This window comes from Streptomyces sp. NPDC127106 (genome assembly GCF_042677605.1).
Classification (GTDB): domain Bacteria; phylum Actinomycetota; class Actinomycetes; order Streptomycetales; family Streptomycetaceae; genus Streptomyces.
In genome coordinates this window covers 132,752-190,422 of sequence record NZ_JBHXTC010000003.1, presented here as the reverse complement: position 1 = coordinate 190,422, position 57,671 = coordinate 132,752, and the positions used below count along the sequence as shown (strand labels likewise).

At 75.0% G+C, this 57,671-nt stretch carries 43 protein-coding genes and 1 pseudogene (1 of these 44 cut by a window edge); 39 read left to right on the top strand and 5 right to left on the bottom strand.

All coding sequences use genetic code 11. From position 1 onward, the window contains the following. The 3 genes in view from ACFVGY_RS05340 to ACFVGY_RS05330 are tightly spaced (each overlapping or abutting the next) and all read left to right on the top strand, a layout consistent with a single transcriptional unit that may run on beyond the window. On the top strand, positions 1-382 hold the 3' end of the coding sequence (locus ACFVGY_RS05340) for a TIGR02678 family protein (RefSeq protein ID WP_385671302.1). The gene continues 857 nt to the left of window position 1, outside the view; 382 of the gene's 1,239 nt are visible here — the last part of the coding sequence; the start codon falls outside the window, past its left edge; the stop codon is at positions 380-382. Beyond that, positions 379-4,515 carry a TIGR02680 family protein gene (locus ACFVGY_RS05335; protein WP_385671299.1) on the top strand — a complete coding sequence of 1,379 codons (4,137 nt, stop codon included), beginning with the start codon at positions 379-381 and terminating at the stop codon, positions 4,513-4,515. The genes ACFVGY_RS05340 and ACFVGY_RS05335 overlap by 4 nt, the downstream gene beginning before the upstream one ends. Continuing rightward, the gene (locus ACFVGY_RS05330; protein ID WP_385671296.1) at positions 4,506-5,753 is read left to right on the top strand and encodes a TIGR02679 family protein; all 1,248 of its coding nucleotides are present in this window, start codon (positions 4,506-4,508) and stop codon (positions 5,751-5,753) included. The genes ACFVGY_RS05335 and ACFVGY_RS05330 overlap by 10 nt, the downstream gene beginning before the upstream one ends. A 92-nt stretch (positions 5,754-5,845) precedes the next feature. On the opposite strand, the gene ACFVGY_RS05325 is transcribed toward ACFVGY_RS05330, so the two are convergent. Together ACFVGY_RS05325 and ACFVGY_RS05320 are read right to left on the bottom strand one after the other, a co-directional pair. Continuing rightward, on the bottom strand, positions 5,846-6,181 hold the full coding sequence (locus ACFVGY_RS05325; protein ID WP_385671293.1) for a hypothetical protein: 336 nt from the start codon (positions 6,179-6,181) through the stop codon (positions 5,846-5,848). Beyond that, positions 6,178-6,405 carry a hypothetical protein gene (locus ACFVGY_RS05320; protein WP_385671290.1) on the bottom strand — a complete coding sequence of 76 codons (228 nt, stop codon included), beginning with the start codon at positions 6,403-6,405 and terminating at the stop codon, positions 6,178-6,180. The genes ACFVGY_RS05325 and ACFVGY_RS05320 overlap by 4 nt, the downstream gene beginning before the upstream one ends. A gap of 112 nt (positions 6,406-6,517) precedes the next feature. Here ACFVGY_RS05320 and ACFVGY_RS05315 point away from each other — a divergent pair, with 112 nt between their 5' ends. From ACFVGY_RS05315 to trpD, 11 genes and pseudogenes are all read left to right on the top strand, one after another. Continuing rightward, complete coding sequence (locus ACFVGY_RS05315) at positions 6,518-7,345, top strand: Scr1 family TA system antitoxin-like transcriptional regulator (RefSeq protein ID WP_385671287.1); 828 nt, start codon at positions 6,518-6,520, stop codon at positions 7,343-7,345. After that, positions 7,342-7,548 (top strand): DUF397 domain-containing protein, encoded by a 207-nt coding sequence (locus ACFVGY_RS05310; protein ID WP_385671284.1) that lies wholly within the window; start codon positions 7,342-7,344, stop codon positions 7,546-7,548. The genes ACFVGY_RS05315 and ACFVGY_RS05310 overlap by 4 nt, the downstream gene beginning before the upstream one ends. A gap of 255 nt (positions 7,549-7,803) precedes the next feature. Then, complete coding sequence (locus tag ACFVGY_RS05305; protein WP_385671281.1) at positions 7,804-8,127, top strand: hypothetical protein; 324 nt, start codon at positions 7,804-7,806, stop codon at positions 8,125-8,127. 244 nt (positions 8,128-8,371) lie between these two features. Beyond that, the gene (locus ACFVGY_RS05300) at positions 8,372-10,132 is read left to right on the top strand and encodes an ABC transporter ATP-binding protein (RefSeq protein ID WP_385671279.1); all 1,761 of its coding nucleotides are present in this window, start codon (positions 8,372-8,374) and stop codon (positions 10,130-10,132) included. A gap of 259 nt (positions 10,133-10,391) precedes the next feature. Beyond that, complete coding sequence (locus ACFVGY_RS05295) at positions 10,392-13,400, top strand: BTAD domain-containing putative transcriptional regulator (protein WP_385671276.1); 3,009 nt, start codon at positions 10,392-10,394, stop codon at positions 13,398-13,400. A gap of 134 nt (positions 13,401-13,534) precedes the next feature. Further along, entirely contained in the window at positions 13,535-14,569 is a 1,035-nt protein-coding gene (gene sbnB, locus ACFVGY_RS05290) for a 2,3-diaminopropionate biosynthesis protein SbnB (protein ID WP_385671273.1), read from the top strand. 152 nt (positions 14,570-14,721) lie between these two features. Continuing rightward, positions 14,722-16,266, top strand: coding sequence for an anthranilate synthase component I family protein (locus tag ACFVGY_RS05285; RefSeq protein WP_385671270.1), 1,545 nt, complete (start codon positions 14,722-14,724; stop codon positions 16,264-16,266). Then, positions 16,263-16,859 (top strand): anthranilate synthase component II, encoded by a 597-nt coding sequence (locus ACFVGY_RS05280; RefSeq protein WP_385671268.1) that lies wholly within the window; start codon positions 16,263-16,265, stop codon positions 16,857-16,859. Before ACFVGY_RS05285 ends, ACFVGY_RS05280 begins: the two co-directional genes overlap by 4 nt. Before the next feature lie 23 nt (positions 16,860-16,882). Beyond that, a complete protein-coding gene (locus ACFVGY_RS05275; RefSeq protein ID WP_385671265.1) occupies positions 16,883-18,241 on the top strand; it encodes a class II 3-deoxy-7-phosphoheptulonate synthase in 1,359 nt (452 codons plus the stop codon). Positions 18,242-18,493: 252 nt separating this feature from the next. Further along, positions 18,494-18,706, top strand: coding sequence for a hypothetical protein (locus ACFVGY_RS05270; RefSeq protein WP_385671262.1), 213 nt, complete (start codon positions 18,494-18,496; stop codon positions 18,704-18,706). Positions 18,707-18,744: 38 nt separating this feature from the next. Then, positions 18,745-19,806: pseudogene (gene trpD, locus ACFVGY_RS05265) on the top strand (anthranilate phosphoribosyltransferase); the annotation flags it as partial. Positions 19,807-19,993: 187 nt separating this feature from the next. Here trpD and ACFVGY_RS05260 read toward each other — a convergent pair. From ACFVGY_RS05260 to ACFVGY_RS05250, 3 genes are all read right to left on the bottom strand, one after another. Then, positions 19,994-21,301 (bottom strand): cation:proton antiporter, encoded by a 1,308-nt coding sequence (locus tag ACFVGY_RS05260; protein WP_385671259.1) that lies wholly within the window; start codon positions 21,299-21,301, stop codon positions 19,994-19,996. Then, complete coding sequence (locus tag ACFVGY_RS05255; protein WP_385671256.1) at positions 21,288-21,938, bottom strand: flavin reductase family protein; 651 nt, start codon at positions 21,936-21,938, stop codon at positions 21,288-21,290. Before ACFVGY_RS05255 ends, ACFVGY_RS05260 begins: the two co-directional genes overlap by 14 nt. A 119-nt stretch (positions 21,939-22,057) precedes the next feature. Further along, positions 22,058-23,662, bottom strand: a complete 1,605-nt coding sequence (locus ACFVGY_RS05250; protein WP_385671254.1) for a tryptophan halogenase family protein — start codon at positions 23,660-23,662, stop codon at positions 22,058-22,060. 181 nt (positions 23,663-23,843) lie between these two features. Here ACFVGY_RS05250 and sbnA point away from each other — a divergent pair, with 181 nt between their 5' ends. The 25 genes from sbnA to ACFVGY_RS05125 all read left to right on the top strand — a co-directional run bounded on the left by sbnA (position 23,844) and on the right by ACFVGY_RS05125 (position 57,597). Further along, positions 23,844-24,881 carry a 2,3-diaminopropionate biosynthesis protein SbnA gene (gene sbnA, locus ACFVGY_RS05245; protein WP_385671251.1) on the top strand — a complete coding sequence of 346 codons (1,038 nt, stop codon included), beginning with the start codon at positions 23,844-23,846 and terminating at the stop codon, positions 24,879-24,881. Positions 24,882-24,984: 103 nt separating this feature from the next. Continuing rightward, positions 24,985-25,248 (top strand): acyl carrier protein, encoded by a 264-nt coding sequence (locus ACFVGY_RS05240; RefSeq protein WP_360638480.1) that lies wholly within the window; start codon positions 24,985-24,987, stop codon positions 25,246-25,248. Continuing rightward, entirely contained in the window at positions 25,245-26,513 is a 1,269-nt protein-coding gene (locus tag ACFVGY_RS05235) for a beta-ketoacyl-[acyl-carrier-protein] synthase family protein (RefSeq protein WP_385671248.1), read from the top strand. Before ACFVGY_RS05240 ends, ACFVGY_RS05235 begins: the two co-directional genes overlap by 4 nt. Continuing rightward, on the top strand, positions 26,510-27,604 hold the full coding sequence (locus ACFVGY_RS05230; protein ID WP_385671245.1) for a beta-ketoacyl synthase N-terminal-like domain-containing protein: 1,095 nt from the start codon (positions 26,510-26,512) through the stop codon (positions 27,602-27,604). The genes ACFVGY_RS05235 and ACFVGY_RS05230 overlap by 4 nt, the downstream gene beginning before the upstream one ends. A gap of 130 nt (positions 27,605-27,734) precedes the next feature. Further along, complete coding sequence (gene fabG, locus ACFVGY_RS05225) at positions 27,735-28,478, top strand: 3-oxoacyl-ACP reductase FabG (RefSeq protein ID WP_385671243.1); 744 nt, start codon at positions 27,735-27,737, stop codon at positions 28,476-28,478. A gap of 57 nt (positions 28,479-28,535) precedes the next feature. Continuing rightward, positions 28,536-29,300 carry a 2-hydroxychromene-2-carboxylate isomerase gene (locus ACFVGY_RS05220; protein WP_385671240.1) on the top strand — a complete coding sequence of 255 codons (765 nt, stop codon included), beginning with the start codon at positions 28,536-28,538 and terminating at the stop codon, positions 29,298-29,300. Further along, the gene (locus ACFVGY_RS05215) at positions 29,297-30,790 is read left to right on the top strand and encodes a condensation domain-containing protein (RefSeq protein ID WP_385671237.1); all 1,494 of its coding nucleotides are present in this window, start codon (positions 29,297-29,299) and stop codon (positions 30,788-30,790) included. The genes ACFVGY_RS05220 and ACFVGY_RS05215 overlap by 4 nt, the downstream gene beginning before the upstream one ends. Continuing rightward, the gene (locus ACFVGY_RS05210) at positions 30,787-32,031 is read left to right on the top strand and encodes an FAD-dependent monooxygenase (RefSeq protein ID WP_385671234.1); all 1,245 of its coding nucleotides are present in this window, start codon (positions 30,787-30,789) and stop codon (positions 32,029-32,031) included. Before ACFVGY_RS05215 ends, ACFVGY_RS05210 begins: the two co-directional genes overlap by 4 nt. Positions 32,032-32,255: 224 nt before the next feature. Continuing rightward, complete coding sequence (locus ACFVGY_RS05205) at positions 32,256-32,507, top strand: MbtH family protein (protein WP_385671231.1); 252 nt, start codon at positions 32,256-32,258, stop codon at positions 32,505-32,507. An 82-nt stretch (positions 32,508-32,589) separates the two neighbouring features. Continuing rightward, positions 32,590-37,863: an amino acid adenylation domain-containing protein gene (locus tag ACFVGY_RS05200; RefSeq protein ID WP_385671228.1), complete on the top strand. Its 5,274-nt coding sequence runs from the start codon at positions 32,590-32,592 to the stop codon at positions 37,861-37,863. Further along, a complete protein-coding gene (locus ACFVGY_RS05195) occupies positions 37,860-44,414 on the top strand; it encodes an amino acid adenylation domain-containing protein (protein WP_385671225.1) in 6,555 nt (2,184 codons plus the stop codon). Before ACFVGY_RS05200 ends, ACFVGY_RS05195 begins: the two co-directional genes overlap by 4 nt. Before the next feature lie 129 nt (positions 44,415-44,543). Then, positions 44,544-45,461 (top strand): ornithine carbamoyltransferase, encoded by a 918-nt coding sequence (locus ACFVGY_RS05190; protein ID WP_385671568.1) that lies wholly within the window; start codon positions 44,544-44,546, stop codon positions 45,459-45,461. After that, complete coding sequence (locus tag ACFVGY_RS05185) at positions 45,458-46,984, top strand: MFS transporter (RefSeq protein ID WP_385671222.1); 1,527 nt, start codon at positions 45,458-45,460, stop codon at positions 46,982-46,984. Before ACFVGY_RS05190 ends, ACFVGY_RS05185 begins: the two co-directional genes overlap by 4 nt. A gap of 103 nt (positions 46,985-47,087) precedes the next feature. Beyond that, the gene (locus tag ACFVGY_RS05180) at positions 47,088-47,873 is read left to right on the top strand and encodes a Tat pathway signal sequence domain protein (RefSeq protein WP_385671219.1); all 786 of its coding nucleotides are present in this window, start codon (positions 47,088-47,090) and stop codon (positions 47,871-47,873) included. 70 nt (positions 47,874-47,943) lie between these two features. Beyond that, positions 47,944-49,161, top strand: coding sequence for an inositol-3-phosphate synthase (locus ACFVGY_RS05175; RefSeq protein WP_385671216.1), 1,218 nt, complete (start codon positions 47,944-47,946; stop codon positions 49,159-49,161). A 119-nt stretch (positions 49,162-49,280) separates the two neighbouring features. After that, on the top strand, positions 49,281-50,285 hold the full coding sequence (locus tag ACFVGY_RS05170) for an SCO3242 family prenyltransferase (RefSeq protein WP_385671565.1): 1,005 nt from the start codon (positions 49,281-49,283) through the stop codon (positions 50,283-50,285). Further along, the gene (locus ACFVGY_RS05165; RefSeq protein ID WP_385671213.1) at positions 50,282-50,458 is read left to right on the top strand and encodes a hypothetical protein; all 177 of its coding nucleotides are present in this window, start codon (positions 50,282-50,284) and stop codon (positions 50,456-50,458) included. The genes ACFVGY_RS05170 and ACFVGY_RS05165 overlap by 4 nt, the downstream gene beginning before the upstream one ends. After that, positions 50,455-51,351: a sugar phosphate isomerase/epimerase family protein gene (locus ACFVGY_RS05160; RefSeq protein ID WP_385671211.1), complete on the top strand. Its 897-nt coding sequence runs from the start codon at positions 50,455-50,457 to the stop codon at positions 51,349-51,351. The genes ACFVGY_RS05165 and ACFVGY_RS05160 overlap by 4 nt, the downstream gene beginning before the upstream one ends. Further along, positions 51,348-52,079: an EboA domain-containing protein gene (locus ACFVGY_RS05155; protein ID WP_385671208.1), complete on the top strand. Its 732-nt coding sequence runs from the start codon at positions 51,348-51,350 to the stop codon at positions 52,077-52,079. The genes ACFVGY_RS05160 and ACFVGY_RS05155 overlap by 4 nt, the downstream gene beginning before the upstream one ends. A 31-nt stretch (positions 52,080-52,110) precedes the next feature. Further along, positions 52,111-52,989 carry a TatD family hydrolase gene (locus tag ACFVGY_RS05150; protein ID WP_385671205.1) on the top strand — a complete coding sequence of 293 codons (879 nt, stop codon included), beginning with the start codon at positions 52,111-52,113 and terminating at the stop codon, positions 52,987-52,989. Positions 52,990-53,009: 20 nt separating this feature from the next. After that, on the top strand, positions 53,010-54,236 hold the full coding sequence (gene eboE, locus ACFVGY_RS05145; RefSeq protein ID WP_385671202.1) for a metabolite traffic protein EboE: 1,227 nt from the start codon (positions 53,010-53,012) through the stop codon (positions 54,234-54,236). Beyond that, positions 54,233-54,484: a hypothetical protein gene (locus ACFVGY_RS05140; protein ID WP_385671199.1), complete on the top strand. Its 252-nt coding sequence runs from the start codon at positions 54,233-54,235 to the stop codon at positions 54,482-54,484. The genes eboE and ACFVGY_RS05140 overlap by 4 nt, the downstream gene beginning before the upstream one ends. Continuing rightward, the gene (locus tag ACFVGY_RS05135; RefSeq protein ID WP_385671196.1) at positions 54,481-55,878 is read left to right on the top strand and encodes an alkaline phosphatase family protein; all 1,398 of its coding nucleotides are present in this window, start codon (positions 54,481-54,483) and stop codon (positions 55,876-55,878) included. Before ACFVGY_RS05140 ends, ACFVGY_RS05135 begins: the two co-directional genes overlap by 4 nt. 34 nt (positions 55,879-55,912) lie before the next feature. Further along, positions 55,913-56,698, top strand: coding sequence for a 4'-phosphopantetheinyl transferase superfamily protein (locus ACFVGY_RS05130; protein WP_385671193.1), 786 nt, complete (start codon positions 55,913-55,915; stop codon positions 56,696-56,698). 143 nt (positions 56,699-56,841) lie between these two features. Continuing rightward, a complete protein-coding gene (locus tag ACFVGY_RS05125; RefSeq protein WP_385671190.1) occupies positions 56,842-57,597 on the top strand; it encodes a hypothetical protein in 756 nt (251 codons plus the stop codon). The last annotated feature ends 74 nt before the right edge of the window (positions 57,598-57,671 follow it).

Sequence of the window (57,671 nt, the reverse complement as noted above, 5' to 3'; positions counted from 1 at the left end):
CATCGCGATGGTCGACCCGGACGACGACCTCACGGACCTCCGGATGCCCGAGCAGGGCACGTACGGTCATGTGACGCTGCTGCTCGCCGAGTACCTCGCCGCTGCAGACGGCCCGGTCGGCGTGGGTGAGCTGGCGGCCCGGGTCCGGGAACTGGCTGCCGAGCACGGCGGATTCTGGGCCAAGTCCGCCCGGGAGCCGGGTATGGAGGCAGAGCTCGCCGAGCAGGCCGTCGCCCGGCTGACCGCTCTCGGACTGGTCTCCCGGACGGACGGCGGGGTGGCGCCGCGCCCCGCTCTCGCCCGGTACGCGGTCGGCCCGACCGTCGTCATCGAACCCACGCCCGCCCGCATGCCGGCACAGCGAAAGGCCAGCCTTCCGTGACCCGCCTCCCCGTTCCCGAGCGATCCCGCTGGCAGCCCCTGCGCATCGGCCTGGTCGACCTGTTCCACTACGACGTCGAGGAGTTCCACTTCCGGGACGGTCGGCTGCTGCTGCGCGGGAACAACGGCACCGGCAAGTCCAAAGTGCTGGCCCTGACCCTGCCGTTCCTGCTCGACGGAGACCTCAGCTCCCGTCGTGTGGAACCCGACGGGGACCCCGGCAAGCGAATGGAGTGGAACCTCCTCCTCGGCGGCGAGCATCCTCACTCCGAGCGTCTCGGTTACACCTGGATCGAGTTCGGCAGGCTCGACGAAGCCGGCGGAGCACCGCACTTCCGCACCCTGCTGTGCGGTCTCAAGGCCGTGAGCGGGCGCGGCATCGCACGCCACTGGTACGCACTCACCGGCCAGCGCATCGACCACGGCCAGCGCATCGACCACGGCCGGGGAGCCCCCGCCGCGGCATCGCTCAGCCTGCTCGACGCCACCGGCACAGCGCTGTCCCGCGACCGGTTGGCCGAGGCCGTCGCCGGCCACGGCATGGTGTACGACCAGGCCAAGGCCTACCGCCGGGCGGTCGACGAGGCACTGTTCGGGCTGGGGGAGCAGCGCTACGGCGCCCTGGTCGACCTGCTCATCCAGCTGCGCCAGCCGCAGCTGTCCAAACGCCCCAACGAGGCGGCCCTTTCCCGGGCGCTGACCGAGGCCCTGCCGCCCGTGGACCAGGCGGTCATCGCCGATGTGGCCGAGGCCTTCCGCTCCCTGGACGAGGAGAAGGAGGAGCTGGCAGCCGCCTCCGCCGCCGAGCGGGCGGCCTCCGGCTTCCTGGACCACTACCGCCGGTACGCGCGCATCGCCACGCGGCGCCGCGCCCGCCTCCCGCGCGCCGAGCACTCCCGCTACGAACACCTCCAGCGGGACCTCGCCGCCGCCCAGGAGCAGCGGGGCCGGGCCGAAGGGGAACGAGCGGCCGCCGAGGAACGCATCGCCGTGCTGGAGGAGACCCAGGCCCGGCTACAGGCCCAGGACGCCGCCCTGCGCGAGGGCCCGGAGATGCGCGACGCCAGGGAACTGGAGCAGGCGGCGCACGCGGCGGACCGGACGGCCCGGGCCCGGGACCGGGCCCGCGACGACCAGGAGCAGGCCGACCGCCACCGCACCAGGGCGCTGGACCGGCTCGGTGCCGCCGAGAACCGGCTGCGTACGGCCGGGCTGCTCGCCGAGGACACCTTCCGGACGGTGCGGGAGGCGACGGACGCCGCCCGGATCGAACTGCCCGGTGACGGCCCGCTTCCCGAAACGGAGCTGCGGCGGGCGGCCGAGCAGGCGATGGACCGGGGCCGCCGTGCCCTCGCCCACGCGGAGGACCTCGCCGAGGCTGCCGAGCGCGCGGCCGAACGACGGCGCCAGGCAGCCGTCCGCCTGGACGAGGCGGACACCGACCACGACCGGTCCACCGAGGCGCTCGGCCGGGCGGAGGAAGCCGCCGCTGCCGCCGGGCAGGCCCTGCTGGACGACGTACGGGAGAGCGCTCGCGCCTGGACCGAACTGCCCTGCCCCGACCTCGCGGGCCTGCTCGACGAACTCCAGGAGTGGACCCGGCACTGCGACGGTCCCCACCCGGCCCGCGGCCACGCCGCCCGGGCGCACGGCGAGGCTTCGGCGCGGCTGGCCGGGCTCGCGGCCGAAGCGGCCCGGCGGCTGGCTGACCTGATCGCGCGTACCGGTGAGATCCGGGGGGAGCTCAGCACGCTGGAGGCGGGCGGCCGCCGTGCCCCCGCGCCTGCGCACACCCGCACGACGGGCCATCGGGAGCACCTTCCCGGCGCGCCGCTGTGGCGGCTGGTGGACTTCCGCGACGGGCTGCCGGCGGAGGACCGGGCCGGACTGGAGGCCGCCTTGGAGGCTTCGGGGCTGCTGGACGCGTGGGTCCTGCCGGACGGCACCGCACTCGCCGCGGACGGATACGACGTGCTCCTGTCGCCGGGCACCGCGCCGGCGCCCGGACGCGGGCTCGGCGAGCTGCTGCGCCCCGCCGTGGACGGGGGCGACGCCCAGGCCGCGGCGGTGGGCGAGGACACCGCGGCCCGCCTGCTCGCAGCCGTTGGGCTGGGGGAGGGGAGCGGCTCCGGAACCTGGGTGGCGGTCGACGGACGGTTCCGCGTGGGCGTGCTGACGGGGCGCTGGACCAAGCCGGCCGCCGAGTACGTCGGCGAGGGCGCGCGGGAAGCCGCCCGGCGGGCCCGCATGGCCGCCCTGAGGGCCGAACTCGGCCTGCTCCAGCAGCAGTCCGAGGAAGCCGGGATCCAGGCGGAGACGGTGGCCGCGCGCCGCCGGACCCTCGACGCCGAGCTGGCCGGCCTGCCCGACGAGGGCCCGCTGGTCCGGGCCCACGCCCGGGTCACCGCCGCCGCCGAGGCGGTACGCGCGGCCCGGCTCCGACGCGAGGAAAGGGCCGCCGGCCTGGCCGAGGCGGCCGAGCAGGCCGAGCTGGCCACGGCGGAACTCACCGGAACCGCCGCCGATCTGGGCCTGCCCGCCGACCGGACCGGCCTGGCCGCCGTACGCGCTGCGCACGGTGCTCTCGCCGTGGCCCTGGCCGCCCTGTGGCCCGCGCTGCGGGAACGGGCCGAGGCCGCCCGCCAGGTGGAGGACGAACAGAGCGAGGCAACGCGTGCGGGGGAGCGCGCCACCGAACTCGCCCGGCGTGCCGAGGACGCCTGGCGTGAGGCGGCCGCCGCAGACGAGCGGCACCGTACGCTCCGCTCGACCGTCGGCGCGGCCGTCGCCGAACTCCAGCGCCGGCTCACCGAGACCGCCGAAGCCCTGCGACAGTGCCTGGCCGACCAGAAGGCCACGCGGCAGCGCCATGCAGCGGCCGACCGGGAGGCCGGGAAGGCCGAGGGCCGCATCGAGCAGCTGGAGAAGGGGCTGACCGACGCTGCCGCGGCCCGGGCAGGAGCCATCGCGGGACTCCAGCGGTTCACCGCCACCGGCCTCATCACGGTCGCCCTGCCCGACCTGACGGTGCCGGTCGCGGACGACGGCCCGTGGGCCGCGACCCCCGCCATCGCCCTCGCCCGGGCCATCGAGGCCGGCTTGACGGCCGTCGACGATTCGGAAGGTGCCTGGGAGCGGGCACAGCGACGGCTGGGCGAGGAGCTGAAGATCCTCCAGGACGCCCTGTCCCGGCACGGACACACCGCCACCGCACGCATGGTGGAGGACGGCATGGTCGTCGACATCGTGTACCAGGGGAGGGAGCGGGCCGTACCCGAACTGGCCGGGGCACTCACCGCCGAGGTCGGTGAGCTCGTCCGCATCCTGTCCGCCCACGAACGCGAGATCCTGGAGACCCACCTGGTCACCGAGGTGGCGGGTACCCTCCAGGAACTCATCGGTGCGGCCGAACGGCAGGTCCGGGACATGAACGCCGAGCTGGAAGACCGCCCCACCTCCACCGGCATGAAACTGCGGCTGGTCTGGCGGGCCTCCCGCAAGGCCCCCGCCGGACTGGCGCAGGCCCGCGAGCGGCTGCGCCAGTCCGCCGACGCCTGGAGTCCCGAGGACCGTTCGGCGGTGGGCGAGTTCCTCCAGGCGCAGATCGCCCGCCAGCAGATCGACGACACCTCGGGCAGCTGGATGGAGCACCTCACCGCCGCACTCGACTACCGCAGCTGGCACGAGTTCGGCGTCGAACGCCACCAGCAGGGCCGCTGGGTGCCCGCCACCGGCCCCGCCTCCGGCGGTGAGCGCGTCCTCGCGGTGTCCGTGCCGCTGTTCGCGGCCGCCTCCGCGCACTACGCGAGCGCGGGCAGCCCGTACGCACCGCGCCTGGTCACCCTGGACGAGGCGTTCGCCGGTGTGGACGACGACTCGCGCGCCAAGTGCCTGGGCCTGCTGCACGCCTTCGACCTGGACGTGGTGATGACCAGCGAACGGGAATGGGCCTGCTACCCCCAGGTGCCCGGCATCGCCATCGCCCAGCTGTCCCGGATCGACGACGTGGCGGCCGTACTGGTCACGCGGTGGGAGTGGGACGGCATGCGCCGGGTGCGCCGCGAGGAGCCGGTCCGGGATGCTTCAGGGGCCGGTCCGACCGTGCCCGGCAGCCGGGAGCCGCTGTGGAGCTGACCGCCGGCACCGGACCGGCGCCGGTCGACGCGGTACGGCTACACCGCCTGCTCGGGGTCCCCGAGCTCGCCTGGCTCGTGGAGCGGACACGCCGGCGCCTGGCGGCCGAACAGCCGCTCACCGGCGCCGTCACCCTGGCCCGGCCCACTCCGGACCAGCGGCGCGCGGCCGAACGGCTGCTCGGCCGCGCCCCCGGGGACGGCCGTTCCCTGACGGTGCGCCTGGAAGTGGTGGACTCCGTGCTGCGCCGGTCGGGCATCAGCCCCGACGGTCTCGCCGCGGCGATCACCGCGCTCACCGGACCGATCACCCTCCTCGGACCCGCCCGCCTGGCCGAGGAAGCCGCCTGGCAGGAAGCGTACGCCCCGATCGACGAGCTGGCCGAGGAACGTCCGCCCCTCAAGGCGTGGGCCGTCCGCCTACGCGGGGACGGCCTGGTACGGCGCCTGGCAGGGACCCCGGCCGCCGCCCGGATCCTGCTCGACCGGGCCGCGACCGTCCTGCGGGCCCTGCCCGCCGAACCACCGGTTTCGTTGCCCGCCTTCGCAGCCCGCGTCCTGGACGGCTCCCACGCGCTGGACGACGGCACCGCGCTCGCCACCGTCGCGCTGTCCGGCATCCGCGCGCTGACCGGATTCCCCGACGGGACCGGGGCAGCGTGGCGACGGGACGCCTGGGCGTCGGCGGGTCTGCTGCGCGACGAACTGTCCTCCACCGTCCTCGCCCTGAACCTCCGGGGCACCCCTGCCCTGGACTGGCTGGCCGACGCGGGCGAACCCGCCGTCCTGACCTTGCGGCAGCTCGTCCGAAGCCCTCCTGCCCCCCACGCCGAAGCCGTGCACGTGTGTGAGAATCCGGCGGTGCTCGCGGCGGCGGCCGACGCCCACGGGCAGGACTGTGCGCCCTTGGTCTGTCTGCAGGGCCAGCCGTCGGCCGCCGCCCTCGCCCTCCTGCGCCACCTTCACGAGGGCGGCGCAACGGTCCACTACCACGGTGACTTCGACTGGGGCGGGCTGCGCATCGCCTCCGTTCTGCTGCGCAGCGTCCCCTGGCGGCCGTGGCGCTTCACGGCTGCCGACTACCGGGCTGCATGCCTTACGGGTCCGGCGGGCCCGCCCCTCACCGGCCGCCCGGCCGAGGCCCCCTGGGACTTGGAACTGTCCGACGCCCTGGCGGAACTCGGCATCCGGGTCGAGGAGGAGAGGGTCCTCCCCGCGTTGCTGTCCGACCTCGGGTGACGGCACGCGGCCGCTGGCCGGCCGCGCCGCTGCTCGCACGGTCACGCGCGAAGAGATCACCACGGTGCGGGTCGCAGACATCTCACTGGCGTTCAGGTTCGGACGCCGGCGGGTTCGCCGCCGCCCTGCTCCCGCACCACGGTGAGGGACGTCCGCGGCTGGAGGACGTAGACGTTGCCGTTCTCGAACTCCAGCCGCTTCCGGCCCCCTTGCAGCTCCCGCGCGTCCACCACCCGGAGCGGGGCCCCGCCGACGGTGATCAGGTCGCCGCGCTGAACGCCGTCGGCCGTGACCTCCACGCGCCGCGCGGACCACCAGGCCGCGGCCGGTCCGGCAGCGCTCCGTCGATCGTGTTCGCGGAGCTCGGCCAGCAGCACTGCGCGCCGCGCAGCGGCGCGCTCCTCCGGCTCCGGCGGCCCCCCGCTCACAGGGCGCCGTTCCGCAGCGCCGCCGCCAGCTTCTGCGCCACGTCCGCCCGGCAGCACCCCAACTCCACCAGCGGCGCGAGGTACTCGCTCGTCAGCGACACCGGATCCACCCCGAGCGACGGCAGGACGACGTCCACCGCCGCCAGCGCCTCGCGCAATGCGTCCCGCGCCGCCTCCGCCGCCCTGGTCTTCTCCACCACGCTCCCGTATCTGGCCGACCCCATGCCCGCGCTCCTCCTCGTCGTTGACCGCTTCCACCGACGAGCATGGATGCGTAGCGCTACGCTCACCAGGGGTAACGGTTTTCGGAGTGGCTGAACGTAAACGGAGTCGCCAGTGCCCGCACCGAAGGAACTCGACGCGTCGGCCTCGCTGCCCGCCCTGTACGGGGTGAAACTCCGCAAACTTCGGACGCGGGCCGGCCTCACGCAGCGCCAGCTGGGCGGCAAGATCCCCATTGCGCACAGTCGCATCGCGCAGTTCGAACTGGGCAAGGAGGTCCCACCCGAGGACGTCAACGCCAAGTTGGACGTCCTGCTGGGGGCGGACGGCGACCTGGTCGACCTGTGGGGCCACATCAAGCGGACGCCGTATCCCGACTGGGCTCGGAAGTTCATGGAGTACGAGGCCAGGGCGAACGCCATGCACAAGTACATGGCGCACAGCGTGCCGGGGCTGCTCCAGACCGAGGCGTACGCCCGGGAACTGCTTCGCCTCGGCCAGCCCTGGTGCACGGTGGAAGAGGTTGAGGAGATGGTGGCGGCTCGCATGGAGCGGCAGCTCCTACTCCGACGCAAGCAACCGCCGTTGCTGTGGGTCGTGCTCGACGAGTCAGTGATCCGCCGACCCGTCGGTGGTGCCACCGTGATGCGGGAGCAACTGGCCCGAGTGATCGACGCGGCGACCGCGCCGTGTGTGGAGATCCAGGTGCTGCCCTTCGCCGCAGGCGGCCACTCGGCGATGGGCGGATCCCTGACGGTGTTGTCGTTCGAGAGTGACCCAGACGTGGCGTACCTGGAAGCGGGCCATGCTGGTGTACTTGTCGAGGATCGGGCCGTGGTGGCGCACCACTCGTATCGATACGATCTTGTGCATGCCCAGGGGTTGTCGCCCGAAGCGTCAGTAGCCTTGATCCAGAAGGCGATGAAGGAGTTCGCATCGTGAGTGGCGTACCGATAGACCTGGCCGGCGCGTCCTGGCGGAAGAGCACGTACAGCGACGGTGGTGGTGGCGACTGCGTCGAGATCGCTGACGGCGTTCCCGGAGCCGTGCCCGTCCGGGACAGCAAGGATCCTGCCGGCCCCGTTGTGCTCGTCGGTGAGCGGGCGTGGGCCGCGTTCGTGGGGCACCTGCGCCAGCGGTGGTGACGGGGGCGCGGGTTTCCACGACCAGGTGCCGCGTGGCGTCCTTCTAAGGCGGGTGAGCCCCTCCCGGCCAAACCTGAGGCGCCAACTCCCTTCGCCACTCGATGGAGTGATGGAGGCGTCGTGGCCCGCCCGACGACGCATCCCGCTCCGGGGTGATCCACGTACGCCACCGTCACACCGACCGGTTCACAGTGGTCGGCAACCATCTCGCCTCCGTCACCGCGAAGGCGTCCGCCCCGCGCCGCAGCCGAAAGCGTGCGGGGACGTACCCGTGCAGGGAGCCGCGGCACCGCCACCCCCGCCACCGAGCCCGCGGCCGAACTCCTCGGCCGTTTACGGCTCGTCGACCCGCGCCTGATGCTCGCCGTCCGAGACGTGCAGCGTCTGGTGCCTGCCGTCGAGGCGAGGTCGGCGCGCTCGGCGAACCCGGCGCAGATCACCCGCACGCTCACCGCGAACCTGCCGCCCGAGCCGGTGCCCATCCACCACCGCCGCGGTTCCTCGAACACCGCCTGGCGGCCCTGCTGCCGCCTCCGCTGCCTTCCGCTCCGCCGCCCCCGCCGCGTCCCGCGCCCCTGATCACCTGTGACGGATGCGAGCGCGCCGTGCGCAGACATGACCCGGACGCCCGGTGCTCGGACTGCGGGCCGCTCGTCGCCGCAGCGGGCCGAGACGCTCCGGGCTTCGCCGGATCGGTCGCGGTGCCGCTCATCCTTCGGGCCGGGGGACGGCGTCCCTTCCCCTGGGCGACCGGAGATCCTCACCGGGTTGCGGACGTCCTGAGCGCATCACACCCGTACCACCGACCGCACCCCCAGGAGCCATGACGATGACGACCCCGGCCTTCCGGTCCCTGCTCGGCCATGCCCGTCCGTATCGCACGCCCTTGGTCGTGGGGGCCGGCCTCAGTGCGCTCGGTGGGGTTGCCGGGCTCGTGCAGCCGCTCGTGGCCAAGGCGTTCGTCGAGGCCTTGGGGGCCGGGGAGCCGGTCATGCGGCTCCTGGTGGTGCTCGGGGCGCTGATCGTCGGCGGGACCGTGGCCGCCGCGTTCGGGATGTACACCGTCGAGCGGGCCGCTGAGGGGGTGGTGCTCGGGGCGCGGCGGCGGCTCGTCGCCCGGCTGCCGCGGCTGCGGGTCGCGGACCTGGACCGGCGGCCGCCGGGGGACCTCATTTCCCGGGTGACCGCGGACACCACGCTGCTGCGCGAGGCGGCCACCAACAACCTCGTCGACACGCTCATCGGGTCCGTCACGCTGGTCGGCATGCTCGCGCTGATGGCCTGGCTCGACGTGGTGCTGTTCCTCGCGGTGCTCGGTGTCGTGGCCGTCATCGGCGGCTGCACCGCGGTGGTGGTGCCGCGGATCGGCCGGGCCGCCCAGGAGGCGCAGGAGGCCCTCGGGGCACTCGGCGCGGGCCTGGAGCGGCTGCTCGGGGCGATCCGCACGGTCAAGGCGTCCGGTGCCGAGCGGCGCGAGAGCGATGCCCTGGAGGCGGCGGCGTCCGGTGCGTGGGGGGCGGGGGTACGGGCGGCGCGCTGGGGCGCGGTGGCCGGTACGGCCAGTGGGCTCGTCGTGCAGCTGGGCTTCCTGACGGTGCTCGGGCTGGGCGGGGCGCGCGTCGCCGCCGGGGAGATGAGCGTCGCCTCCCTGATCGGGTTCCTGCTGTACCTCTTCTACCTGGTGGGCCCGGTGGGGCAGCTGGTGAGCGGGATCAGCGGCCTCCAGGTGGGCACCGCCGCCGTGCGGCGCATCCACGAGGTGCTGGAGCTCGATCCCGAACCGGCGCCGCGGGAGCAGCCGGACGGCCCGCAGGTGGCGGGGCTCCCGGCCTCGGTCTCCTTCCGGGACGTCGTCTTCCGGTACCGCGAGGACGGGCCGGCCGTGCTGGACGGTGCCACGTTCGAGGTTCCCGCGGGCGGGCTCACGGCCGTCGTCGGGCCCTCCGGGGCCGGCAAGAGCACCCTGTTCGCGCTGCTGGAGCGCTTCCACGACATAGCCGGCGGCAGCGCCCGCATCGACGGCCGGGAGCTGCGCGACCTGGACCCGGTCGTGCTGCGCCGGACCATCGGGTACGTCGAGCAGGACGCACCGGTGCTGGCCGGCACCCTGCGCGACAACCTGACGTTCGCCGTCCCCGGGGCGACCCCCGCCGACCTGGACCGCGTACTGGAGCAGGTACGCCTGACCGGGCTGGTCGAGAGCCTGCCGCAGGGCCTGGACACGGAGGTCGGCCACCGCGGCACGGCCCTGTCCGGGGGCCAGCGGCAGCGGATCGCCATCGCCCGCGCCCTGCTGCGCCGGCCGCGGCTGCTGCTCCTCGACGAGGCCACCTCGCAGCTCGACGCGGTCACCGAGGGCGAGCTGCGGGAGGTCATCGCGGACGTGGCCCGGTCCACGACCGTCCTGGTCGTCGCCCACCGGCTGTCCACGGTGACGGGCGCCCGCCGGATCCTGGTGCTGGAGGACGGACGGGTCCGGGCCGCGGGCACGCACGAGGAACTGCTGGAGGGGGACGCCCTGTACCGCCGGCTGGCCACGACCCAGATGCTGGGTGCCGGGACCGGCGTCAGCGGTTGCCGTTGAGGAAGCCGACCGGCCAGCGGGGCGGGGTGGGCCGGCCGGGTCCATTGGTTCCGGCGTCACGTGCGAGGGGCGAATTCCAGCCAATCCGTTGGTCCTCGATCAGGTTTCGGTCATGGGTGTGTGCAGGCCGAACGGCATACGTCCCAACCCTGTTCACCGAACCCCGGACCGGTAGGGTGATCAAGCTGCTGAGCCCGGTCGGTGACAGGGGGAGGATCCATTGGGCGAGCGAATCAGCTTCAGAATTCTTGGGCCACTTATGGCCACTGCGGGGGAGCGGACAGTTCCGGTAGGGGGTGCCCGGCAACGTACGATTCTGGCCCTTCTGCTCCTCAGTCCGGGGCGGATCGTTCCGGTGGACACCCTGGTCGATGTGGTGTGGAACGGACGTCCGCCCGCCACCGCCCGCACCCAGGTCGCCATCGTCATCGCCGCCCTGCGCAAAGCGCTGAAGGCCGAGGGGGTGGCCGACGAGACCATCGTCACCTCGCACCCCGGGTACCTGCTGCGCATCGACGGGCACGAACTGGACGCCCTCACCTTCACCGACCTCGTCTCCGCGGCCGAGACCGCCCTGCGCGAGCAGCGCCTCCGCGAGGCGGCCCGCGCCTACGCCGACGCGCTCGGGCTCTGGCGCGGACCGGCGCTGGCCGGGGTCTCCGGGCAGCTCGTGGAGGACGAGGCGGCCCGCTGGGAGGAGATCCGCCTCAACACCTACGAGGCCCTGACCGACGTACAGCTCGAACTCGGCGAGCACCAGCTGCTCCTGCCCGAACTGGCCGCGACCGTACGGGAGCACCCGCTGCGGGAGCGGGCCCGCCGGCACCTCATGCTCGCCCAGTACCGCTCCGGTCGGCGCGCCGAGGCCATGGAGACCTTCCGGGAGACGCGGCGGCTGTTCATCGACGAGCTCGGCATGGAACCGGGGCCCGAACTGCAGGAGCTGCACGACGCGATCCTGCGGGACGACCCGGCCCTCACCCCGGCCGTACCCGCCCCGGCCGGCCGCGGCGACGACGGCGGCGGCCCCGGCACCGGCGACCCCGCGGGCGGCCGCGGCGCCATCGTGCCCTCCGAACTCCCCCCGGACGTGCCCGGGTTCGCCGGCCGGGACGAGGAGCTGGCGGCCCTGGACTCCCTGGTGGACGCCCGCAGCCAGGGCGGGCACACCGCCCCCACCGTCGGCCTGATCACCGGCGTCGCGGGCGTCGGCAAGACCGGCCTCGCCGTCCGCTGGGCCCACCGGGTCGCCGAACGGTTCCCGGACGGACGGCTCTTCGCCGACCTGCGCGGCTACGACGAGCACCACGCCCCCACCGCCGCCAGCGACATACTGGGCCGCTTCCTGCGCTCCCTCGGGGTGGAGAGCGACGACGTCCCCAACCGGCTGGAGGACCTGACCGCCCTCTACCGCAGCGTGCTCGCCGACCGCCGGGTCCTGCTCGTCCTCGACAACGTCCGGACCTTCGCGCAGATCAGGCCCCTGCTGCCGGGCAGCGGCGGCTGCACCGTCCTCGTCACCAGCCGCGAACAACTGGAACAGCTCATCACCTGGCCCCAGTCGGCCCGGGTCCACCTCGGCCTGCTGCCCGAGGACCGGGCCGTCGAACTCCTCGGGCGGATCGTCGGCGAGGCCCGCGTCGCCGCCGCCCCGCAGGAGGCGCTGCGCCTGGTCGACCTGTGCGACCGGTTGCCGCTCGCCCTGCGCATCGCCGCCGCCCGGCTGGCCTCCAAGCCGCACTGGTCGGTACGCCACCTGGTCGCCCGCCTCAGCGACGAGCGGCGCCGCCTCGACGAACTCAGCCAGGGCGAGTCCCAGGTGCGGGCCAGCTTCGCGCTCAGCTACCGCTACCTGCACAAGGACGCCGCCCGGCTCTACCGCTACCTGGGACTGCTCGGCGTACCCGACTTCACCGCCTGGGTGGGCGCCGCGCTGACGGACCTCGACGTCCTGGACGCCGAACGGCTGATAGAGCACCTCGTGGACGCCCAGTTCCTGGAGGTCGTCGGCGTCGACGCCACCGGCCAGCTGCGCTACCGCTTCCAGAACCTGATGCGGCTGTACGCCGACGAGCTGGCCCGCGCCGAGGAGGCCGACGGGGACCGGACCGCCGCCTGCGACCGGGTCTTCCGCACCTGCCTGACCATCGCCGAGCAGGCGCACCGCCGCGAGTACGGCGGCGACTACGGCATCGTGCACAGCGACGTGCCCCGCCGCGCCATCGACCCGGTCCTGCTGGAGGAACTGCTCGCCGCCCCCCTGGAGTGGTACGAGGCCGAGCGGCTGTCGCTCGTCGCGGTCGTCGCGCAGGCCTCCGCGATGGGCATGTCCGACCTCGCCTGGGACCTGGTCATGTCCATGGAGGTGCTCTTCGAGTCCCGCAACTACATGGAGGACTGGCGGATGTGCAGCGAGTACGCCCACGCCGCGGCCCGCGCCGCCGGCAACGTACGCGGACAGGCCGCCATGGAGCAGCAGCTCGGCACCGTCGACCTGCGGCTGCGCAGGCTGCCCGAGGCCGCGGCCCGGCTGGAGCGCTCCCTCGACCTGTACGCGCAGGCGGAGGACGGGCTCGGGCGGGCGCTGGTGCTGAGCAACCTCGCCTTCATCGACCGGATCCGCGGCGAGTACGGGCGCGGCACCGCCCGGCTCCGGGAGGCCCTCCCGGTGTTCCGGGCGGCCCGCGACCGCTCCTCCGAGGCGTACGTCCTCAACCTCATGGCCCAGTTCGCCCGCGACGAGGGCCACCTGGAGCAGGCCGTGGAGCTCAGCCGGGACGCCGTCCGCGTCTGCACCAGCATCGAGGGGGACGCCCGCAGCCTCGCCCTGGCCCTGCACGAGCTCGCCAGCGCCCAGCTCGCCCTGGGCCGGCTGGAGGAGGCCGAGGCCGAGTTCCACCGCGTCGTCGGGATCGTCCGGGACAAGTCCGACCTGCTCGGCCTGTCGTACGCGCTGCTGGGCCTCGGCCGGACCCGGCAGGCGGCGGGCGCGGCCGACGCGGCCGAACGGACCTTCCTGGAGGCCCTCGACCACGCCCTGCGCACCCGCAGCCCCATGATCGAGGGCCAGATCCGGCTCGCCCTCGGCGAGGCCCATACCGCCGCGGGCCGGGCGGAGGAGGGCCGGACGCACCTGGTGCGCGCGCTCGGGATCTTCGAGCGGATCGGCTCCCCGCCCTGGGAGGAGAAGGCCCGCTCCGCCCTGGAGGGACTGCCCGGGCGACCACCCGGGGAAGACAGACCGGCGGGCCCCGGCGGGGGCGTGTGAGCCTGCCGGGTTCCGACGGGAGTGTGTATTCCGGCCGTCCCGCGGCGCGGCGCGTAGCCGATCAATAACCCGCCGATAAGACCCGTGCCTAGCGTCATCGCAGACGAGAAAACTGCCGAGTTGTGGAGTCCGCGATGTCACGTACGGCCGGCGCGCCTTCCTTCGCCGTCATCCCCGGCGTCCAGGTGCACGAAGTCCTCGACGGCCGTGCACCCGAAGTGGTGGGATTGATCGAATCCGCATACCGGGTGCACGGGGAGGGCGACACCGTCAATCCGCCCTCCTATTTCCTGCGTTTCCCCGACCGGCCGACGGCGCGCATCATCGCGCTGCCGGCTTCGATCGGGGGACCGGCACCGGTCGACGGGCTGAAGTGGATTTCCAGCTTTCCGGACAATGTGGCGGCGGGCATTCCGCGTGCCTCCGCGGTACTGATCCTCAACGACCCCGCGACCGGATATCCGCTCGCCTGCCTGGAATCCTCGATCATCAGCGCGGCGCGCACCGCCGCCTCCGCGGCGCTCGCCGCCGACCGGCTCAGCCCGCGCGGCCGTCGCCCCCGCCGGATCGGCTTCGTCGGCGTCGGCCTGATCGCCCGCTACATCCACCAGTACCTCGCCGGGACCGGCTGGGAGTTCGACGGGATCGGCGTGCACGACCTGTCCGCCGAACACGCGGCCGGCTTCGCCGGCTACCTGGACCGGGCGGGCGAGGCGGCCCCCGTCACCGTCCACGACAGCGCCGAGAAGCTGATCCGCTCCAGCGACCTCGTGGTCTTCGCGACCGTCGCGGCCACCCCGCACGTCACCGACCCCGACTGGTTCTCCCACAACCCGCTGGTCCTGCACGTCTCCCTGCGCGACCTGTCCCCGGAGGTGCTCCTGACCGGCTTCAACGTCGTCGACGACATCGAGCACTGCCTGAAGGCCGACACCTCCCCCCACCTCGCCGAACAGCTCACCGGCGGCCGCGACTTCCTCGACGGGACGCTGTACGACGTGCTGGTCGGCACCCTCGCCGTCCCCGACGACCGGCCGGTGTTCTTCTCGCCGTTCGGCCTGGGCGTCCTCGACCTCGCCGTCGGCCGGCACGTCTACGACACCCTCCGCGCCGAGGGCCGACTGCCCGTCGTCGAGGACTTCTTCCACGACATGCGCCGCTACGGCTGAACCGCCCGCCTTCGCTGCCTTCGCCTGCGTCCGCCTGCGTCCGCCCGCGTCCGCCCGGGCCCGCCCCGCGTCCGCCCGGGCCGCCCACCCCGCCCGCCCGACCCCCACGGCCGCCCCGGGCGGCCCCCGAGCCATCCGAGGAAAGAATTCCGGTGACCACACTGCTCGACACCGCCACCCGGGCGCCGGTCGGCCACGGCCGGCGCGCCCTTCCCCTCCGGATAGAGGAGACCGCCCTCGACCCGCACCCGCCGGTGGAGCTCTACGCGGCCCTGCGGAGCCGGTTCGGCGAGGACGTCTTCCTCCTCGAATCCCTGGAGAGCCCCGACTTCGACGGGAACTCCGCCGTCGTCGGCTTCGGCCGGCTCGCCGAACTGCGCGTCCACCCCGGCCGGATCGAGGCCGTCGGCGTGCCCGCCGTCCTCGCCGTCCTCGGCCGGGCCGCCGACGACCTGGGCCTCGCCGCCCGCCCCCGCGGCGACCGCCTCTACGACCGCCCCGAGCAGCTCTGGGACGTGCTGCGCGCCGTCCAGGCCGCGTTCGACGTCGACAGCCCCCGTCCCGCGTACGCCTTCGGCTTCCTCGCCACCATCGGTTACGGCGCCGCCTGGCACATGGAGGACCTGCCCGCCCGCCGCCCGCGCCCCGGGGCCGCCCCCGCCCCCGACCTGGTCCTCACCCTGTTCCAGGACACCGTCTGGTACGACCTGGACGCCGGGACCGCGGTCCGCCTCGCCGCCCGCGGCCCCGCCCTCGGCCCCGACGGGGGCCCCGCCGCCCGCACCGACCTCGCCGGCATCGTCGAACGCCTCCCGGCCGGCACCGCCAACCCGCCCGGCCGCCTGCCCGAGGCGCCCGCGCCCCGCTCCGTCCGCGACAGCACCGACGAGACCGCGTTCCGCGCCCGGGTCGAGGACTGCCTGCGGCACATCGGCGTTGGCGACGTCTACCAGATCCAGATCGGCCACCGCATCGAGGTCGACACCGACCTCACCCCCCTCGACGTCTACCGTCGCCTGCGCGGGCGCAACCCCTCCCCGTACATGTACCTCGTCCCCCGCGGCGGCCGGACCCTGATCGGCGCCAGCCCCGAGGTGCTGTTCCGCACCGAGGGCGACCGGATCGTCATGCGGCCCATCGCGGGCACCACCCCGCGCAGCGGTGACCCGGCGGTCGACACGCCCCGCATCGAGGCCCTCCTGGCCAGCGAGAAGGAGCAGGCCGAGCACGTGATGCTCGTCGACCTGTGCCGCAACGACATCGGCCGGGTCTGCGTGCCCACCACCCTCGAAGCCCGCGAACTGATGACGGTGGAGACCTTCAGCCACGTCTTCCACCTCGTCTCCACCGTCGAGGGCGAACTCGCCCCCGGCGAGGACGCCTGGTCCGCGCTGAAGGCGACCTTCCCGGCCGGCACCGTCACCGGGGCGCCCAAGATCCGCGCCATGCAGATCATCGACGCGTTGGAGGACGAGCCCCGCGACATGTACGCGGGGGCCGTCGGCCTCATCGACGTCCGCGGCTGGTCCCGCCTCGCCCTGTGCATCCGCACCGTCACCCACGACGGCAGCACGTACTCCACCCAGAGCTGCGCCGGCATCGTCGCCGACTCCTCGCCCGGCGCCGAATGGCGCGAGACCCTCCACAAGATGGGCGCCGCCTACTGGGCGCTCACCGGTCAGGAGCTGCTGCCGTGAAGGTCCTCCTCGTCGACGCCTACGACAGCTTCACCCACATCATCGACCAGTACCTGCGCACCCTCGGCGCGGACACCGACGTCGTCCGTTCCGGCACCCGCAGCCCCGAGGAGCTCGCCGCACTGCGGCCCGACGCCGTGGTCCTCGGCCCCGGCCCCGGCCACCCAGCCGACTCCGGCCACCCCGAGCTCGTCCACCACTTCGCGGGCCGGGTGCCGCTGCTCGGCATCTGCCTGGGCCACCAGGCCATCGGCCTGGCCTACGGCGGCCGGGTCACCGTCGCGGAGCGGCTCAAGCACGGCAAGACCAGCCGGGTCCGCCACGACGGCTCCGGGGTGTTCGCCGGCCTGGGCTCCGCCATGACCGCCACCCGCTACCACTCCCTCATCGTCGCCGAACCCCTGCCGCCGGAGCTGACCGCCACCGCCCACGCCGTCGACGACGGCTACGTGATGGGGGTGCGGCACCGCACGCTCCCCGTCGAGGGCGTCCAGTTCCACCCCGAGTCGATCACCACGGTCGGTGGGATGCGGCTCCTGGAGAACTTCCTCGCCAGCGCACGGAACCAGCCGGCCGGCACCCTCACCGGGTGACCGCGGGACGAAGGAGAACCCTCGTGGGACACCCCGAACCACAGCCCCCACCCCACTGCGCACCGGAAGCCTGGCGGGCGCTGCCCGCCGCACAGCAGCCCGACTGGCCCGACCCGCGGGCCCTCGACGCGGTCCGCAGGGAACTGCGGGCCGCTGTTCCGCTCGTGGTGGCCGCCGAATGCGAGCAGCTGAAGGAGCGGCTCGGCGCGGTCGCCCTCGGCCAGGCCTTCCTGCTCCAGGGCGGCGACTGCGCCGAGACCCTCGCCGACACCGGGGAGGACGCGGTGCGCCGGAAGGTGCGCACCCTGCTCCAGATGGCCCTGGTCCTCCAGTACGCGGCCGCCGTCCCGGTCGTCAAGATCGGCCGGATGGCGGGCCAGTACGCCAAACCCCGCTCCAGACCCACCGAGACCCGTGGCGGGCAGACCCTGCCGGCCTACCGGGGCGACGCCGTCAACGGCTTCGGCTTCGACCCGGCCGAACGCACCCCCGACCCGGGGCGGCTGCTGCGCGTGCACCGGGCCGCCGCCGGCACGCTGAACCTCGTACGGGCCTTCACCACCGGCGGCTACGCGGACCTGCGCCAGGCGCACGCCTGGAACCAGGACTTCGTGGCCCGCTCACCGGTCGGCGAGCGGTACGCGGCCCTCGCCACCCAGATCGACCAGGCGCTGGCCTTCATGCGGGCCTGCGGCGCCGACGACCGCATCCAGCACGCCGTGGAGTTCTACGTCAGCCACGAGGGACTGCTGCTGGACTACGAGCAGCCCCTGGTCCGCGAGGACCCGGTGACGGGACGGCAGTACGCCACCAGCGGCCACATGCTCTGGATCGGCGAGCGCACCCGCGACCTCGGCGGGGCGCACGTGGAGTTCTTCTCGACGATCGCGAACCCGGTCGGCGTCAAACTCGGCCCGGCCACCGACACCGACACCGTGCTCCGGCTCATCGACCGGCTCGACCCCGAACGGGAGCCCGGCCGGCTCACGTTCATCGTGCGCATGGGAGCCGGGCAGGTGCGGGCCCGGCTGCCGGAGCTGGTCGAGAAGGCGGCCGCGGAGGGCGCGCCGGTGGCCTGGGTGACCGACCCCATGCACGGCAACACCTTCGAGGCGCCGTCGGGACTGAAGACCCGCCGCTTCGACGACGTCGTCGACGAGGTGAAGGGCTTCTTCGAGGTCCACCGGGAGCTGGGCACCCACCCCGGAGGCGTCCACCTGGAATTCACCGGAGGGGACGTCACCGAATGCGTGGGAGGCGGTGAGGAGGTCAGCCTGGAGGAACTCGCCGAACGCTATGAATCCACCTGTGATCCGCGGCTCAACCGGACGCAATCCCTCGACTTGGCCTTCCTCGTCGCCGAGATGTACCGGGAACGCTGAGCCGGACGATAACGGCGGGGACCCGACCGGCCCCCGAGCGCCTTTCCAGCGCCTGTCAAGCGCCGCCGGAGGAGTCCGGCAAGTCCCGCCGAGATCCTGTACACCCCCTCGCACCAGCGGTTATATCGCCCTTATCGAAGAGCGCAGCCGCGCAAAGGAGGAGCGATATCGGCTCGAAGCCCCGTCTCCCTAACGTTCTTCTCACCGGAAGAGACCGGACACCAGAAGAGACCGACGGGGAGAGAAGAAGTCATGCGGAACACATGGCGCACTCAGGTCCAGCGCATCACCGTCGCGGTCATCGCGTCGGCCGCCCTCGCGGGCGGTGTCGGCCTCGCCCACGAGGTGACGGCCGGCGAGCGGACCAGCATCAGCGCCGACGGCACCACCGGCAGCACGGCCACGGCCGAGCCGACCGCGAGCCCCACGCCGACCGCCTCCCCCGACACCCGGGAATGGGGCTGAGCCGGCAGGCACACCCGACGACCCCGAGGGAGCACCCCGTGACCACCGTCAGACCACAACCGCACCCGGGCCGGCACCAGTGGCCCGTCCTGCTCCAGGACCTCCTCGCCGGACGCGACCTGGCCGCCGCCGACACGGCCTGGGCCATGCACCGGGTGATGCGGGGCGAGGCCACCGAGGCCCAGCTCGCCGGATTCCTGGTGGCCCTGCGGGGCAAGGGGGAGACGGTCGGTGAGCTGGAGGGCCTGGTCCGCGCCATGCTCGACCACGCGGTGCCCCTGGACGTACCCGGCACCACCGTCGACGTGGTCGGCACGGGCGGCGACGGCGCCCGTACCGTGAACATCTCCACGATGTCCGCGATCGTCGCGGCCGGCGCCGGCGCCCGGATCGTCAAGCACGGCAACCGGGCGTCCAGTTCTGCCTCCGGCTCCGCCGACGTGCTGGAGGCCCTGGGCGTGACCCTGCGCCTGGACCCGGCCCGGGTGGCCGCCCTGGTGGAGGAGGCGGGGATCACCTTCTGCTTCGCCCCCGACTTCCACCCCTCGATGCGGCACGCCGCCGCGGTCCGCCGGCAGCTGGGCATCCCCACCGTGTTCAACGCGCTCGGCCCGCTGACCAACCCGGCCCGGCCCACCGCCCAGGCGGTGGGGGTGGCCGACGCACGACTGCTCCCGCTGATCGCGGGGGTCCTGGCCCGGCGGGGCGGCAGCGCCCTGGTGTTCCGCGGCGACGACGGGCTCGACGAGCTCACCGTCACCACCTCCTCGACGGTACTGACCGTCGAGGAGGGAAGGGTCCGGGAGGAACCCTTCGACCCGCGGGACATCGGGATCGCCCTCGCCCCGGTGGAGGCCCTGCGGGGGGCGGACGCCGCGCACAACGCGGCCGTCGCCCGCCGGCTGCTGGCCGGGGGCGAGCGGGGCCCCGTACGCGACGCGGTCCTGCTGTCGGCGGGTGCGGCCCTGGCCGCCGCCGAACCGGCCCGGGGCCGTACGGTCACCGAGCGGCTCGGCGCGGCGGTCGCCGTCGCGGCCGCCGCCCTCGACTCGGGCGCGGCCCGGGCCGTACTGGACCGCTGGGTCCGGGCCAGCGCGGCGCCCGGCGGGACGCACCGGGAGCCGGCTGCCGGGCTCCCGCAGGACGCGCAGGACGCGCAGGGTGCGCACGACGGGGCGCCGCTCGCCGCCGCGGGGCGTTGAGCGGAACCCCGGACGGCCCGCTGCCGCGGCGCCCCGGGAGGGGGACGCCGCGGCAGCGGTACCGGGACGGCGGGACGGCGGCCGGTCAGGTCTTGCCGACCGCGGCCGGCAGCCGCACCGGGTCGTGGACCAGGGGTCCGGTGGCCGGATCCTCCGATTCCGTGTCCGGTGGCACGCCCCGCCGGATCCGCGACAGGGCGGGCGAGGTGATCGCCGTGGTGAGCAGGGCCATCAGGACCAGCATCGTGAACAGGTCCGGCCCGATCACCCCCAGCTCCAGCCCCAGGTTCAGCACCACCAGCTCCGTCAGGCCACGGCAGTTCATCAGGGCCCCGATCGACAGGGCGTCCCGCCAGGACTGCCCGCTGGCCCGCGCCGCGGCGGAGCTGCCGCCCCACTTGCCGATGAAGGCGACCGCCATGACCGCCAGCGCCCACAGCCACAGCATCGGGTCGGCGGCCAGCACCTGCACGTTCGTCTTCAGGCCCGTGTTGACGAAGAACAGCGGCAGCAGCACCGGGATGGTGAAGGCCCGCAGCCGCGCCGCGCACAGCTCGATCACCCGGGAGCCGCGCGGAGTGACCACCCCGAAGACGAACGCCCCGAACAGCGCGTGCACACCGATCTTGTCGGTGGTGAACGCCGACAGGCACAGCCCGCTGAACAGCACCACGAGCACCACCGAGTCGACGGTGCGGGCGGCCCGCTGCGCCCACTTCGCCATCAGCGGCCGGATGGCGTAGATCATGAAGGCGAGGAACAGCGCCGCGAGGACGGCCGTCGTGACCGCCTCGACCGCCGAGGTGCTGGTGCTCACCGCGACCACCGCCGCCAGCAGGCACCAGGCGGTCACGTCGTCGACGGCGGCGCACGCCATGGACAGCGCGCCGATCCGGGTGTGGTAGAGCCCGCGGTCGGTGAGGATCCGGGCCAGCACGGGGAAGGCCGTGATGCTCATCGACACGGCGATGAACAGCACGAACGCGATCTTCGTGACCCCCTTCGGCGCGAACGTCTCGTACATCAGCAGGGCCAGGCCGGAGCCGAGGAGCAGCGGCAGCGCGATGCTCGCCTGGCTCACCGCGACGGCGGTCCTGCTGTGGCCGCGCAGGGCCGACAGGTTCAGCTCCAGGCCCACGAGGAACATGAACGCCAGCAGGCCGACGTTTCCGAACGCCCCGGTGAACGGCAGGACCGTCCCGGGGAACAGCCACGTCTGGGCGTCGGGCCACAACCAGCCCAGCAGCGAGGGTCCCATCAGGATGCCGACGGCGATCTCCCCGACGACCGGGGGCTGGCCGATCCGGCGGAACAGCATCGCGCCGGCCTTGCAGGCGAGGATGACCGCGGGGATCGCGATCAGCAGGTCGGGCAGCGGGTCACGGGCGGACACGGGCAGCTCCTTCCGGCGCGGCGGGGGCACTGGCGGGGGCACTGACGCGGGCGGGCGCGACCGGCTCCGGGGGAGCGGCGGCCGGCGGCCCGGGCACGGACGTCGCATCGCTCCACCGCGCGTATCTGCGCCGGCCGTACAGCAGCGGCTGCTCGTCCTCGTGCAGCGAGATCCGGTGGACCCGGACGAAGACGGCGGTGTGGTCGCCGAACTCCACCGCGTGGGCCACCTCGCCGTCGGCTATGGCGTGCGCGGCGCCCGTCAGGTGCGGGCCGCCGGCCCCCAGCGGCAGTCGCCACTCGGTCCGCGCGAACCGCTCCGGGTCCCCCGACGCGAACAGGTCCGCGACGGGGCGCGCCTGCTCGTGCAGCAGGTTGACCGCCACCTGCCCGGTCTCCAGCACCGCCTGCGTCGTCGGGCTCTGCGTACGCAGGCACAGCACGACGGTGGGCGGGGAGAGGGCGACGCTGGCCAGCGAACTGCACGTCATGCCGCGCGGCTCGGAGTCCGTGCCGAGGGCCGTGACGACCGAGACACCGGACGGGAACGCCGACATCAGCGGCCTGATGTCGGTCTCGGCGGCGTCCCCGGGCTGCGGGGGCCGCAGGGGCTGGGCGGGCCGGGACGTGTGGGACATGGCGGGACTCCTCGGGGTCGGTGGCGTACGGGGCAACCGGGCGGGCCCGGAAGCCGGTGGGAGGAGCCGGCTTCCGGGCCGTACGGCGCACCGGGAGGGACGCGGGCGGGGGAGGGCGGCTACTGCTTGCCGTGCAGCTGCCGCAGGTAGTCGTAGGTGCTCGGCAGGGTGTCGAGCAGGTGCTGCTGCTCCTGCTTGACCTTCGTGAACAGCGCCTCGGCGCCGGCCACGGACTCGGGCTTGTGCGCGAGGACCGGCAGCGGGGCGTCCGGCTCCAGGCCGAGCCCGGCGAACACGCAGTAGTAGCTGCCGTTCGTCCAGAAGTTGCGGAATTCGGCCTCGAAGTTGCCGTAGTACGTGGACTCGTCGGCGATCGGCGAATTGATGGGCAGGCCGGCCTTGTAGGCGGAGATCTTCTCCTGGATGTTCTTCGGGAGCGTCAGCTCCTTGTTCGCCTGCCAGAACGGGGTGTCGTTGCGCGGGGCGTAGTAGAAGTGCGCCTGGATGAAGTCGCGGGTGTCGTCGAACATCACCTCGATCTCGTGGTTGAAGCTGTTCGCCAGCTCCGGGTGGAAGTTCTTGTCCGGGAAGTGCTTGGCGAGCTGGTAGATCGCCGCGGTGATGAAGTAGATGCCGGTGGACTCCAGCGGCTCCAGGAAGCAGGAGGAAAGGCCGATGCTCACCACGTTGTTGACCCAGGCGCGCCGGTTGCGGCCGACCCGGAACTTCACGTGGTTGAACTTCGTCGTCTCCGGGTCCAGGTTCCACAGGTCGCAGAATTCCCGCGTCGCCTCCTCCTGCGAGGCGAACTTGCTGGAGTAGACGTAGCCGGTGCCGAAGCGGCCCAGCATCGGGATCTTCCACGTCCAGCCGGAGGACATCGCGATGGCGGAGGTGTACGGCTCGACGCCGTGGGCCGCGTCGTCGTGCGGGACGGCCGTGGCCACCGCGCTGTCGCACAGCAGGTGGTCGCTCATGTCGATGAACGGCTCGCCGAGGGCCTGGTTGATGAGCAGGCCGCGGAAGCCGGAGCAGTCGACGAACAGGTCGGCGTCCAGGACCCGGCCGGACTTGGTGTGCAGGGCCGTGACGAAGCCTCGCCCGTCCTGCTCCGCGTGCGTCATCTCGTCCTGCACGTGGACGACGCCCTGCTTCTCGGTGGCGAACCGGCGCAGGAAGTCGGCGACCAGGGCCGCGTCGAAGTGCCAGGCGTACCGGGTGGAGGCGGTGCCGTCCAGCCAGCGCGGCGACTTCTTCGCGTCCATGACGGGGGGCTCGCGGAAGCAGGCGTAGTCGAACGGCTCCTCCGTCTGCCCCTCCAGCTTGCGCTTGGCCCAGTAGTGCGACATGGGCGTGTTGTCGTGGTCGGGGAGGATGCCGAAGGGGTGGTAGAAGTGGTCCGGCCCGCCGCTGTCCAGGGTGCGCGCCTCCGGCTCGCCCTTGCCGCCGGTTCTCCAGTTCACGAACCGGACCGCCATCTTGAAGCTGGCGTTGCACTCCCGCATCCAGTCCTCCTCGGCGATGCCGAGGTAGTCGAACAGCACGCGGTGCAGATTCGGGACGGTCGCCTCGCCCACGCCGATCCGGCCGATCGCCGGCGCCTCCAGCACCGTGATTTCCGTGGTGCCCTGCAAGGCCTTGCCGAGATAGGCCGCGGTCATCCAGCCGGCGGTACCGCCGCCGAGGATGACGACTTTCTTGATGCGCGCGTCGGTGCCGGTCATAGGGAGGACTCTCTCTTCCGTCTGATGGGAGTTCCGCGGTGCGGTGACGAAAGATTCCGGCCTTCTGCTATGCGCCACCTATAAGCCTCCGTATGGCGGTCGTATAGCGGATCGGCCGAATCTCGATGGCGTTGTCGTACCTCACCGCCCCGAAACTCCCAGCAGAGGATGGCTGCCTCACATGCCGTACGACGAAGGGACGAAGGGAATCCTCTCGACCGTGGGAGGAACTCCGCTCATCGAACTGGCGCGACTGCTGCCAGGCCTCGGCTCGCGGGTGTTCGCCAAGGTGGAGCGGTTCAATCCCGGAGGAAGCATCAAAGACCGCTCGGCCCTCTCGATGGTGCTCGCGCGGATAAGATCAGGGGACCTGGTCCCCGGCAGGTCCACCGTCATCGAGTCGAGTTCCGGAAACCTCGCGATCGGCCTCGCCCAGATCTGCGCCTACTTCGGGCTGCGCCTCATCTGCGTGGTGGACTCCCGGACGACCCGCCAGAACGTCGCGATCCTGCGGGCCTACGGGGCCGAGGTGGAGATCGTCACCGACCCGGACCCGGCCACCGGCGAGCTGCTGCCCGCCCGGCTGCGCCGGGTCGCCGACCTCGTCGCCGCGACCCCCGGCGCGTACTGGCCCGACCAGTACGCGAACCCGCTCAACCCCCTCGCGCACCAGACCACGATGCGGGAGATCGCCGAGGCCCTCGACCACCGCGTCGACCAGCTCGTCGTCGCGGCCGGCACCAGCGGAACGCTGGGCGGCTGCGCCGAGTACATCCGCCAGAGCGGCATGAACACCACCGTCAACGCGGTCGACGCCCTCGGCAGCGTGCTCTTCGCCCCGCCCGAGCGCCGCACCCGGCTCATCCCGGGGCACGGCGCCTCCGTCGTCCCCCGCCTGCTGCGGCCCGCGGACGTCGACCGGGTCATCCACGTCGGCGACCTCGACTGTGTCGTGGGCTGCCGGCAGCTCGTCCGCCGCGAGGCCGTGCTCGCGGGCGGCTCCTCCGGAGCGGTGGTCGCCGCCCTGGAGCGGATCGCCCCGGACATCGTGCCCGGCTCCAACGTGGTGCTGGTCCTGCCCGACGGCGGCGACCGCTACCTGGAGACGATCTACGACGACGCCTGGGTGTACCGCCACTTCGGCGAGGTGTCGCACCTGTGGAAGGAGCCCCTCGCGCCGGGCGCCGCCCCGGCCCTGGTGGATATAGCCCACGGATAGCGGGCCCGCCCACCATCGACTCACCGCACTTCCCCCCACGCACCCACCCCACGCACCGCATTCCCGTTCCACGCCACCGACCGACCGTCACCGGAGGAATCAGATGACCACCCAGATCCACGTCCTGGACGCCGGGCGCAAGGAGCAGATCAAGGAAATCGTCTGCGACATCCTCGAACTCGACCTCGACGAGGTGACCGAGACCAGCCTGTTCAAGGAGGAGCACGACGCCGACTCCCTGCGCACCATCGAGATCCTGGCCTCGCTGGAGCGGGTCTTCGGCCTCTCCCTGGAGCAGGCCGAGCTCAGCCGCATGGTCAACCTCGCCGGCGTGTACGCCGTGATCGCGGAGGCCGAGAGCAAGTGAGCGACCGGACGGCCGCGACGGGGCAGCCGGGCGCTGCCCGGCACCGGGTGGTGATCACCGGGCTCGGTGTCGTGACGAGTATCGGTACCGGAGTCGACGCCTTCGCGCAGAGCCTGCGGGCCGGACGCAGCGGGGCGAAGCCCATCGGGGCCTTCGACACCACCGGGTTCGCGCACTCCAACGCCTGCGAGATCACCGACTTCGAGCCGGCGGCCTGGCTGTGCGAACTGCCCGCCGACGAGCTCGGCCGGGCCGCCCAGTTCGCGGTCGCAGGAGCGCGGATGGCGGTGGCCGACGCGGGCCTCGCCGAGGCGGACGTCCGGGCCAGGCGCACCCTGGTGTCGGTCGGCACCACCGACGGCGAGTCCCGCGACCTCGACCACCTCACCGGGCTCCAGGTCGCCGAGGGCGAGGACGTCCTCGATCCGGTCGTCGCCCGCCGCGTCTGGCCGGGCCGGCTCTCCGCCGGCATCGTCCGCGAACTCGGCCTGGAGGACGTGGAGACGGTCACCGTCCCCACCGCCTGCGCCGCCGGGAACTACGCGGTCGGCTACGGCTACGACGCCATCAGCTCCGGGGACGTCGAGATGGCCCTGTGCGGCGGCGCCGACGCCCTGTGCCGCAAGACCTTCACCGGCTTCTACCGGCTCGGCACCATCGCCCCCGACGTGTGCCGGCCCTTCGACGCCGACCGGCAGGGCATCCTGACCGGCGAGGGCGCCGGGATCCTCCTCATGGAGTCCCTGGAGTCCGCGCTGGCCCGCGGGGCCCGCATCTACGCCGAGGTGCTCGGGTACGGACTGTCCTGCGACGCCAGCCACCCCGTCGCACCCGACCGGGACTCCATCGCCCGCTGCATCGCGGCCGCGCACACCAACGCCGGGATCACCCCCGCCGACGTGGACTTCATCTCCGCGCACGGCACCGGCACCAGGGCCAACGACGTCACCGAGGTCGGCGCGATCCGCCAGGTGTTCGGCGAGGACCTGCCGCGGACCGTCTCCATCAAGTCGATGATCGGCCACACCATGGGCGCCGCCAGCGCCCTGGCCTCGGCGGCCTGTGCCCTCGCCCTGCGGGAGGGCTTCATCCCGCCGACCATCAACCACCGCACCACCGACCCCGAATGCGGCGTGGACTGCGTGCCCAACGAGGCGGTGGAGGCCGACCTCAAGGTCGTGCAGAACAACGGACTCGCCTTCGGCGGCAACAACGCCGTACTCGTCCTCGGCCGCTGGGAAGAAGAGAGGAGCGCAGCCGCATGAGCACACGGGCGGACGACCCCGCGCAGCAGCTCGTCGTCTCGGGCTGGGCGGTGTCCTCCCCGTACGGGCTGGGCCGGCAGCCGTTCGCCGAGGGGATCCTCGGCGGGGCCGCCGCCGTCGCCCCGGTGGACGCCGGGCGCTGGCCGGTCCCGTACGGGCAGGCCGGCCTGATCCCGGACTTCGACGTCAAGACCGTCCTCGGCCGCAAGGGCACCCGCTCCATGGACCGGGCCACCGGGATCGCCGTCATCACCGTCGGCGAGCTCCTGGCGGACTTCGGCCGGGGCCTGGCCGCCGACCCGGAGAAGACCGGACTGGTGCTCGGCACCTCCGGCAGCGTCCAGTCCATCATGGACTTCACCCGGGACGCGCTGACCGGGGAGAAGCCCTACCTGGTCGACCCGGCCCGCTTCCCCAACACCGTGATGAACTGCCCGACCGGGCAGAGCGCCATCCGGCACACCCTCAAGGGCCCCAACGTCACCGTCTCCGGCGGCTCCGCCACCGGGCTGCTCGCCCTGAACTACGCCGCCCGGCTGCTGCGCGGCGGCCACGCCACCGCCCTGCTGGCCGGCGCGGCCGAGGAGTTCTCCGTCCAGCGGGCCCGCCTGGAGCACGTCGCCGACCACGGCGGGGCCGCCCCCGGCCCGCTCGGCGAGGGGGCCGCGCTGTTCCTGCTGGAGAGCGCGCGGGCCGCCCGCGACGGCGGCCGCCCGGTGCTCGCCACCGTCCTCGGCTCCCGCTTCCGGGCCTTCCCCGAGACCGGTCGGGCCGGAGCCGCGCTGGCCCGCTGCATCGCCGACGTCCTCGCCGACGCGCAGGCCGCCCCCGAGGACGTCGCCGTCGTCGCGCCGGGCACCCCGCCCGGGCTGCTCGGCAAGCAGGAGGAGTCGGCGCTGGACGGGATCCCGGGCGAGCGGATCGCCGTACGCCCCCGCGTCGGTGACGCGACCGCCGCCTCGGCCGCCTTCCAGCTGGCCGCGGTCCTGGCCGCGGGCGGGGCACGGGCCGCCCTGGTGGACCGGCTCGCGCTGGTCACCGCCCTGGACCGGGACGGCACGGTCGGCGCCACGCTGCTGCGGCTCGGCTGAGCCAGCCAGCCAGCCAGCCCGCCCGCCGGTACGTACGTACGTGCGGCGCGGCAACCGGCGTCGCCCGCCCCGGCGGCCCGATGACCGGACGACACCCTTCCCGACCACAGCAGACAGAGAGGCATCTCCCATGTCCGAGACACCGAGGCCGGTAGCCCTCGTCACCGGCGGCTCCCGCGGCATCGGCCGGGCCGTGGTGGAAACCCTGGCGCGCGACGGCCACGACGTGGCCTTCTGCTACCAGTCCGACGAGGAGGCCGCGGCCCTGGCCGCGAAGGCGGCCGAGGAGCGCGGGGCGCGGGTGCTGGCCCGCCGGGTCGACGTCACCGACCGGGACCGGGTGCGGGCCTTCACCGCGGAGGCCGAGTCCACCCTCGGCCCGGTCGACGTCCTGGTCACCGCCGCCGGGATCGTCCGCGACGGCCACCTGGCGATGATGCGGGACGAGGACTGGGACGCGGTGGTCCGCACCAACCTCGACGGCACCTTCAACTTCGCGAAGGCCCTGGCCTTCCCGATGATGAAGCGCCGCAAGGGCGTGATCATCACCCTGTCGTCGGTCGCCGCGGCCGGCCACGCCACCCAGAGCAACTACTCCGCGACCAAGGCCGGGATCATCGGCTTCACCAAGGCCCTCGCCAAGGAGGCCGGCCGCAGCGGACTGCGCGCCAACGCCGTGGCCCCCGGGTTCATCGCCACCGACATGGTCGGCGGCCTGTCCGAGAAGCACGCCAAGGAGATGACCGCCCGCATCCCGCTGGGCCGCTTCGGCGAGGCCCACGAGGTCGCCGAGCTGGTGTCCTTCCTCGCCTCCGACCGCGCCGCGTACATCACCGGGCAGGTCTTCGCCATCGACGGCGGCCTGGTCGTCTGACCCCGCCGACCGACCCGCCGGCCGAAGCCGTCGGTCCGTCACCAAGGAGAGAGAGTCATGGCCGGCCGTGCCGCCAAACCGCCGAGGTTCTACTTCAACCTGCGCAGCCCCTACAACTTCTTCGCCCTCGGCGACCTGGAACGCGATCACCCCGAGCTCCTCGACCGCCTGGAGTGGCGCCCCTTCTGGGAGCCCGACGAGACCAGCGCCCGGCTGCTCGCCGAGGCCGGCGGGCAGTTCCCGTACACCCCGATGACCCGCGCGAAGCAGTTCTACATCCTGCGCGACGTCCGCCGCCTGGCCGCCGACCGCGGCCTGACGCTGACCTGGCCGACCGACCGCTCCCCGTGGTGGGAGCCGGCCCACCTGACCTGGTTCCTCGCCGCGGACGCGGGGCTCGGCCGGCAGTGGGTGGCCCGCGCGGGCCGGGCCCGCTGGCTGGAAGGCCGCGACATCTGCGACCCGGCCACCGTGGCCGAACTGGCCGCCGAGATCGGCCTCGACGCCGGCGTCGCGGCCGCCGCGGCCGACCGCCCCGGGCTGCGCGAGCGCGGGGTGCGCGCCCTGCTGGACGTGCACCGCGACGGGGTCTTCGGGGTGCCGTACTTCATCCACGGCAGCGAGCCCTACTGGGGCCTGGACCGGGTCGCCGAGTTCGCCGCCTCCTTCGCGGACGGCGGGCTGCCGACCGCCCCCGCCGGGCAGTCCGCCGGGCAGCCCGCCGAGTCCGGGCCCGCCGAGTCCGGGCCCGCCGAGTCCGGGCTCGCCGTGGTCGGCGCCGGCCGGACCACCGACATGAGCCACGCGGGAGGCTGCGGATGAGCACCGCCGCCGAGGTCAGGGCACTGCCCCTGACCGCGATCCAGCAGTCCATGTGGACGGCCTACCAGGTCGCCCCCGAGGCCTCCGCCTACAACATCGTCATGCCGCTGCGGCTGCGCGGCCGCGTCGACCCCGCCGCGATGGCCGACGCCGTCACCGCGGTCGGCGCCCGCCAGGAGCTGCTGCGCTCGGTGTTCACCGGGACCGCCGCCGGGGCCCGCCGCACCGTCTCCGGCGAGCCGCTGGTCCGGATGGAGTTCCGGGACCTGGCCGGCGCGGACGAGGCCGTCCTGTACGCGGCCGCCGAGGAGGCCGGGGCCCGCCCGTTCCGGTTGGAGTCCGGGGCCTTCCGGGTGGTGCTGCTGCGCCGCACCGACGAGGACTGGGCGCTGGTCACCTCCGCCCACCACATCGTCAGCGACTTCACCTCCCGCTGGTTGCTGGTGCGCGACGTCCTCGACGCCTACGAGGCCCTCGCCGCCGGCGCCGAACCCGGCTGGCGGCCCGTCGCCCCGGACGCCTACGCCGGCCACGCGGCCGAGGAACTCCGCCACACCGCCTCCGGGGCGGGGCAGCGGGCGGCCGCCCGCTGGCAGGAGTCGGTGGGCGGGGCCCCCGCCGCCGAGCTCCCCCTGGACCGTCCCCGGCCCGCCGTCCGCTCCTACCGGGGCGGAACCGTCGTACGACAGCTCCCGCGGGACACCGCGGACGGTCTCGGTGCGGCGGCCGGGGCGGCGGGGGTCACGCCGTTCGCGTACCTCCTGTCGGTCTTCCAGGCCCTGACCCACCGCTGGACCGGCCAGGACGCCTTCGTCCTCGGCGTGCCCGCCACCAGCCGGATGGGCCGGGCGCTGCGGGACGTGATCGGCTGCTTCCTCAACACCATGCCGGTCCGCGCGGACTTCACGCCGGAGTCGACCTTCCGCAGCGCGGCCGTGCAGGCCGGCGAGCGGGTCATGCACGGCATGGTCAACGTGCGCTACCCGTGCGCACTGGCCTTCCCCCGGGCGACGGTCTTCCGGACCGCGCTGTTCCTGGTCCAGATGGACCGGATGGAGCCGCCGGTGCCGAACGTTCCGCCGGGCGCCGCCGAGGGGCCGTCCGTCCCGTACGCCGGACTGGACATCGCGCTGATCGACGTACCGCAGCAGGAGGGGCAGCTGGACCTGCTGCTGCGGATCGAGCAGACCCCGGACGGGATCACCGCCGTCTTCAGTTACGACGCGGACGTGCTGGACCGGGCCACGGTCGAGCGGTTCGCCGACGGCTGGGAGCGGATGCTGGCGGCCGCGGTCGCCGCGCCCGACACGCCCGTCGCCGACGTCGAGCTGGCGGGGCAGGAGGAGCTCGCGGCGCTGCTCGCACTCGGCGCCGGGGCCGGGGGCGCCGCCTTCGGTTCCCCCGACACCTTCGAAGACTTCGACGCCTTCGAGTCCTTCGACTCCTCCGATCCGTACGACTCCTTCGAGAACGCCGGGGACCACCGATGAGCATCACCGCAGCCGTCGTCGGCGGCGGCCTGGGCGGTCTGACCGCCGCGGCCGCCCTGCACGCCCGGGGCGTGGACGTCCACGTGTACGAGCGGGGCCAGGCCCTGCGCGAACAGGGCGTGGGCATGCACCTCGGCCCCAACGGCACCCGCCTGCTCCGCCGCCTCGGTCTCGGCCCCCGTCTGGCCGAGGCGGCGGTCCGCCCCGACGCCCTCGAAGTCCGCGCCTTCCACAACGGTGCGCAGGTCGCCGTACAGGAGATGGGGGAGGTGTGGGAGCGGCAGTTCCGCGCCCCCTACCTCACCGTCCACCGCGGGGACCTGCACCGGATGCTGGCCGGGCTGCTGCCCGCCGCCCGGGTGCACACCGGGAAGGAGCTCACCGGCTTCCGGGAGGGCCCGGACGGGGTGCGGCTGGAGTTCGCGGACGGCACCACGGCCGAGGCCGACGTGCTGATCGGCGCCGACGGGGTGCACTCGGCGGTGCGCCGCGCGGTCGCCGGCGAGGACGCGCCGGTGTACTCCGGCAACAGCGCCCTGCGCGGCCTGGTGGATGCCGCCGACGTGCCCGGACTGGACCCCGCCCGGATGTACATGTTCGCGGGCCCCGCGGCCCGGGTGCTGTGCTACCCGGTCTCCGGCGGACGGCAGTTCACCTACGTGGTGGTGGTGCCCGCCGCCGAGGGCGACGCCGAGTCGTGGACCAGTGCGACGGACCGGTCCGACCTGGACTCCGTCCTGGCCGGCTGGGCGCCCCAGGTCCGCGAGGTCGTGGCGGCCGCGGGCGAGGTCCGCCGCTGGGCCCTGTACGACAGGGCGCCGCTGGAGCGGTGGAGCACGCGCCGCGTGACCCTGCTGGGCGACGCCGCCCACCCGATGCTCCCGCACCACGGGCAGGGAGCCAACCAGGCCATCGAGGACGGGGTGGCACTCGCCCTCTGCCTCGACGAGGAAGTGGACGCGGGAGCGGACGGCATCGCCGCCGCACTGCGCCGCTACGAATCGGTCCGCCGACCGCACACGACCCGTGTGCAGCTCGGTTCCCGGACCGGTCAGCCCCCAGGGAAAGAGGAGAAGAACAGCATGGCCAACACCACGAACAACAACATCAACAACGCTGCCGCCAACGTCAACTGGATCCTCGACAACGACGTGGAGGCCAACCTCAACAACAACGGCACCAACAACAACCTCAACAACATCAACGGCAACAACGAGAACCTGAACAACAACGCTGCCTGACCCCACCGACGCTGCCTGACCCCGCCGACGCTGCCTGACCCACCACCCCCGGGCACCACGCAGCACGCGCGTCCGCGCGCCGCACCACATGGCACTCCACGGGCCCCCGACGCCGACCGCGTCGGGGGCCCGCCCCGTGTCCGGGGGCGTATATGCGCCCGATAGGGCGTCGATAGGGCCCTCTCCAAGGATGGGCGGCACCTGACCACGCGAAGGGAACAGCGATGAGCGAACAGCAGCACGACACCGCCGCCGGCGACGCCGCCGACACCACCGTCCACCGGATCGTGCTCAACGACGAGGAGCAGTACTCCCTCTGGTGGGCAGACCGCGAACTGCCCGCCGGCTGGCGCGCGGAGGGCACCGAGGGCACCCGCGAGGAGTGCCTCGCGCGGATCACCGAGCTGTGGACCGACCTGCGCCCCGCGAGCCTGCGCCGCCGCATGGCCGCCGCCGGCACCGCCCCCCACGCCTGACCCCCCCCGCACCCGCCATCCCACGACAGGCGCACCGGGCCGCACCCACCGGAGCCGCCGGATCCCGATGAAGGAGAGAACCGTGAACGACCGCGCACCGTCGGGATCCGCCCCCGGCCGTCTCCTGCTGCCCCGGCTGTTCCGGGCCCAGGCCGCCCGTACCCCCGGGGCCCCCGCCGTCCTGGGCGCCGACGGCTCCGTCCTCACGTACGCCGCCCTGGAGGAGCTCGCCGGCCGCTACGCCGCCGCCCTGCGCGCCCGCGGCGTGGCGCCCGGCGACTTCGTCGGCGTCTGCCTGCCGCGCGGCCCCGAGCTGGTCGCCGCCCTCCTCGGCGTCTGGTTCGCCGGCGGCGCGTACGTCCCCCTCGACCCCGCGTACCCGCAGGCCCGCCTCGCCCTGGTCCTGGAGGACTCCGGCGCGGCCGTCGTCCTCGCGGCCGCCTCCACCGCCGGCCGGCTCCCGGCCGGCACGACCGTCGTGGACGTCGCCGCCATCGCCGACGTACCCGACGTCGTGCCCGCGGGGGAGGGCGGCGCCGGCCTCGCCGCCGTCGACCCCGCCCGCCCCGCGTACCTCCTGCACACCTCGGGCTCCACCGGCCGCCCCAAGGGCGTCCTCGTCCCGCACGCCGGCATCGCCAACCGCGTCCGCTGGCTGGCCCACCGCCACAAGCTGGGCCCCGCCGACCGGTTCCTGCTCAAGACCACCATCGGCTTCGACGCCGCCGGACTCGAAGTGTTCGCCCCGCTGACCAGCGGCGGCGCCGTCGCCCTCGCCCCGCAGGACGCCGAGCGCGACCCGGCCGCCCTGCTGCGCGCCGTCGCCGACCACGGCGTCACCGTCCTGCAGGGCGTCCCCTCCGTCCACCGCCGGCTGGTCGAGCAATCCGGCTGGGAGGACGCCACCAGCCTCCGGCTGATCTTCAGCGCCGGCGAGCCGCTCCACGCCGAGCTGTGCCGGGCCCTGGCCGAGCGCGCCCCGCGGGCCGAGATATGGAACACGTACGGCCCCACCGAGGCCTCCGTCGACATCACCGAGCACCGCTGGGACCCGGCCCAGGAGACCGGCGCCGTCCCCATCGGCCGGCCCATCGCCCACATGCGCGCCCTCGTCCTCGACCCGGCCGGCCGGCCCGTGCCCGTCGGCGTCCCCGGCGAACTCCACGCCGGCGGCGTCGGACTCGCCCTCGGCTACCACGGCCGCCCCGGTCAGACGGCCGAGCGCTTCGTGCCCGACCCGTACGGCGCCCCCGGCGACCGGCTCTACCGCACCGGCGACCGGGTCCGCTGGCTGGCCGACGGCACCCTGGAGTACCTCGGCCGCCTCGACCAGCAGGTCAAGGTCAACGGCGTCCGCATCGAGACCGGCGAGGTCGAGGCCGCGCTGGCCGGCCACCCCTGGGTGCGGGCCGCGGTCGCCGCCGCCGTCCCCGACGGCTCCGGCGGGCACCGGCTCGTCGCCTGGGTGCAGTCCCGCGGCGAGCACCTGCGCCCCGACGAACTGCGGACCTTCCTGCGCCGCTCCCTGCCCGACCCGCTCGTGCCCTCCCTGTACGTGCCCGTCGCCGCGTTCCCGCTCACCGCCAACGGCAAGATCGACCGCAGTGCGCTGCCCGAGCCGGCCGCCGCCGCGTCCGCCGCCGAGGGCGCCCACGTGCCCGTACGCACCGCGGCCGAGCGGGTCGTCGCCGAGAGCTGGGCGCAGATCCTGGCCATCCCCGCCGAGCGGATCGGCGCCACCAACGACTTCTTCCAGCTCGGCGGGGCCTCCCTGATGCTCAGCCAGCTCGCCGAGGCCCTCTCGGCCGCCGCCGGCACCCGCGTCGCCCTGCGCTCCCTGTTCACCGCGACCACCGTGGAGGCACAGGCCGCGCTGCTCGCCGACGCCCCCGCCCTGGCCGCCGGTGACCCGGCCGCCTCCCCGGTCCCGGCCGCCGCGGCCACCACCGGCGCCGGCGCCGACGAGCCCGTACGGCCGGTGGAGCGCACCCCCGAGGGACTGCCCCTGTCACCCGGCCAGCAGGGCATGTGGCTGATGGACCGGATGCGGCCCGGCAGCGCCGAATGGAACGCGCCCGTCTTCCTCACCCTGCCCGCCACCTACACCGACCGCACCCTCACCGCCGCGCTCACCGCGCTCGCCGAGCGCCACGAGATCCTGCGCACCCGCTACGTCCTGCGCGGCACGGAACCCACCCAGATCGCCGACGCCGCACCCCACGTGGAGCTGCGCACCGCGCGGGCAGCCACCCCGGCAGCCCTGAACGCCCTGGTCCAGGAGGAGTTCGCCCGCCCCTTCGACCTGGAGCACGGGCCCGTCTGGCGGGCGCTCGCCGTCCGCGGCCCGGAGCCCCGGCCCGACCTGAGCCTGGTGCTCTCCGTCCACCACATCGCCTGCGACGGCTGGTCCTCCGTGGTCCTCGAACGCGATCTGCTCGCCCTGGCCGAGGCCGCCCACCACGGCACCGCCGCCGCACTCCCGCCGCTGCCCGTGCAGTACGCCGACCACGCCGTCCACCAGCGGCGCCGCCTCGCCGGCCCCGCCGCGCAGGAGGAGCTGGCCCACTGGAAGCAGGCCCTCGACGGCATCCTCCCCGTGGACCTGCCCGCCGACCGGCCCCGGCCCGCCGTCCGCGACGCCGCCGGCGCCGCCCACGTATTCACCGTGCCCGCCGAGCTCACCGAGCGGGCCGCCGCGCTGGGCCGCACCCACGGCGCCACCCTCCAGCAGACCCTGCTCACCGTGTTCGCGGCCCTCGTCGCCCGCCTCACCGGACAGTGGGACGTGCCCGTCGGCGTGCCCGTCGCCGGCCGCGACCGGCCCGAGTCCGCCGACGTCGTCGGCTTCTTCCTCAACACCCTCGTGATGCGCTGCGACGCCCCCGCCGACGCCCCGTTCACCGACGCGCTGGTCCGGGTCCGGGACACCGCCCGGACCGCCTTCGCCCACCAGGACCTGCCGTTCGACCGGCTCGTCGCCGCGCTCGACGACGCCCGCGACCCCGCCCGCACCCCCCTCTACCAGGTCATGTTCGACCTGCACGAGGAGGGCCGGACCGGCACCGCCACCACCGGCTCCGACATCGACGCCTTCCGCGGGGCCTGGCGGGCCGCCCGCACCGACCTCACCTTCGTCGTCCAGCGGCAGCCCGACGGATCCCTCCTCGGCCTCGTCGAATACGCCACCTCCCTCTTCGACGCGGCCACCGTCGAGCGGTTCGCCACGCACTGGGTACGGCTCCTGCGGGCCTTCACCGACGCCCCCGCGACCCGCCTCGACCGGGCCGAGATGCTCCCCGAGGAACTGCGCGCCGAACTGCTCGCACTCGGTCCGGGCGCCCCCGAACCGGGCGCGGGCCGGGCCGGCGCCCCGGCCGCGGGCGGCTGCGGCCCGGCCGACGGACCCGCCGACGGTCCCGCCGACGCGGCCGTCCACACCGTGATCGCCGGCGTCGCCCGGGCCAACCCGCACGACACCGCCGTCGTCTGCGGCGGCGACAGCTGGACCTACGCCCGCCTGGAGCGCCGTGCCGAGGCCGTCGCTCTGCGGCTGCGCGAGCTCGGCGCCGGCCCCGAGACCGCCGTCGCCGTCATGCTCGGCCGCACCCCCGACCTGATCGCCGCCTGCCTCGGCACCTGGAAGGCCGGTGCCGCGTACGTGCCGCTCGACCCGACCGCCCCCGACGACCGCCTCGCCCACGTCCTGGAGGACTCCGGCACCGTCGTGCTCGTCTCCGACCTGGCCGGCGCGACCCGACTGCGGGGCCGGTACCACGGCCCCTGGCTGGCGCTCGACACCGACGAGCGGCTCGCCGCCGCCGACCGCGCCCCGGTGCCTGGCGCGGCCCCCGGCGCCGCCCCGGCCGCCGGTACCGGCACCTGGGCCACGACACCGCCGCAGGCACCCGCCGACCCGGACCGGCTCGCGTACGTCATGTACACCTCCGGCTCCACCGGCCGGCCCAAGGGCGTCGCCGTCGAGCACCGCACCCTGCTGGCCATGCTCCGCGCCTCGCAGGCCCACCTCGACTTCGGGCAGGGCCCCGACGACGCCTGGCTGGCCCTGGCCCAGCCCACCTTCGACATCTCCTGGACCGAGCTGCTGATGCCGCTGACCGCCGGCGGCCGCGTGGTCCTGGCCCGGGAACGCGACCTCACCGACCACGCCGCCCAGCTGCGGCTGATCGAGGAGCACGGGGTCAGCCACCTCCAGGCCGCCCCGCCGCACTGGCAGATGCTCATCGACGCGGGGCTCGGACGACGGCCCCTCGTCGGCCAGACCGGCGGCGAGCCCTGCCCGCCCGCCCTGGCCCGGGAGCTGTCCCGCCGGCTGCTGCGGTTCGTCAACGAGTACGGGCTCACCGAGACCACCATCGCCGCCACCCGCTGGGACGCGCACGACACCGCCGCCACCGTCCCCGTCGGCCGCGCCTACCCGCACATCACCGCCCGGGTCCTCGACGCCCACCTCCAGCCCGTCCCGTACGGGGTCACCGGCGAACTCTGCGTCGGCGGCGCCTGCCTGGCCCGCGGCTACCACGGCCGCCCCGACCTGACCGCAGCCGCCTTCGTCCCCGACCCCTACGGTGCCCCCGGCGCCCGCCTCTACCGCACCGGCGACCGCGCCCGGATGCTGCCCGACGGCACCCTGGAGTTCGCCGGCCGCGCCGACGGCCAGGCCAAGATCCGCGGCCGCCGCGTGGAGACCGGCGAGGTGCAGGGCGTCCTCGCCGAGCACCCCGACGTCGCCCACTGCGCCGTCGTCGTGCACGGCACCGGCCCCACCGCCGCCCTGATCGCCTACTGGGTCCCGCGCGAGGGCCGCGTCCCCGGCGACGCCGAACTCCTCGACCACTGCGCCCGCAGGCTCCCGGACTACATGGTCCCCGCCCTGCTCGTCCCCGTCCCCGCGATCCCGCTCACCCGCCACAACAAGGTCGACGTACGGGCCCTGCCCGCCCCCGACCTGGCCTCGGCCCTCGCCGACGAGCCGTACACCGCGCCCGAGGGACCGGTCGAGGAGATCGTCGCCGACATCTGGGCCGAGGTCCTCGCCGGCGAACGGCCGGACGGCCCGGGCGCCCCGGACGGCCCGGGCGCCCCGACCGGTTCGGGCGCCGGCCGGCGCATCGGAGCCCACCAGGGCTTCTTCCGGATCGGCGGCAACTCCGTCCTCGCCGCCCGCGTCATCGCCCGGATCCAGGAGGAGTTCGACGTGGAGATGCCGCTGCGCGCCGTCTTCGAGAACCCCACCGTCGCCCTGCTCGCCACCGCGGTCGAGGACGCCGTCCGCGCCGAGATCGAATCCCTCGACCACACCGAACTGGCCATCGCCCACAGGGAGTACCAGCCGTGACCGCACCCACCGCACCCACGCAGGACGAACTGCGGGCGGAACTGCTGCGCAGACGGCTCGCCGGACGCGCGGGCCGCACCGGCGGCCGCACCGCCCCCCGCACCGCCATTCCGCGCGCCGACCGCACCGCGCCGCTCGCCCTCTCCGCCGGCCAGCGCCAGCTGTGGTTCCTCCACCAGCTCGACCCCGACAGCCCGGAATACCTGCTGCCGCTCGCGTACCGGCTGCGCGGCACCCTCGACGAGAACGCCCTGCACCGCTCCTTCGACGCCCTCGCCGCCCGGCACGAGGTCCTGCGCACCCGCTACCTCCTCGACGGGACCGAGCCCCGCCAGGTCATCGACGCCCCCGGCCCCGTCGACTACGCCGTCACCGCGTCCGCCGGCCTCACCGCCGCCGAACGGGACGCCGCCGCGGCCGACTTCGCCCGCGACCGCGCCGCCGAGGTGTTCGACCTCGCCGCCGAGGCCCCGCTGCGCGTACGCCTGCTGCGCCTCGCCGCCGACGACCACGTGCTCGTCGTCGTCATGCACCACATCGCCTGCGACGCCCTGACCCGGCCCCTGCTCCTCGCCGACCTGGCCGCCTGCTACCGGGCCGCCGGCGCCGTCACCGGCCCGCTCGACGGCGTCCTGCCCGAACCGCCCGTCCAGTACGCCGACTACGCCGCCTGGTTGAACGCCCGCCAGAGCGGCCCCGCCGCCGACGCCGCCCTCGACTGGTGGCGCGGACAGCTCGCCGGCACCGGCCCGCTCGGCCTGCCCACCGACCGTCCGCGGCCCGCCGTCCGCGGCTGGGGCGGCGCCGTCGCCGAGTTCGACGTCCCCGCCGGCACCGCCGCCGGCCTGCGCACCCTCGCCGAACAGGAGGGCGCCACCCTCTTCATGGTCCTGCTCGGCGCCTACCAGGCCCTGCTGGGCCGCTACACCGGCAAACGGGACGTCGCCGTCGGCACCGCCGTCTCCGGCCGCACCCGCCCCGAGCTGCGGCAGATGGCCGGCTACGCCTACAACAGCCTCGTGCTGCGCGGCCGCTGGCAGGGCGACCCCGCCTTCCGGGAGCTGCTGCGCGGCGTGCGCACCACCGTCCTGGACGCCTTCGACCACCAGGACACCCCCTTCGACCGGATCGCCGACGAGCTGGAGCCCGCCCGCGACCTGTCCACCACCCCCCTCTTCCAGGTCATGTTCGACCTGGCCTCCGGCGACGGCTCCGACACCCCCGACCTGCCCGGCCTCGACGTGAGCCCGGTCCCCGCCACCGGCCGCATCGCCCGCTTCGACCTCACCCTGCACCTGGCCGAACGCGCCGACGGCTCCCTGCACGGCAGCCTGGAGTACGCCACCGACCTGTTCGACGCGGCCACCGCCGAGCGGTTCACCGGCCACTACACCGCCCTCCTCGCCGCCGTCGCCGAGCGGCCCGGCGACCCGCTGTCCGCCCTGGACTTCCTGGGCGCCGCCGAACGCTCCCTGCTCCTCGACGGCCCCGCCGAGCCGGTCGGCGCCCCCGTCCACGGCACCCCGCGGAGCGTCGTCGAGACCATCGCCGCACAGATCGCCGCCACCCCCGACGCGGTCGCCGTCCGGCACCCCGGCGGCACCACCACCTACGCCGAACTGGGCCGCCTCGCCGACCGGTTCGCCCGCCGCCTCGTCGAGCTCGGCGCCCGCCCCGACGACACCGTCGGCGTCCTCCTCGACCGCGGCCCCGAACTGGTGGCCGCCCTGCTGGGCATCTGGCGCGCGGGGGCCGCGTACGTGCCGATCGACCCCGGCTACCCCGACGAGCGCATCCGCTACATGCTCGGCGACACCGGCACCCGCCTCGTCGTCACCGCGTCCCGGCACGCCGGCCGGTTCGCGAACGACGCCACGCCCGTCGGTGTCGTCCTCGTCGACGACCCGGCCGAGCGCGCCGCCCTCGCCGCCGCCGAGGCCCCGCTGCCCGCCGCGTACGACCTCGACCAGCTGGCCTACGTCATCTACACCTCCGGCTCCACCGGCCGGCCCAAGGGCGTCCTCATCGGCCACCGCGGCCTCGCCAACTACCTGACCTGGACCGCCGGCGCCTACGCCCCGGCCGGCACCGGCGGCGCCCCGCTGTTCTCCTCCGTCGCCTTCGACCTCGGCGTCCCCGACCTGTACGCCCCGCTCATGACCGGCCAGGCGGTGCACCTGCTGCCGCAGGACCTCGACACCGCCGACCTGGGCGCCCTGCTCGCCGAAGGCGGCCCGTACGCCTTCGTCAAGCTCACCCCCGGCCACCTCGACCTGCTCTCCCGGCAGCTCACCCCCGAGCAGATCCGCGGCCTCGCCGGGCTCGTCATCGCCGCCGGCGACTCCTTCACCCACCGCCTCGCCGAACGCTGGGCCACTGCCGCGGGCCCCGACGGCACCCGCCTCGCCGCCGAGTACGGGCCCACCGAGATCACCGTCGGCAACTCCGCCTACTTCCTGCCCGCGGACGGCGCCGCCCGCGGACCCGTCGCCACCGAACTCGTCCCCATCGGCCGCGCCATCCCGAACACCACCATGTACGTCCTGGACGAGCAGCTGCGCCCGCTGCCCGTCGGCGTCCCCGGCGAGGTGTGGATCGGCGGCACCGGCCTGGCCCGCGGCTACGCCGGCCGCCCCGATCTGACCGCCGAGCGCTTCCTGCCCGACCCGTACGGCGCCCCCGGCTCCCGCATCTACCGCACCGGCGACATCGCCCGCGTCCTGCCCGACGGCAACCTCGACTTCGTCGCCCGCACCGACCACCAGGTCAAACTCCGCGGCTACCGCATCGAGCCCGGCGAGATCGAGACCGCCCTCACCGACCACCCCGCCGTCGCCGAGGCCGTCGCCCTCGTCCGCGAGGACAGCCCCGGCGACAAGCAGCTCGTCGCCTACCTCGTCCCCGCCGCCGGCGCCGACGAGCAGGACCTCACCCCGGCGGCCCTCAAGGACCGCCTCGCCACGGCCCTGCCCGCCTACCTGATCCCCTCCGCCTACCTGCGGCTGCCCGCCCTCCCGCTCACCGCCAACGGCAAGCTGGACCGCCGCGCCCTGCCCGCCCCCGGCCGCGAGGCCACCGCCGTCGGCGAGCACGTCGCGGCCCGCGACGCGGCCGAGGCCGCCATCGCCGCGGTCTGGGCCGAGGTCCTCGGCCTGGAGAAGGTCGGCGTCCACGACAACTACTTCGACCTCGGCGGCGACTCCATCCGCGCCGTCTCCCTCGTCGGCGCCCTGCGCGGGGCCGGCTGGGAGACCACCGTCCGCGACGTCTTCGAACACCGCACCGTCGCCCGCCTGCGCACCGCCCTCGCCGACCAGGCGGGGGACGGCTCCGCCGAGCGGGCCGACGGCCCCGTCGCCCCCTTCGCCCTGATCGGCGACGACGACCGGCGCACCCTGCCCGGCGACGTCACCGACGCCTACCCGGTCTCCCGGATCCAGGCCGGCATGCTCGTCGAGATGCACGGCCGCAGCGGCGAGAACCGCTACCACAACATCACCTCCTTCCGGATCCGCGACGAACTCCCCTTCGACCCCGCCCTGTTCCGGCGGGCCGCCGACCTCATCGTGGAGCGCCACGAGGTGATGCGGACCTCCTTCGCCCTCTCCGGCTACAGCGAGCCCCTCCAGCTGGTCCACGCCGTCGGCACCGTCTCCATGCCCTGCCTCTTCGAGGACCTGCGCCACCTGCCCCGCGCGGAGCGCGAGGACGCCGTGTGGGCGTTCGCCGACCGGGACCGCGCCGAACTGTTCGACCTGACCGCCGCCCCGCTGATGCGGATGGCCGTCCACCTCGTCGACGACGAGAGCTGGTGGCTGTCCATCACCGAGTGCCATCCCGTCATCGAGGGCTGGAGCTACCACTCCCAGCTGATGGAGCTGCTGCGCGCCTACCGCGCCCTACGGGCCGGCGGCGAGCCCGACCCGGCCCCGCCGGTGCCCGCCGTCCGCTTCGCCGACTTCATCGCCGGCGAGCTGCGCTCCCTGGCCTCCGCCGAGGACCGCGACCACTGGCGCCGACTCGTCGACGGCCACGAGAAGTTCACCGTCCCCAGCGGCTGGGCCGGCGACCCGGACGGCCCCGACGAGCGCTACCGCATCGACATCGCCCTCGGCGAGGTCGAACCGGGCCTGCGCGCCCTCGCCTCCGCCGCCGAGGTCCCGTACAAGAGCGTGCTGCACGCCGCCCACAGCAAGGTCCTCTCGCTGCTGACCCGCGCCCGGGCCTTCCGCGGCGGCATGGTCGCCGACGCCCGCCCCGAGGAGGCCGGCGCCGAACGCGTCTCCGGCATGTACCTCAATTCGGTGCCGTTCCCGTACCGCACGGGGGCCGCGACCTGGGGCGAGCTCGCCCGGGAGGTGTTCGCCCGCGAGGTCGAGCTGTGGCCGCACCGCCGCTACCCGATGCCCGCCATGCGGCGGCCCGGCGGCGAGAGCCACCTCATCGACGTGCTCTTCCACTACCTGGACTTCCACCAGGTCGACACCGAGCTCATCGACATCATGGCCAGCCGCGACGACAGCCCCAACGAGTTCCCGCTCGTCGTCGGCACCCCCGTCCGCGGGCACCTGTCCCTCGCCTCCCGCACCCGCACCCTGTCCCGGGACCGTGCCGAGCGCCTCGCCGACCTGTACCGGGCCGTCCTCGCCGACATGGCCCGCACCGGCGCCGACGGCGACGCCACCGGCGCCTTCCCCACCTCCCAGGAGCGCGCCCGGCTCGCCGCGCCCGCCCTGCCGCACCCCGACACCCCCGTCGACGTCCTCGCCGCCTTCGAGGCGCAGGCCGCCCGCACCCCGTGGGCCACCGCCCTGACCGGCGCGGGCGCCCCCGCCGGCGGCGTCTCGTACGCCGAACTCGACGCGCGGGCCGGCCGCATCGCCCGGCGGCTGCGCGCCCTGGGTGCCGGACCCGAGACCCGTGTGGCCGTCCTCCTCGACCGCGGCCCCGAGCTCGTCGCGGCCCTGCTCGGGGTGTGGAAGGCCGGCGCGGCCCAGCTGCCCGTCGACCCGTGCACCCCCGACGCCCGCCTCGCCCTGCTCCGCTTCGACCTCGCGGTGACGGAAGGCCCGTACGCCGGCCGGTTCGCCGGCATCCTGCCCGGGGGGCGGGTCCTGGCCGTCGGGGACGTCTCCCACGAGGATCCGGCCGGCGCCGGTAACGGCGCGCCGGCCCTGCCGCCCCGGCCCGCTCCGCCGTCCCCCGACCCCGACCGGCTCGCCTACGTCCTGCACACCTCCGGCTCCACCGGCACCCCCAAGGGCGTCGAGATCAGCCACCGCTCGCTGGCCCACTACCTCGACTGGGCCGTACGGGCCTACGTCGAGGGCCGCTCCGGCGGCGCCCCCTGGTTCACCTCGGTCGGCTTCGACCTGGGCCTGCCCGCCCTGTACGCCCCCCTGGCCACCGGCCGGGCGGTGCACCTGCTGCCGCAGAACTGGCAGCCGGAGGAGTTCGGGCCGCTGCTGATGGCCGGCGCCCCGTACGCCTTCATCGGGCTGACCCCCGGCCACCTCCGGCTGTTGGAGGACGGGCTGACCGACTCCGAACTCGGGGGGATCGCCGGCATCGCCGTCTGCGCCGGTGACGCCTACCCCACCGCACAGGCCGACCGGGTCGCCGCCCGGATCGCCGCGGCCGGCGGGCGCATGGAACTGGGCGCCGAGTACGGGCCGACCGAGGCCACCGTCGCCGCCACCTTCGGGCACGTACGCCCGCGGACCGGGCGCAGGCTCGTGCCGCTCGGCTCGAACCTGCCCGGGGTGCTGCTGCGCGTCCTCGACGACCGGCTCCGGCCCGTGCCCGACGGGATCACCGGCGAGGTCTGGCTCGGCGGCGAAGGCCTCGCCCGCGGCTACGCCGGGCAGCCCGCACTCACCGCCGAATCGTTCCTCCCCGACCCGTACGGGCTCCCCGGCACCCGCATCTACCGCACCGGCGACCTCGCCCGGCTGCTGCCCGGCGGCATCCTCGAATTCACCGGCCGGGCCGACGAGCAGGTCAAGATCCGGGGCCACCGCGTGGAGCCCGGCGAGGCCGAGGCGGCCCTCGCCGCCGACCCGGCCGTCCGCGAGGCGCTCGTCGCGGCCGTGGACGCCGCCGACGGCGGCAAGCGGCTCACCGCCTGGGTGGTGCCCGCCGAGGGACGGGCCGTGGCGGTCCGGGAGCTGCGCGACCGGCTGCGGGCCGTCCTGCCCGCCGCGGTCGTCCCCGCCACCGTCACCGTCGTCGACCGGCTCCCGCTGACCGGCAACGGCAAGCGGGACAAGGCCGCCCTCGCCTCTCGCGGGGCCACCGCGACCCCGCTGCCGTACACCGGGCCGCGCACCGACCTGGAGAAGGTGCTCGCCGAGGTCTGGTCCGAGGTCCTCGGCCTCGAACGGGTCGGCGTCCACGACGACTTCCGCGACCTCGGCGGCGACTCGCTGCTCGTGGCCCCGCTGCTGGTCGCCGCCCGCCGGCACGGAATCACCCTCGACCTCGCCACCGCGCTGCGCCACCACACCGTCGCGCAGACCGCCGCCGCACTCGAAGACCCCCGGAAGGGCTGACCGATGGACACCCTCGACGCACTGGACACCCGCGACCCGCTCGACACCCGCGACGCACTCGGCACCCGCGACCCGCTCGACGCACTCGGCACCGAGGACGGGCCGCGGACCGCCCGCCACCTCGTCTCCATGGACGACCTCTCCGACGCCGAGCTGCGCCGGATCGTCCGCCGCGGCGCCGAGTTCTCGGCCGGCACCGCCGGCCGGTCGGACGCGCTGGACGGCCTGGTCGCCGGGATCTACTTCGCCAAGACCTCCACCCGCACCCGGACCGCCTTCTCCTCGGGGGCGCTGCGGCTCGGCGCGCGGATCATCGCCTACGGGCCCGGCGACCTCCAGCTCAACACCGGCGAGACCACCGAGGACACCGGACGGGTGCTCTCCGGGATGCTGGACGTGCTCGTCGCCCGCACCGCCGGCCCGGAGGCGGAGCTGCGCGGCTGGGCCGCCCAGGACCGGATGGCCGTCGTCAACGCGATGAGCGCCGAGGAGCACCCGACGCAGGCCCTGACCGACCTCACCACCCTGCTGCGGCACTTCAGCCGCATCGAGGGGCTGCGGATCCTGTACGTCGGCGAGGGCAACAACACCGCGGCGGCCCTGGCCCTGGCGCTGACCCGGTTCCCCTCCGTGCACCTGGAACTGCGGACCCCGCCCGGGTACGGCCTGCCGGCGCCGGTGGCGGCCCGGGCGCAGGCCCAGGCCGAGCGGTACGGGTCGGTGCTGCGGGAGCGGCACGACATGGACGCGCTGCCGGCGGAGTACGACGTCGTGTACACCACCCGCTGGCAGACGACGGGCACGTCGAAGCCGGACCCGGACTGGCGGGAGGTCTTCGCCCCGTTCCAGGTCACGGCCCGGCTGTGGGACGGCGGCTCCCGGGCGGTGTTCATGCACGACCTGCCGGCGCACCGCGGCGAGGAGGTCACGGCCGAGGTCCTGGACGGCCCGCGGAGCATCGCCTTCGCCCAGGCGACGAACAAGATGCACAGCGCGATGGCGGTCCTGGAGCACGCCGCCGGCCGGCCCGGCCGGACCGCCCGGTGACCCCGCCGCCGAAGGCCGCCACGGACCCGGCCGCCCTCCCGTGGCTCCTGTCCGACGCGGAACCCCGACCCGCGGCGGGGCCCGCGCCGCAGCCCGCGTCCGTGCCCGAAGCGCAGCCCGCCGCGGCGACCCCGGCCGCTGCCCCGGCCGAGGTGGTGCCCGCCGCCGCGGCCGGGGAGGGGGAGGCCGCCGAGGGGACCGCGGTGCAGCCGGCGGGCGACACCGCAGCCGGGGCGGTGCCGTTGCGGCGGAACAGGGACTTCGGGCTGCTGTGGGGCGGGGCCGGGCTGTCGCTGCTGGCCGGGCGGGCCACGGCCGTCGCCTACCCGCTGACCGTGCTGTGGGTCACGGGCTCGCCCGGTGACGCCGGCCTGGTCGGCACCGCCCTGCTGCTGCCGCAGCTGCTCGTACAGCTGCCCGGCGGGGCGCTCGTCGACCGGTGGGACCGCCGCCGGATCATGCTCGGCGCCGGCCTCGGCCAGGCGTTCGTCGCCGGCGCCGTGGCCGCCCTGCTGCTCAGCGGACACGTCTGGCTGTGGGCCCTGTTCGCCGCCGCCTTCGTGGAGGGCACCCTCGGGGTGCTGCACCAGCTCGCCGAGCGGGCCGCCGTCCCGGCGGTGGTCCCCGCGGAGCAGCTGCCCGCCGCCCTCACCGGCAACGAGGCCCGCACCCGTGGCGCGGCCATCGCCGGCCAGCCGCTCGGCAGCGGCCTGGTCGCCCTGGGGGGCGCCTTCCCGTACCTCGCCGCACTGGTCGGCCAACTGGCCTCCACCGCCCTGCTGTTCGGCGTCCGCGGCAAGCTCCAGACCGCCCGTACCGGGCCCCGTCCCGACCTCCTCGCCGAGGTGCGCGAGGGCCTGGCCTGGATGTGGCGCCAGCGCTTCCTGCGGGCGGTCATGGCCGCCGTCGCCGTCTCCAACGTCCTCTTCCAGGGCCTCAACCTGGCCGTGATGACCGGCATCCAGGAGAACCGCGGCTCGCAGTTCGAGATCGGCCTCGTGCTGTCCCTCAGCGGGGCCGGCGGGCTGGTCGGCGCCCTCTCCGGCGGCTGGTGGACCAGACGCTTCCGGCTGCGCGCCCTCGTCCTCGGCGGGCTGCTGGCCTGGACCGCGCTGATGGTGCCCGTCGCGTTCCTGCGCGAACCGGCGGCCCTCGGCGCCCTGTTCGCCGCCAGTGGGTACGTCGGCGGCGTCTTCAACGTCGCCGGCGGGGTCTTCCTCGTCCGCGTCGCCCCGGACCGGATGCGGGGGAGGGCCAACTCCCTCGCCATGCTGGTCGGTTCCGGCGCCATGGCGGCCGGTCCCGTGGCCACCGGCTTCGCCCTGGAGGCCTTCGGGCCCACCCGTACCGTGCTCGGCCTGAGCGCCGCCATGGGCCTGACCGCACTCGTGGCGCTGCTCTCGCCCGCCCTGCGCCGCAACCCGCTCGACGAGCCCGCCGGGGCCCCCGCGGAACTGCCCGCCGGGGCCGCCGCGGAACTGCCCGCCGGGGCCGCCGGAAGCTCCTCCACGCATCGCCCCTGAGCTGCGGTTTCGCGCGTATAGAGCACTGATAGCGCGCCACGGAAGAGTTCACCTCACCGCACCGTCGCACTTCGCGCCCAGCCCCCTCCCAAGGAGAACGACCATGCCGCTCAACTCCCCGGACCGCAGGACCGTCCTGCGCACCGCGCTCGGCGTCGCCGGAGCCGCCGCCACCGTCACCCTCGTGGGGGCGGTCCCCGCCGCCGCCCACGGCCGGCGCCCCAAGCTCCCCCCGGTCGAGGGCATGGTCGGCGACCGCTGGGCGAACGAGTTCTGGTACGACTACGACGAAATGTCCTACTACAACCCGACCGAGGAGCTGAAGGCCGCGGTCGGCGCGATCACCGCCCCGTTCGGCGGGTTCACGAAGTCGTACGACGCCTGGGCCGCGACCCGCAAGGGCGGCCGCTACCCGCGCAGCTGGATGGAGCTCATCGAGCCCCGCCGCGCCGAGTTCGAGCTGCTCTCCCGCGCCCAGCGGGCCGTGTACGACAAGTGGTACGGCCGCGACCCGAAGGGCCTGGTCTTCGCCTTCCAGGAGTTCGGCCAGGGCACTCTCTTCGACCCGCGCCGCCCGGCCGGCAACAAGGTCCACATGATGAACTACACGCCGCCGTCGGCGACGCACGCCTACCACCGCTGGCACCCCTACCTGCAGTCCTTCCAGCTCCTCGGCATCGACCGGCAGTTCTGGGCGCACATCAACCGCCTCGTCGGGGCCGCCTGGGAGATCCAGTCCATCGCCCAGCCGGTGACCGACCGCAACGACAACAAGCACCTGCCGAAGCACGTCGTCCGCAAGGTCACCGCCAAGTGGCTGTGCCGCTCCAACGAGCGCATGAACCAGGCCTTCGACGTCTGGCCGTACCCGGTCGACATGGGCAAGTAGGCCCGTCCGTCGGTCCGCCCCGTCCCTCGCGCACCCCACGTCCCGTACCCCTCAGGAGGATTGGCCCACCATGCGAGACACGACCGGATCCGCATCCCGCATCGGCGTCTGGATGGTCGGCGCGCGAGGCTCGGTCGCCACGGCGGCCGTCGCCGGCGCGGCGGCCGTCGTCGCGGGTGCCGCCTCCCCCGTCGGATGCGTGACGGAAACCCCCGCGTTCCGCGGCGCGTCCCTCCCGGCCCTCGCCGACCTCGTGTTCGGCGGACACGACGTCGTCGGCACCCCGCTGTCGGCGAGGGCCCGGCAGCTCGCCGCGGCCGGTGTGCTGCCCGCCGCGGTCCTGCCCGCGCTGGACGCCCCGCTGGCCGCCGCCGAGCTGGAGCTGCGCGACGGCTCGCTGCGGCCCGGCGAGACCCAGGTCGAAGCCGCCGCCCGCCTCGCCGACGACATGGCCGCCTTCCGTGACCGGCACCGGCTGGAGCAGGTCGTCGTCGTCAACGTCTCCTCCACGGAGCCGCTGCCCGAACCCGACCCCGCCCACCTGGACCTGGCCGCCTTCGAGGCGGCCCTCGCCGCCGGCTCGCTCACCCTCCCGGCCAGCTCCCTGTACGCGTACGCCGCCTTCACCGCCGGCTGCTCCTACGTCAACTTCACCCCCTCCGCCGGCGCCTGTCTGCCCGCCCTGGAGGAGCTGGCCCGGCTGCGCGGCGTCCCGCACGCGGGCCGCGACGGCAAGACCGGCGAAACCCTCGTCAAGAGCGCCCTCGCCCCGATGTTCACCCAGCGCGCGCTGCGCCTGCGCTCCTGGTCCGGCACCAACCTGCTGGGCGGCGGCGACGGCGCCACCCTCGCCGACCCCGCGGCCGCCCGCTCCAAGACCGAGTCCAAGCAGCGCAGCCTGGAGGAGACCGTCGGCCACGCCGTCGAGGGCCAGGTGCACATCGACAACGTCCCCGAGATGGGGGAGTGGAAGACCGCCTGGGACCACATCTCCTTCGAGGGCTTCCTCGGCGTGCGGATGACCATGCAGTTCACCTGGCAGGGCTGCGACTCGGCGCTGGCCGCCCCGCTGGTCCTGGACCTCGTACGGCTGACGGCCCTCGCCGGCCGGCGGGGCGAGTCCGGCGCCCTGCCCGCCCTCGGCTTCTTCTTCAAGGACCCGGCCGGCTCCGCCGAGCACAACCTGACCCTCCAGTACGAGGCCCTCACCGCCTGGGCGGCCGGCACCGCCCCCGCCCCCGCCGCCGCGGGCCACGGCTCCCCGCACGCACCGGGAGCCCGTCCGTGAGCACCGCCCAGCGCATCCCGCGCGCGGTCCGAGCAGCCGCCGCCCGCACCGCCCGCACCGCCCGCACCGCCCGTGCCGCCCGTGCCGCCCGCGCGGACGGGGCCGGCCCGGCGGTGCCGCTGCACCTTCCGCCCTTCCCCGGACGGGCGCTGCGGGCCCGCCGCACCCTGCGCGCCTACGCCGAACTGGTCCGGGCCCCCGCCGCCGCCACCGTCCCCGGCGACGTCCTCGCCGGGGCGCTCGCCTCCGGGCGGGGCGCCGGGCCGCGCACCCTCGGCCTCGCCGGCTCCTCCGTCTGCCTGTACTGGGCGGGCATGGCCCTCAACGACTGGGCCGACCGGGAGCTCGACGCCGTGGAACGCCCCGAACGCCCCCTGCCCTCCGGCCGGATCCGGCCCGGCGCCGCCCTCGCGGCCGCGGCCGGCCTGACCGCCGCCGGGCTAGGCCTCGCCGCCCTCGCCGGCGGGCGGCGGACCGTACTGCGGCGCACCCTGCCGCTGGCGGCCGCCGTGTGGGCCTACGACCTCGGCGCCAAGCAGACCCCGCTGGGCCCGGCCGTCATGGCCGCCGCCCGCGCCCTGGACGTCCTGCACGGCACCGGGCCCGGCCCGGCCCGGCCCGCCCTCGGTCCGGCCGCCGCGGTCGGGGCGCACACCCTGGCCCTGACCCGGTTCAGCCGGCACGAGGTCGCCGGGGCCCCGCCCCACGAGGCGGCCCTGACCCTCGCGGCCTCCGCCGCGGCGGCCGCCGCCACCCTCACCCGCAGCCGCAGCCGCACCCGCACCCGCAGTGCCGCCGTGGGCGCCGCCACCGTGATGCGCCCCGGAGGGACCGCCCGTCCCCTCGGCTTCCGCGCCGCGGCCGGCGGCACCGCACGGACCGCCCGGGTCGCCCGGGGGGCCGCGCTCGCCGTGTACGCGGCCGGCTACGGGCCCGCCCTCGCCCGGGCGGTGCGCCACCCCGCCGCCCCCGAGGTGCGGCGGGCCGTCGGCGCCGGGATCCACGCCCTGCTCCCACTGCAGGCCGCCCTCGCCGCCCGCGCCGGGGCCCCCGGCCTCGCCGTGCCGCTCGCCGCAGCCCTGCCGCTCGTCCGCAGACTCGCCCGGAAGGTGTCCTCGACATGACCGCCACGCACCGGCCCCGGCCGGGCCCGCGCACGGGCTTCCCGCAGCTCGCGAGCCCGCTCGTGGCCGCCTTCCCGCCCGGCGCCGGGCCGGACACCGGCCGCACGGACCGTACGGACCCGGGCGACCGGGCCGATCGGTCGGGACACGCCGCCGCCGGGGGCCGGACGTGAACACCACCGCCGCGGGCCCGGCGCCCCGCTTCTCGTACGGCACCAACGGCCTCGCCGACCACCGGCTCGGCGACGCCCTGCGGATGCTCGCCGACCTGGGCTACGAGGGCGTCGCGCTCACCCTCGACCACCACCACCTCGACCCGTACGCCCCCGACCTCGCCGCCCGCGTCGACGGCGTCCGGCGGGCCCTCGCCGCCACCGGCCTGGCCGTGGTCGTCGAGACCGGCGCCCGCTACCTCCTCGACCCCCGCCGCAAGCACCGCCCCACCCTGCTGTCCGCCCGGCCCGAGGAGCGCGCCCTGCGGGCCGACCTGCTGCGCCGGGCCGTCGGGATCGGCGCCGAACTGGGCGCCGGGGCCGTCCACTTCTGGAGCGGCACCCCCGACCCGGCCACCACCCCCGAGCAGGCCTGGCAGCGGCTGGTCGACGGCTGCGCCGACACCGTCGCGCACGCCGACGCCGCCGGGATCGACCTCGCCTTCGAGCCGGAGCCGGGCATGCTCGTCGCCGACCTGGCCGGCTACCGCCGGCTGCTGGACGACCTGGGCCGGCCCGACCGCTTCCGGCTCACCCTGGACCTCGGCCACTGCCGCTGCCTGGAGCCGTTGCCCGTCGCCGACTGCGTGGAGCTCGCCGCGGACCGGCTCGCCCACGTCCAGATCGAGGACATGCGCCGCGGCGTCCACGAGCACCTGCCCTTCGGCGAGGGCGAGATCGACTTCCCGCCGGTGCTGGGGGCCCTCGCCCGCACCGGCTACCGCGGGCTCGTCTCCGTGGAACTCCCGCGCCACAGCCACGCCGCGGCCGACGTCGCCCGCCACAGCATCGCCTTCCTGCACGCGGCGGCTGCCGCCGCGGCACGCCAGGAGAAGGAGGCCGTACCGCAATGACCACCGCCCCCGCCCTCACCCGGCCCGCCCCCGGGGCGCCCCCCGACGCCCCGCCCGCCCCCGCCCCGCCCGGGTCCGTACCCGCCGACGCCTGCGTCCACGACGCCCTCACCCTGCGCACCCTGGAGGAGTCCCTGCGCTCCGCCCTGGCCCAGCAGCACCGGACCCGGCTCGCCGCCGGCCTCGCCGCCGTCGCCGCCGGCGGCCCCCGCGCCCTGGACCGCCGCTTCCCCGCCGCCGGCCGCGACCACGGCCGCGGACCCCTGCCCGGCTGGGCCGGCTGGAGCGTCGAGGACGCCGTACGCACCCTCCTGCTGCGCGCACTGAACCGGTACGGGACCACCGGCGCGGCCCTGGCCGCCGAAGCCGCCGAGCGGTACGCCCACGGGGACGCCGCCGAGCGGCGCGGGGTGCTGCGCGCCCTGCCGTTCCTGCCGGTCGGCGACCGCGCCGTGCACCTCACCGACGACGCCGTCCGCACCAACGACAACCGGCTGGTCGCGGCCGCGCTCGGCCCGTACGCCCGCGCCCACCTCGACCAGTACCGCTGGCGGCAGGCCGTCCTCAAGTGCCTGTTCACCGGCATCCCACTGGCCCGGGTGTCCGGACTGCACGAGCGCCGCGACGCCGAACTGGCCCGGATGGCCCGCGCCTTCGCGACCGAGCGCCGCGCCGCCGGCCGCCCCGTCCCCGCCGACCTGTGGGTCGTAGCGACCCTCGACCACTGACCCGACGACGAACCCCTCCCGGAGCCCGGCCATGCGCATCTTCGACCCGCACATCCACATGACGTCCCGGACCACGGACGACTACCGAGCGATGTACGCCGCCGGCGTCCGCGCCCTGGTCGAGCCCGCGTTCTGGCTGGGTCAGCCACGCACCTCCCCGGGGAGCTTCACCGACTACTTCGACGCACTGCTCGGCTGGGAGCCGTACCGGGCCGCCCAGTTCGGGATCGCCCACCACTGCACGATCGGCCTCAACCCCAAGGAGGCCAACGACCCGCGCTGCACCCCCGTCCTGGACCTGCTGCCCCGCTACCTCGCCAAGGACGGGGTCGTCGCCGTCGGCGAGATCGGCTACGACACCGTCACCGAGGCCGAGGACCACGCCTTCGCCGTCCAGCTCGGCCTGGCCGTCGAGTTCGGCCTGCCCGCCCTCGTGCACACCCCGCACCGCGACAAGGCCGGCGGCACCGCCCGCTCCCTCGCCGTCGTCCGCGAGTCGGGCATCGACCCGGCCATGGTCGTCCTGGACCACCTCAACGAGGTCACCGTCGCCGAGGTCCACGACTCCGGCTGCTGGATGGGCTTCTCCGTCTACCCCGACACCAAGATGACCCCGGACCGGATGGTCGCCATCCTCAAGGAGCACGGCACCGAGCGGATGCTCGTCAACTCCGCCGCCGACTGGGGCCACAGCGACCCGCTCCTCACCCGCGCCACCGGCGAGGCCATGCTCGCCGCCGGCTTCGACGAGGACGACGTCGACCGGGTGCTGTGGCGCAACCCGGTCGACTTCTACGGCCGGTCCGGCCGCCTCGGCCTCGACGGAGACGGAGCGCCACGATCCGTTCAGGGCGACGCGCAGGCCGCGGGCCTGTACGCCGGCAACTCCATCGCCCGCGGCGGGAACTGACCGGAGCCGGGGGACCCCACATGCGCTTCCGCCACCGCGACGGCACCGCCGTCCACCTCGCCTACTGCACCAACGTGCACCCCGCCGAAACCCTGGAGGGCATCACCGCCCAGCTCACCACCTACGCCGAACCCGTCCGCAAGGCCGCCGACGAGCCGGTCATCGGCCTCGGCCTGTGGCTGCCCCAGGACGCGGCCGCCGTCCTCGCCGCCGACCCGGCCGCCGTCGCCGCCCTGCGCCGCGAGCTCACCGCCCGCGGCCTGGAGACCGTCACCCTCAACGGCTTCCCGTACCGCGGCTTCCACGCGCCCGTCGTCAAGCGGGCCGTGTACTACCCCGACTGGTCCGAGCCCGCCCGCCTGGAGTACACCCTCAACCTGGCCCGCATCCTGGCCCGGCTGCTGCCCGCCGACGCCGAGCGCGGCTCGGTCTCCACCCTGCCCCTGGCCTGGCGCACGGCCTGGTCGCGGACCCGCAAGGCCGCCGCCATGCGCCAGCTGGACGCGCTCGCCGCCGGGCTGCGCCGGATCGAGGCCGAGACCGGCCGGGTCATCCGGGTCGCCGTGGAGCCCGAGCCCGGCTGCGTCGCCGAGACCACCGAACAGGCCGTCCGGCTGCTCGCCGACGCCGACCACGACCGGATCGGGCTCTGCCTGGACGTCTGCCACCTCGCCGTCGCCCACGAGGACCCCGGCACCGCCGTGGCCCGGCTGCTGACCGCCGGACTCCCGGTGGTCAAGGTCCAGGCGTCGAGCGCCCTGGAGGCCGCCGACCCGGCCGACCCGAAGGTGCGCGACGCCCTCGCCCCCTTCGCGGAGCCCAGGTTCCTGCACCAGACCCGGGAGGCGGCCCCTGCCGGAGCCGCCCTGCTCGGCTCCGACGACCTCGGGCCGGCGCTCGCCGGGGCGCTGCCCGGCCGGGCGCCCTGGCGGATCCACTACCACGTGCCGCTGCACGAGGAGCCGGCCCCGCCGCTCGCCTCGACCGGGCCGGTGCTGCGCGAGACCCTGCGGACCCTGTTCGGCGGGGACCACGCCGTCACCGACCACATCGAAGTGGAGACGTACACCTGGTCCGTGCTGCCCGAGGGCAGCCGCCCGGTGGGCGCCGCGGGCCTGGCCCGCGGGATCGCCGCCGAACTGTCCTGGACCGGCCGCGAGCTGACCCGCCTCGGCCTGACCCCGGCCGCGCCCGATCCCGGCGCGGCCGACCGGCACATCCCGTGGGGAGAGGACGCCGCCCCGTGACGCCGATCGCCCTCGTGATCACGGCCGGCCAGAGCGCCGCCCGGCCCGCCGCCGGCCGCCCCGTCCCCGCCCGGCCCGCCGCCGCCCCGCCCGCCGCCGCTGCGCCCGCCACACCCGCCGCGCCCGTTCCGGCGGGGGCCGATGAGGGCCCGGCCGGCCCGGACCCCCACGCCCCCGGCCCCCACGCCCCCGACCGCCCCGCAATCCCCGCCACGACCCCCGCCACCCGGAAGGAGCCCCGCGCATGACCGGATCCACCACCCGGCAGGGAACCCGCAAGGTGGCCGTCCTGTGCACCGTCGGACTCACGCCCCGCCTGCTGCCCCACATGCCGAACCTGCGGGCCGTCGGCGAGCAGGGCTTCACCGCCCCCCTCGACACCGTCTTCCCCGCCGTCACCGCCACCGTCCAGGCCACCCTCACCACCGGCCTGATGCCCCGCGCGCACGGAGCCGTCGGGAACGGCTGGTACTTCCGCGACCACGGCGAAGTGATGATGTGGCGCCAGCACAACGCCCTGGTGCAGGGGGAGAAGGTCTGGCAGGCCGCCCGCCGCCGGGACCCCGACCACACCACCGCCTACCTGTGCTGGTGGTGGGCGATGGGCGCGGACGTCGACACCGTCCTGACCCCCCGCCCCGTCTACCACTACGACGGCCGCAAGGCCCCCGACTGCTACACCGTCCCCGCCGCCCTCCGCGACGAACTGACCGACCTCCAGGGCGAGTTCCCCCTCTTCCAGTACTGGGGCCCGACCGCCTCGCTCACCTCGACGCGGTGGATCGCCGGCGCCGCCCGGCACGTCGCCGACACCCGCGACCCGGACCTGTCGTTCATCTACGTCCCGCACCTCGACTACGACCTCCAACGGTTCGGCCCCGACGGCCCGCAGGCCGTCCGGGCCGCCCGCGAGGCCGACGCCGCCCTCGGCCCGCTCCTCGCCGAGCTGCGCGAGCGCGGCACCACGATCGTCGCGCTCAGCGAGTACGGCATCTCCCCGGTCAGCCGGCCCGTGGACATCAACCGCGCGCTGCGCCGCGAGGGCCTGCTGTCGGTCTACCGCCAGCGCGGGATGGAGTACCTCGACCCGTACGCCTCCAGGGCGTTCGCCGTGGCCGACCACCAGGCGGCCCACGTGTACGTGGCCGACCCGTACGACATCCCGCGCGTGCGCGACGCACTGAAGGCGCTCGACGGCGTCGACGAGGTCTGGGACCGGACCCAGCAGGCCGCCTACGGCATCGACCACCCCAACGCGGGCGAGCTCGTCGCCGTCTGCGAGCCCGACGCCTGGTTCACGTACTACTACTGGCTCGACGACCGCCACGCGCCCGACTTCGCACGGGGCGTCGAGATCCACCGCAAGCCCGGCTACGACCCGGCCGAACTGTTCTTCGACCCCGCCGACCCGGCGGCCAAGGCGAAGGCGGCCCTGGCCGTGCTGAAGAAGAAGGCCGGCCTGCGGGCACCGCTCCAGGTGGTGCCCCTGGACCCCGGCTGCGTCCGCGGCAGCCACGGCCGGCTGCCCGGGGACGACCGCGACGGGCCGCTCCTGCTGTGCTCCGACCCCGGACAGGAACGGGCCCGCTACCACGCCACCGAGGTCAAGGACCTGCTCCTGCGCCTCGGCGGACTGACCTGACGACGCCCCTCCGAAGGGGGAGAGGAGGAACCCGATGACCAGTCAGCTGCTCGCGGCGCCGGGCGTGCGCGTGCCGGCACCGGCCGCACGGGAGGCGGCCCGGCTCAAGGAGACCGGCGAGGCCCACGTGTGGTGGTGGCCGCTGGGGGACCGGGTCGACCAGGACGACTTCGACCTGCTCGACGAGGTCGAACAGGTCCGCGCCCGCCGCTACCGCGCCGAGCGGGACGCCGCCGCGTTCGTCCGCACCCGGGCCGGTGCCCGCCGCGCCATCGGCGAGCTGCTCGGCGTCGACGCCCGTACGGTGGCCCTCGGCCGCCGGGTCTGCCCCGGCTGCGGGGACCTGGAGCACGGCCCGCCGGCCGTGGCCGACCCGGCCGTCGGGCTCGCCGTGAGCCTGACCCGGACCAACGGGTGCGGGGTGCTGGGGCTGCACGCGGGGGACTGGATCGGCGTGGACATCGAGGCCCTGCGGCCCGTCGAATCCGGCTCGCTGGCCGACGTCGTCCTCGCCCCCGCCGAGTACGCGTACATCATGTCGCTGCCCGCCGGACCGGAGCGGACCGCCGCCTTCCACCGGGTGTGGACGCGCAAGGAGGCCGTGCTCAAGGGGGTCGGGCTGGGCCTGCTCGGCATCGACCTGAACGCCCTCGACGTCACCCCGGGCGTGCCCGGACCGGTCGAGGTGGTGCACGGCTACCAGGGCGAGGTGACCCGCTGGCAGGTCGACGACCTCGACCTCGACGGCAACTGGTCCGCCTCCCTGGCCCGCCCGCTGGACGGCTCCCCCCTCGGCCCCATCCACCGCCACCGCCCCTGACCCCCCACCCGGGCCCCGGCCCCGCGGGCAGGTCCGACCTCGCCGGCGTTCGAGGCGCGGGGTCCGGGGCGGCGCCCCGAAACGCCCTGCGCGGCCGCGCCGCTCCGCCCCGCCCGACCGCCCTCCCACCCCCGGAGCACCCCATGGCCCGCACCACCACCCGCACGGCACCACAGCCCCCCGCCGGCGCGCCGGCACAGCCCGACCCGACCGCGGCCGCCCGGCCGGGGCCCCCGCACACGCCCGCCCCCGGCGCCCGCGCCGTCTCCGCCGGGCTGGCCTGCGTCGGCGTGCTGTTGGCGGTCGGCGCGCTCGCCGGGGGCGCCCTCCAGGAGTTCCTGGACCGCATGGCCGGGGTCTTCGCGCTCGTCGCGCTCTCCTGCTCCGTGATGCTCGGCCTCGCCACCGTCTTCCGGGACGTGCTGGCCCCCGCCCGCCGGCAGCTCGCGCAGCAGCTGCACCGGGCCGCCGCCGTCGCCGGGGTCGGCTTCCTCCTGGTCCACATCGGGGTCAAGGTCGGCGCGGACCGGGTCACCGCGGTCCAGGCCGCCCTCGGCTTCGGCAGCGGCAGCCTGCTCGTCGACCTCGGCACCCTCGCCGCGCAGCTGTTCGTCCTGGCCCTGATCACCGGCCTGTGGCGCGGCGTGTTCGCCACCCGCCGCTGGATCCGCCCCTTCCGCGTCCTGCACGGTCTGGCGTACGCCGGCTGGCTCGCCGGCCTCGTGCACGGACTCGGCGCGGGCCGCGCTCCCGCCCTCTGGGTCGTCATCGTGTACGGCCTGTGCGCGGCGGCCACCGCCGCGGCACTGGTCCACCGCTGGACCCGTACCCGTACCCGTACCCGTACCCGTACCCGTACCGGGAACAGGACGCGACGCAGCGGCCGGCAACCGGACTGACACGTGCGACCACCGCGTTGCGGCCGAAGGCGCCCCCCCGTCGGGCCGGACGCGGTGCCCCCGCCCGACCGCGG

Coding starts and splice junctions, on each gene's coding strand:
- ACFVGY_RS05270 (WP_385671262.1), top strand. CDS start 18,494: ATGCGGAACACATGGCGCACTCAGGTCCAGCGCATCACCGTCGCGGTC.
- fabG (WP_385671243.1), top strand. CDS start 27,735: ATGTCCGAGACACCGAGGCCGGTAGCCCTCGTCACCGGCGGCTCCCGC.
- ACFVGY_RS05255 (WP_385671256.1), bottom strand. CDS start 21,938: ATGTCCCACACGTCCCGGCCCGCCCAGCCCCTGCGGCCCCCGCAGCCC.
- ACFVGY_RS05135 (WP_385671196.1), top strand. CDS start 54,481: ATGACCGGATCCACCACCCGGCAGGGAACCCGCAAGGTGGCCGTCCTG.
- ACFVGY_RS05215 (WP_385671237.1), top strand. CDS start 29,297: ATGAGCACCGCCGCCGAGGTCAGGGCACTGCCCCTGACCGCGATCCAG.
- ACFVGY_RS05165 (WP_385671213.1), top strand. CDS start 50,282: ATGACCGCCACGCACCGGCCCCGGCCGGGCCCGCGCACGGGCTTCCCG.
- ACFVGY_RS05220 (WP_385671240.1), top strand. CDS start 28,536: ATGGCCGGCCGTGCCGCCAAACCGCCGAGGTTCTACTTCAACCTGCGC.
- ACFVGY_RS05190 (WP_385671568.1), top strand. CDS start 44,544: ATGGACGACCTCTCCGACGCCGAGCTGCGCCGGATCGTCCGCCGCGGC.
- ACFVGY_RS05175 (WP_385671216.1), top strand. CDS start 47,944: ATGCGAGACACGACCGGATCCGCATCCCGCATCGGCGTCTGGATGGTC.
- ACFVGY_RS05205 (WP_385671231.1), top strand. CDS start 32,256: ATGAGCGAACAGCAGCACGACACCGCCGCCGGCGACGCCGCCGACACC.
- sbnB (WP_385671273.1), top strand. CDS start 13,535: ATGTCACGTACGGCCGGCGCGCCTTCCTTCGCCGTCATCCCCGGCGTC.
- ACFVGY_RS05240 (WP_360638480.1), top strand. CDS start 24,985: ATGACCACCCAGATCCACGTCCTGGACGCCGGGCGCAAGGAGCAGATC.
- ACFVGY_RS05180 (WP_385671219.1), top strand. CDS start 47,088: ATGCCGCTCAACTCCCCGGACCGCAGGACCGTCCTGCGCACCGCGCTC.
- ACFVGY_RS05210 (WP_385671234.1), top strand. CDS start 30,787: ATGAGCATCACCGCAGCCGTCGTCGGCGGCGGCCTGGGCGGTCTGACC.
- ACFVGY_RS05320 (WP_385671290.1), bottom strand. CDS start 6,405: ATGGGGTCGGCCAGATACGGGAGCGTGGTGGAGAAGACCAGGGCGGCG.
- ACFVGY_RS05295 (WP_385671276.1), top strand. CDS start 10,392: ATGGCCACTGCGGGGGAGCGGACAGTTCCGGTAGGGGGTGCCCGGCAA.
- sbnA (WP_385671251.1), top strand. CDS start 23,844: ATGCCGTACGACGAAGGGACGAAGGGAATCCTCTCGACCGTGGGAGGA.
- eboE (WP_385671202.1), top strand. CDS start 53,010: ATGCGCTTCCGCCACCGCGACGGCACCGCCGTCCACCTCGCCTACTGC.
- ACFVGY_RS05130 (WP_385671193.1), top strand. CDS start 55,913: ATGACCAGTCAGCTGCTCGCGGCGCCGGGCGTGCGCGTGCCGGCACCG.
- ACFVGY_RS05250 (WP_385671254.1), bottom strand. CDS start 23,662: ATGACCGGCACCGACGCGCGCATCAAGAAAGTCGTCATCCTCGGCGGC.
- ACFVGY_RS05125 (WP_385671190.1), top strand. CDS start 56,842: ATGGCCCGCACCACCACCCGCACGGCACCACAGCCCCCCGCCGGCGCG.
- ACFVGY_RS05150 (WP_385671205.1), top strand. CDS start 52,111: ATGCGCATCTTCGACCCGCACATCCACATGACGTCCCGGACCACGGAC.
- ACFVGY_RS05300 (WP_385671279.1), top strand. CDS start 8,372: ATGACGATGACGACCCCGGCCTTCCGGTCCCTGCTCGGCCATGCCCGT.
- ACFVGY_RS05155 (WP_385671208.1), top strand. CDS start 51,348: ATGACCACCGCCCCCGCCCTCACCCGGCCCGCCCCCGGGGCGCCCCCC.
- ACFVGY_RS05230 (WP_385671245.1), top strand. CDS start 26,510: ATGAGCACACGGGCGGACGACCCCGCGCAGCAGCTCGTCGTCTCGGGC.